Raw genomic sequence first — 57,671 nt, forward strand, 5'->3', positions numbered from 1 at the left:
TGATCAGAGACGACATGCTCCAGAATCTGAATTAACTTCTCTCGTGCTGACGTGGCTGTTGTGTTTGTAACTAATTGATCCATCATCTGAGCCGAATAGTTGAATTGTTGTTCCATAACCGCGTCCAATATTTCCTCTTTGGATCTAAAGTGATGATACACAGCTCCCTTGGACATGCCTAGGGCAATAATGATGTCCTGAATACTCGTCTTTTCAAATCCTTTGTCTGTGAATAACTGGGTAGCAACGTTCAGAATCTGCTGTACCGTTTGTTCCGGGTGTTTGTTTCTAGCCATAATACTCTCCTCATATTTAGATACCGACCGTTGGTATGTATAATACAGGCAGATGAGTCTATTGTCAATAAGAGGAAACGGGCAAAAAAATACCGATCTACACCGCAGACCAAAAGGTCCACGGGCATATCGGTTGGTTGTTTAAATTTAAATTTGCATTTATTCCCGTTCTACTTACACACCGCCTCCAGCAAAGGAGGAAGTGGTTCGAATAGCTTCGCCCAGTGGGTTGTTTCCACTCGTATCCGTAGCTGCTTGAGCACCTTGCTGCAACTGATACATCTGATAATAGCGACCCTGAAGTTGCATTAATTCATCATGCGCACCTTGTTCAACAATGCGTCCGCGATGCAAAACCAGAATCTGGTCTGCTGAACGAATGGTGGACAAACGGTGGGCGATGATGAAGGTAGTGCGTCCTTTTTTGAGAACTTCGAGCGCATTTTGAATGAGTGCTTCCGTTTCGGTATCAATGTTCGCCGTAGCTTCATCGAGAATCAGGATGGCCGGATCGAATGCCAGCGCACGGGCAAAGGAGATCAACTGCCGTTGTCCGGCAGATAACGTGCTTCCTTTTTCGATAACCGGCTCGTCGAATCCCTGCGGAAGATGGGCGAGAATCCGCTCTGCACCCACGTCGCGCAGCGACTGTTCAATCTGTGCACGAGTAATCTTCTCATCTCCGAGACTGACATTGGAGGCTACGGTACCCGTGAACAGGTACGGATCTTGCAATACGATGCCCATATGTTCGCGAATCCACTGTTTAGGCAGATCCTTGACGTTCTGACCGTCGATCGTAATCTTGCCTTTCTGTGGATCATAGAACCGGAAGAGCAGGTTGATGATGGAGCTTTTGCCGGAACCGGTATGGCCCACGAGGGCGACCGTTTGACCTTGTGATGCTTTGAACGAGATGTTGTTCAGCACATAATCTTTTTTATAAGCAAAGGATACATCGTCAAACACGACATTCCCCTTGTATCTCGGCATCGACCCATCGGTTACCGGTTCACCTGGTTCATCCATCAGTTCAAATACACGGCCAGCGGATACCAGGGATGAATCCAGGTTCGCGAGTTGGTTCACCATACCCGTAATAGGCTGGAACAAACGCCCAAGAACGTCAACGAATGCATATAACACACCCAGCGAGATAATACTCGTACCGTCCAGCACACTGGAGCCGAAGTACCACAGAACAACTGCAAAAGCCATATTCCGTAATACGTTAACCAGGTTGTGTGAGGTGAAAGCGTTCAGGTTGAGCATTTTGTTTTGGTGTTTCATATAATCATCATTCAGATCCTCGAATTCCTGCTTGGTCTGTTTCTGATGACGGAATACCCTGATAATGGACATCCCTTGAATGGATTCGTTAATAATCGCATTAATTTCGCTCAGGCGTGAACGAATAATGGTATTGTAACGAGTAGCGATTTTGCGATAAAGCACAATCCAGAGAACGAGCATCGGTACAACGAAGAGCGAAATCAATCCGAGGCGGAAATCCAGCAGGAAGAGCGCAACATATACTCCCGTAATCGTAATGATTCCTGAGAAAAAGTTGGACAGAACCGCAACGAACAGATCCTTGACGGCTTCAGTATCGTTGGTGACCCGGGAGACCACTTTACCTGCGGGCAGGTTGTCAAAAAAGTGTACCGGCAATCGCTGGATGTGTGCATACACATCGTTACGCAGTCGTTGAATGACTTTGTTGGCAGAAGATTGAAGCCAGTACGTTTTACCAAATTCCATAATGACCGAGATGACTAGAAAGATCATGTAATATACAATCAATTGATAGATGCTTGGCATTTCCGGTTTGTAAAAGGCAAAGAGTTCACCTGCGGATAAAGGCACCGCCGCATATTGACCCGTTACTTCGCCTGCGCGTGTAACCGTCAGTGTTCCGTCTGTATAGGTTCGATCCCCATCGGGGGCACTAACGGGTTCATTCACAAAATAAAAACTTTTTCCGGCTTGCAGTACGCGAACCTCGGTACCTTTCGTTTCATCCGCTTCAAACCGGCCTTCACGTTTATAGTTCTTTCCATTGTAGACCGCCGCTTCGCTTGAAGCTGTGGTCTCATAGAAAGGCTGCTCAATGGCGAGCAAATGATTGTCGATCATGGACTTGGCGATGAAAGGTCCGGCCAGTTCAGCCGCAACTCCAATCGTAAGCATAATTAAAGCGGCAATAAACGTGCCTTTGGCTTTTAGGGCATATTGAAGCAGCCGTTTGCCTGTATTAGACTTCAAAGCGTTAACCTCCTACGTGGACAAATTGGACTCCACCTGCTGCCGTTCATACTGTTCACGGTACCAGCCGTTCATAGCAAGCAGTTCCTGATGGGTTCCTTCTTCCGTTATTTTCCCGTGCTCCAGTACGATGATTCGGTCAGCGTGTTCAATAGCGGACAGGCGGTGAGTCGAGATCAGCGTTGTTTTGCCAGAGCGTTTGTTGCGTATATTTTCAATAATTTTGGCTTCAGTTCGTGCATCAACGGCAGATAGAGCATCATCCAGAATCAAAATGTCCGGATCGGCGATAAAGGCACGCGCCAGCGATACCCGCTGTTTCTGTCCTCCGGACAGCGCAATTCCTTTTTCACCAACGAGGGTGTCCAGACCATCGGACAATGTGACCAGATCTCCATCAAAGGCTGCGGTACGAATCGCTTCCATAATCACGCTATCATCCGCACCCGGCTTGCCGAATTGAATGTTCTGACGGACCGATTTGGAGAACAGCACCTGTTCCTGTGGAACATATCCAATCCAGCTATGCAAGTCATCTTTGGCAATATCCTGAATCGGATGACCGGAGATGCTTAACTTGCCTGTTCCCGCAGGGTATTCATGCAGCAATTGCTTAAGCAGGGTGGACTTACCGCTACCTGTACGTCCCACGATACCCAGTGTCTGCCCGCGACGAAGCGAGAAGCTGACATGACTGAGATTGTCGACGGTAGAACTAGGATAACGGAAGGTGACATCCTGCATCGCGATCTCTTCCGGGTTGGTAATGTGAGCAGGCTGCTCAATATCTTTTACAGCTGGTTCTACAGATAAAGTCTCATTAACACGATCAAGTGAGGCACTACCACGCTGCATCAGGTTTATCAGTTCACCGATGGCAAACATCGGCCAGATCATCATCCCCAGGTACATATTGAACGATACGAGATCCCCCAGGGTAATTTCATTATGGAACACAAGATAAATACCATAGGCAAGTGCAATGACATAACTGAGTCCTACACATAACCGGATCGTGGGTTCGAATAGTGCATCCATCTTGGCTACGGCCAGATTTTTGCGGTATACATCTTCTGTGACATCGGCGAACCGTTTTTGGTCCATACGTTCCTGAACGTAGGCACGCACGACTCGAATACCGGCAATAGATTCAAGCACCTGGTCATTCATGTCTCCGAATGCATCCTGGGCTAGTGTATATCGTTGATGCACAGCTTTACCATAGATCATCATGGCGATGGCGATAAAAGGCAGTGGGAGGATTGCAGCCAGGGTCAATTTCCAGCTAACCAGGAATCCCATGGCGAATAATACAGTTGCCAGAAAAGCGGTGGAGTCGGTTAACGTCAGCATGCCGAAGCCTGCTGTGGTAGCAATGGAACGAAGATCATTCGTGGCACGTGCCATCAGATCGCCCGTTCTGTTCTTCTCAAAAAAAGGCGGGGTCATTCGCAGTAAATGGTCCATAAAGCGCGACCGCAGCAAGCGTTCAACCAGATTGGCACCGCCAAACAGTTTGTGCATCCATATGTACGTGGTCAGATAAATAATGATGACCGATCCAAGGATAAGTAAAATGTAACGTGTGAGTGAAGCGCCGGTAATGGAACCGCGTACAATCTCGTCAATGGCATTGCCAAGAAGACGAGGTGGCAGCAGTTCGATGATGCCTACCAGAATAAGCAGGGTGACACCGATAAGGTATCGTTTGCGTTCCAGCCGGAAAAACCAGGCCAGGTTTTTAAGTACAGAGAACAAGTGGTATCCCTTCCTTTCAAGTTCGTGAAATGCATGTTCCATTCATGTGCAGCCGTTTGAACCCACAAAAAAAGACATACCGCACGCAGGCGGTATGTCTTGGGTATCATTCATACGGCAGCATGGCTCCGAGAGCAGAGCCACCACCGCAGATAAAGTTCGATTGTGAGAAGCAAAACAGCAAACCTATTTAGAGGCTTCTGTGATGCGGACTTATGAACGGAATAACGATTTCATGGGTGCTCCGGTATTTAGTTGTGTGCTGAGTTGATGTAGATCGTCATTGTTAAACACCGTAACCACCCTTTCTTTTTTGGTAATAAATTGAATGTGGATCTCGTATGTTTGCATCTTAACACCGACTTTTACAATCTGTCAAACGTTTTTCCAAAACGAAATATCTAACGATTGGTAGTGGGATCATTCCGTTTTGATGAACTTTTATTACATATTTGCGGTGTGGAAGGTTTGTAATCGAGCGATTGTAGCGATATGATGTAACATATATATAGAGAAGGAGTTGACACCAAATGAGTACCATACATGTATCTGACCGGGCTGCTCGCTGGTATAAGGAAGAACTGAATTTGAACGAAGGAGACAGCGTACGATTCTTCGCCCGTTATAGCTCTGGCGGAGGACTTCATCCCGGTTTCTCACTGGGAATCGCTGTGGAGGAACCGAGACATCCTGCTGACCAAACGAAGGTATCAGGTATTCAATTTTTTATGGAAGATCATGATTACTGGTATCTGAAGGGTCATCAACTTCATGTCGATGTTGTTGAAGAAGGTCAGGATATCGAATATCGCTACACTGAGATTTAACGGGATACATCTGCGTATATAGAATGTCTCATCACCGGTCGCACCGATTTTCGAACAGGAGGAGATACGAAGTGAATCCGCCAGCCCGAGATTTGGCCCAGTATATTGCGAACCGCTCTCATATTGTTGTAAAGGCGGCGGTTCGGGCCGAGAATGAACAAGGTGAATTGTTATTGATTCAGCATGCTGAACACGGTCATTGGCGTATTCCTGTGGGACAGATGCGCCCGGGAGAAGCCATTGAGGACACCGCGCACAGAGAACTCTGGGAGGAGACGGGGTGGACTACCCATCATATGACACTTGAAGGTTTGCATTCCGGTCCGAATATGAGACATTTACATGCCAGTGGGGATGAAGAATATTACGTCATAGCCATGTTTAGAGCCCAGATCGTTCAGGATTCGCTCGTAGAGTCGCGGGTGAATAGTGAAGCAGGGCTGAAGTTTTTTGATCCAAAATCATTGCCCAGGCTGAACGATCTTAGCCGGATATTGCTAAAGTATCCAGGAATGGAATAAATAAATCACGACAAGAAGAAGCCTTTCCGGCCGGGAAGGCTTCTTCTTGTCGTGATTTATACGAGACGGACCCATGTTCAAGGCAGGACTGTTATCCCCAATAAATGATGGGTTCCTGACACTTAGACTAGACTTGATCTAGTGGTTCTTCATCGTCCATTGCAAAATCAAAGTCGTCAATATCGAATACCTGCACAGGAGATGCCGATTCGATAATGCGTGCAATTAATTCAACCTGATCGGTCAGGATAGGGATATCCAGACGCTGTGAAGTGAGCAGCAGTTCAGTCTCAATTGGATCAAAATATTCGCCGTATTGAGCGGTATCAACCGCATTAATGATGGCGATGGATACCTGGTCACCAAACAGTATGGACGGACTTTTGGCCCAGGGAATAGCCAGGGCACGTTCTATTTTTTTCTTATTCAGCGGTTCTTCAAAATAAGAAATGATTTCGTTGATTTTGGATTTCACATGTTGGTCATCTGCTGGATTATCCATCAAAGGGTCAGGGCTGGTCTGAAATTCATATAACTCAAGGATGGTGGTATAAGGAACAATATATTCAACAGGCGCCGGGGGCGCGAGTAATTGACCGTAAATTGCCACCATCACGGCTTCGGTAACAAACTGACGTGACATGGGTCCTGAATCCTCCTGCGGCCATTTAATAGTTGCGAGGTGAATCAATGATTTGGACTGAAAGATCATCCAATGGATTCCTCTGCTATGGACTTGACTTGATGCTTGAATTGCATGAATAGAAGTATATCATACAACGGTGGGAAAAACAGCCAGTCAGCAGAAGGATGTCAAGTCCCAACTTTGATCATGATTTCCCTAAAAGTAAAGACAGAATTCCTGCAGCAATCAGTGGGCCGACTGGCACACCCTTGAACAAGGCAACCCCAAGCACCGTACCAATAAGCAGCCCGGCAACGACGGTAGGCTGTGTACTCATCAGTGTAGCTCCTCGTCCGCCCAGATGGGCGACAAGTAATCCCACACCAATGGCGAGCAGTGATTTCCAGTGCAGAAAAGACTCTCCAATTGTCTGCAAACTGATCTTGCCGCTGGCGAGCGGTGCCATAACACCAATAGTCAGGATGATAATACCGATCGTAAGTCCGTACTTTTCCAGCCAGGGAAAGGCTTGATTCAGGTTCAGTACCCGTAGAAACAATAGAAATATCATGGCTACGGTTACGGGTGTATTACTGCTGATAATACCTAGCGCGGCAAACACGAGCAACAGCAGTGAGGTCATATCCATTGATTTCATTCCCCTTCGGTCTGCCCGCGATGACGACTTACGATATGTTCTGCAATATATCTTCCATGCCAGCGTCCGGATTCAATAAATACTTCATTGGCATTGCGCCCTGAAGCGATAACTCCGCCAACGTATACGCCTGGCACACTGCTTTCCATGGTTTGCGGATCATATACCGGTTTATCCATATCCTCGGACATCTCCACACCGACGGACGAAAGCAGCTTGCGGTCAGGACGGAAACCCGTCAAGGCCAGCACAAAGTCATTGTCGATTTCACTGGTTGATCCATCAGAATGGAGCAAACGAACAGAATCGTCCAATATTTCATTTACACGTGAGCCCAGATGAAGTGAGATTCTGCCTTTCTGCACCAGGCTTTCAAACAATGGACGAACCCAAGGTTTAATGTGTTCCGAAACGCCATTCCCACGATAAACCATATCAATGTGCGCACCCACACGAACCAGTTCCATGGCGGCATCGACGGCTGAATTGCTTCCTCCAATGATGGCGACACGTGTGCGGGTGTATGGATGAGCTTCCCGGAAATAATGGGTGACTTTATCCTTGTCTTCTCCAGGAATGCCAAGATAGTTGGGATGGTCAAAATAACCTGTAGCAACAACGACATTTCGTCCTTCATGAACGATTGCTTGCCCACGCCGATTGACCGTATGTACCTCGAACGTGCCATCGTCCTTGCGTTTGATTTCTTTGGCTTCCTCATAGTTATGAACCCGCAGGCCGAAATGTTCGGCTACCTTGCGATAATAGGCGAGTGCCTCGTAACGAAAAGGTTTGTCGTTCGGTGTACTGAACGGAACATTCCCAATCTCAAGCAATTCCGCTGTACTGAAAAACTGCATATGGGTTGGATACAGATAAATAGATTGGACGATATTGTACTTCTCAACAATTACAGCTGACAGTCCCAGCCGCTCGCATTCAATGGCAGCAGACAGACCGCATGGGCCGCCGCCGATAATAATGACATCTTCCATGTTCTTAATCCTCCTTATTTCAAGCACTATAATCCTACCGTAAATACGGGCCCAATGCCAGTTCAAGAAGGAGTCTGGCATCAAGAAATCAATCCCGATTCCGGAAATTTGACTTGGAAGAGAGAAAAGATTAATATCAAATTAGATGATTATCTAAACGAAAGCGAGCTGAGCGATAATGCAACTGGAGAAGATTGTGGCCTACCACAAGGCTATGGCTGATCCGACCCGGCTTCGGATGTTGCTGCTGTTGTCCCAGGGAGAACTTCATGGTCAAGCGCTTGCAGAAAAACTCAACCTGTCACAACCAACCGTTACACATCATGCATCCAAGCTTAGAGAAGCGGCGCTGATCAAGGAACGCAGAGAGAAAAATACGGTGTTTTTTACTCTTAATCCTTCTTTTATTCGAGAGCATGCGCAGGCCTCCGTTGATTTTATTTTTAAAAGAGAGGAGATTGCTGATATGAGTGATGTAAATGAGACGCTGAAAGCATCCGTAATGCGAAATTTTTTCTCCAAAGATGGGCGATTGCGTCAGATCCCGGCTCAGTACAAGAAAAAGCTGATTGTACTTGGTCATCTGGTCGAGCAGCTTGAATTTGGACGGAAGTATACGGAGAAGGAAATCAATACATTTATTCAAACCTATCATGAGGATTTTGCGACCATTCGTCGAGAGTTCATCATGCACCAGTTCATGTACCGGGAAGATGGGATCTATGAACTGAATCCGAAGGAAATGTGGACACGTTGGGATCAAGTGAAATAAGTTTTTGGAAAATGACTTGACAAAAGTAGATGAAGCTGTGTAACATGATGGATAATTCTACAAGGGAGGCGATGTTAAATGACAAATCTAATGGCAGTATACGTTAATTTGAATATAAACAGCGTCTCCGGAACGGATCAAAGCATGTGATTTTACGGCAGTTGGAGAGTATTGTTCGCAATATTGTCCATATGTACGTAGATTAGAGTAACATGCACAGATGAAGCCACGGGTGACGTACCCGTGGCTTTTTTGTATGCCGAAAATGGGTTGTTTTTCTGGATCATGAATATCGGATCAGTGGAATAATGTATCCGATATGAATACCATTCAAACAATCGTTCATTCGGCTAACTTCTTATTGCCGCGGGTGAGTAGTGCTGCTCGTGGCTTATTTGGTTTGATGCCGGATCGGAGCGCTCATAGTGATCGTTGTCAATGTCAAAGAAGGATAACACACCATTTATCGGGAGGAATTTTTATTTTGAATAGCACATTGGAGAAGTACGGCTGGTCTGCAAAATGGCAGGAGCTATGGAATCAGTCTGGAATGGAAGAACAGTTAAGAAAACCCGCAAGAATTATTGCGGATCATGGACAATTGCTTCGCCTGATTACGGATGAGGGAGAATGTTGGGGACGTGTATCCGGGCGGATGCGTCATGATCATGTGGAGACTGGTATTGTACCAGCGGTTGGGGATTGGGTCACTGTTACGGGTCAAGTTGGAGAAGAAGCCATTATTCACAGTATTGTGCCACGTCAGAGCAGGGTATCCAGACAAGCTGCTGGTTCAGTGACCAAAGAGCAACTGATCGCGGCAAATGTGGACACTTTGCTGATCGTTGCCGCGCTCAATCATGATTTTAACCTGAGACGGCTGGAAAGGTACATTATGATGGCCTGGAATGGTGGAGTGAGACCGGTCATCATTTTGAGCAAAAGTGATCTGTGTGAGAACGTGGAGAAACAAATTTTGATGGTAGAAGGGATTGCGCCAGGTATCGAAGTGCTGGCACTGTCGGCAGTTCAGGACCAGGGAAAATCTTTACTTGAAAAATTTCTGTCTCCGGGCACAACGGTTGCCTTGACGGGTTCTTCCGGTAGTGGCAAGTCTACCCTGGTCAACTGGATGATGGGAGAGAGTGTACAGCTCACTCAGGCCGTTCGTGAGGACGACAGCCGTGGACGACATACAACCACACATCGGGAGATGTTTGTCTTGCCGCAGGGAGCGGTATTAATTGATACGCCGGGAATGCGTGAACTTAATCTATGGGATGAAGGACAGAATGGGTTATCACACGCCTTTGGTGAAATTGAGCAACTTGCTGCGGGATGCAGGTTCCAGGATTGCACGCATACCCGAGAGGCCGGTTGCGCAGTGAAGGAGGCCATTCAGGATGGTTCATTGGATGAAAAAAGGCTGGGCAACTACTTGAAAATGCAGAAGGAACTGAAATTTCAGCAGCGCAAGGAAGAGGCCGCGTCCAAACGACGGACCGCTTCAAGCAAACCTGTGAGTACCCGCAAACCAAAACATGTCCGCAGTACAAAAGACTGGGAAGAGGCCTGAGATCAGGTGGGCATCCTTCTGTATCCTGCATAAGATAGGTCAGGAGGGATGTCAGCATGCCAGATTACAGCATCATTGTGGATCTGTCAGACCACATGTTATATCTTCTCGATGGCTCGCAGGTAATCAAAGGGTATCCTATCGCAGTAGGTAAGATGCTCACACAAACGCCTAATGGAGTGTTTACGATTATAAACAAACAAGAGAATCCAGGAGGACCGTTTGGTGTTCTGTGGATGGGGTTGTCAGCGCCGCATTATGGGATTCATGGAACCAATGATCCTTCTTCCATTGGCAAGTCTGTTTCCCATGGATGCATACGCATGTACAACTCGGATGTGCTGGACCTGTCTTCCAAAGTATCTGTAGGCACACAGGTAACGATCCGGCCCTAGGGGCCGGATTTTTACGCCAACAGTAAGACAAGAGCGCTCAGCAAAATCTAAAGAGAATATCAAGTTTTCCATTGATCAAGAAAAGTGTAATTTTAATATGGTCCATGTGGATGGATTTAGAATTCATACGTATTGCACGTATACTATTGTAAAGTCGTCGAAGTGGCGAGAGAAAGGGAGTGATGAGATGCGGATTAGACCAGCTCGTGAAGGGGATGTGGAAGCCGTAGCTCATGTACATACAGAGAGTTGGAAGACGACATATAGAGGGATTGTGCCTGATGATTTTTTGGATAATTTGACTAAGGAATCAAGGTTGTCCCAATGGGAGCGAAATATTCGCTCTGGCGAAAAGGATCAGATTTTGGTGGTGGCTGAAGAGCCAGACGGGGAAATTGTCGGATTTGCCTGCGGTGGAAAGGAACGTGAAGGCAAGCTGCCTTATGATGCTGAGCTGTATGCCATTTATTTACTGAAAGAAGTGCAACAAACGGGTATCGGCCAGCAACTGGCAAGACACGTCGTTCGTTATCTCCACACCCTGGACATGAGGAACCTGTTGATCTGGGCATTGGAGCAAAATTCAGCCTGTCGTTTCTATGAAAAGATGGGGGGAATCCCTGTCCAAACACAACAAATCCGGATTGGCGGTCAAGATCTGACAGAGGTTGCTTATGGTTGGGAGGACTTGAGACTTTTTGGAGATAAGATCCCACCCAGCAGTTGAATGAATGCAAGTTTGCGCAATCCTTAACAAGGTCAGGGTGTGACATTAAATCAATCTTGATTGGGAGGCGTATTCAGATGTACATGCGAAAGCACATTCTCTGGTATTGCCGTTTCGGTGGCGATTGGGGTATTGAGAAATTCACGCGGTCACGCTGGATCAGCATTCAGCATCAATATCGGGATTATCCTGGAGTGCAATAGTTTAACAGAGAACGTGGATTCGGAATAATTCTGTTTTATAATCAGATAGGCTTCGGGAAAGAATGACAAAGATTGTGATAAGTCCGTCTTAAGCGGGATGAGGCGGGCTTTTGTATGTTTTTACATCCTGAAAAAATAGATGAGGGAATGATGTGAAAAGTTGTTTGGTGCACCTGTAATCTGGTTATTTATGGATACACGGGCAGAACAGATACCGTAAATCCAATAGGTAAAGGGGCCTGAACTTCATGTCCATTGACCGTTTTATTCTAAGGAAGCTGAATACTTGTCAGGAAGAAAAGACACGTGATAATCTGGTTCGGTTGTTTGTCATTCGAATCCAAAAGGCTGAGATGGAAGAAGAGCATGAGACTGCCTATGTTGTCAGCAGAGTGCATTAGAATAGATATAGGGATTCGGTACAAAAAAAAGGAAGCTTGTCCTTAACGGCAAGCTTCCTTTTCCTTATGTTCGCGAATGAATGAATTCGCCGTTTCCATGTTGAAGTAAACAACTGACCCATCTTAATAAAGGGATAAGGCGAGGGAGTCATTTTCGCTACGGCTGTGAAGAATGGCTTCACCACCGACAATCTCAATACTAATCAATGATTGCAGACATTTCTGTAAAGCGCGTTTACCATTGCTAATCTTATGCTCAAGGGCACTGCTAAGCAATCGTAGTGTCTTTTGCACAGGTTGTTTGTTTTCTTGATTGAAATATACAGGGATTGATTTGTTTTGAAAAGTTATTAGTGTTCTCACTAGAAATCACCTCACGAGAGTTATTTCTTACTCGCTATATTAAGTTCCAATGCTTAAAATTACCTTAAAATCAGCTTATGAAAACATAAAGGTGGGCAATGTTTGAAAAGTGTTCACAATTGAATTGTGGGCGAAGCAATAAAAAGTCCCGAAAAGGTAGTTTGTAACTTCCATTTATATGGAATAAATCGGCGTAGTTTCGCATCCTCGCAATCATTAATGTGACTACTGGCTCGAAAGTTCTGAGTCGAATGGACGATATTTTAATATATACGTGGGTCATATGTAACGAAAGTGCAGGTTGTACATTGCAAACAGGGTGTTTATGTAAGAAAATAGGGTAAGAATAGCGTTTCATCTACTATTTTTTGATTTAATCTGACACTAGGACAATTTACATATGAGACCATGGGAGGGATTATATTGATTCTTACCGTGTATTCCGGCCGGGAGGAAGGCGAGTGGTTCGACATCGAGGTCCCGGATGAATGTACAGTTGAACATTTGAAGACCTTGCTGGGGGTCCGCATTTTTGGACAGGCACCGGGTGACGGCATTCAGTACATCCTTGAAGCCAAGTTTCCGGAAGGATTGTGGTTCTCGCCACAGAATACGCAACAACTAATGGAAACAGGGCTGCGGCAAGGCAGCTGCGTACGGGTCCAGCGAGCGTTCTCCACCACTTCGGAAGAAGCGCCCGTGTATGGAAGACGTTCATTGTTTCAACAGGACAGCAACAAATGAGTGATCCGAACGTATATACTCATTACGGAAATGAATTAAAGGAGGTCTTCTCTTCGTGAATGTGTTATATCAGCGTTCTCCAAGAATGACACCGGTTCTCAAGGAAGAAAGGCTGGAGATTCTCAGACCTCCGGCAGAACCCAACAAACCTACTTTTTCAATGATATCTATTATTGTACCGATCATGATGACGATGGTTAGCATCGGCTTCTACGTATATATCAATATGAGCGGCAAAATGAACAATAGCAATTATATGATGTTCCAGATGATGACCGTTATGATGATGCTTACTTCATACACGATTCCGTTTTTTGTGTATCTGAGCAACAAGAAATCATACCGCAAAAAGCTGGAAGAGCGTACTGCCATGTATCGTGCACAATTGGAGAAGCATCGGGAAGAGCTGAAGGAAGCCCAAGCCGAGCAAGTGAAGAGTCTGTATGAAATTCATGGTGATCCTAATGTATGTCTTCAATTGGTGAAGAATCGCAATAGTTCATTATGGGAACGTTCTCCGGAGGATGATGACTTTTTGCAAGTTCGAATTGGAACGGGCGAAATCCCGTTTCGAATCAAACTCCAGGTGCCTCGTGTAGACGGGTATGAAAAGGATGAGCTGATTGAAGCGGCTCATGAATTGGCAGCTGAATTCGAGACCGTGCCTGATGCATCGATTACATTACCGCTATTTCAGTCTAAAGTGATGGGTCTGGTTGGCAATCGGGAGGAAGTACTCGCTTCACTGCGCGTCATTATTTCACAACTGACGGTCCGTCATTCACCGGATGAATTGAAGATTGCTGCTTTTTATGAAGAAAAGGAAACGAAGGAATGGGATTGGCTGCGCTGGCTGCCCCATATCTGGGATGAAGATCAGGGACAGCGCTATATGGCCGACAGGCACAGCGGTGCGCATCAATTGGCGGACAGCTTGTTTTCCGTGTTGAACAGAAGGCGTAACAATAAGGAAGATCGTTACAAAAAAAACGTGCAGATCCCATGTTATGTGGTGGTTCTTTCGGACACTCAATTAATAGAAGAAGAACCTTTGCTTCCTCTGTTGCTGGAATCGGCTCAGGAGATCGATGTATGTACCATTATACTGGCCAATCGCAAGGAAGCACTGCCCATGCATTGTCAGTTAATTATGGAGGCTTCGAAAGGCAAAGGGGTTTATATCAAAAAAACCGAAGATGCCGACGTGATCAAGCAAACCTATACGCCAGATGTAATTTCCAAAGAGTCCGCAGAGGCGCTCTCGCGGTACATGTCACCGATTCGTCTGAAACGCTCATCCGCTTCAGACATACCCCAGATACTCCCGTTGTTCGATATGCTGAGTACTTCACGAGTGGAAGAATTGGACGTGGTTAACCGCTGGGCCCAGACGCGATACCCCGATACGCTTCCCGTTCCTATGGGCGTGCGAGCAGGCGGCAAGAAAATATCCATTAACCTGCATGATAAAATCGAACGCCAGGGCCATGGCCCGCACGGTCTGATCGCAGGTACAACAGGTTCAGGCAAAAGTGAAGTTATTCAGTCCATTGTGGCCTCTCTGGCTGCAGAGTTCCATCCGCATGATCTCGCCTTTATGTTGATTGACTATAAAGGCGGCGGGATGTCGAACACATTTGTGGGTTTGCCTCATGTCGTTGGCACGATTACCAATCTGGATGGAAATTTGATTGAACGAGCCAATATTTCACTTCGGGCCGAGCTGGTCAGAAGGCAAAAAATATTAAATGATGCTGGCAACCTCCAGCATATTGATGAATATTACAAAATTTTGCGTTCCAGACATGAACAGCCGTTGCCGCATTTAGTTATCATCATCGACGAGTTTGCGCAATTGAAGAGGGATCAGCCGGAGTTCATGGATGAATTAATCAGCATAGCGGCCATCGGCCGGACACTGGGTGTACATCTTATATTGGCAACCCAAAAGCCCGCGGGTGTTGTTGATGATAAAATCTGGAGTAATTCCCGTTTCCGTATCTGTCTTCGCGTTCAAAGCGAAGGGGACAGTCGCGATATGATCAAAATTCCAAATGCGGCCTGGATCACCAAGCCGGGTCGGGGATATTTCCAGGTGGGCAGTGATGAAGTCTTTGAGGAAATGCAATTTGCCTGGAGCGGTGCGCCGTACAATCAGCAGGAAGATACAACCACAGTATTGCCTGTCATGGAGGTGCGTTTAAACGGGAAGCGGGAGCCGCTCTTGACTGGAGAGCGCAGAGCTGTGCTCAAGGGAGAGGATGTGCCCAAGCAGCTCCAGGTGTTCATAGATTATGTGGCGAAAGAAGCAGCAGAAGCAGGGATTACCCGATTACCTGGCCCTTGGTTGCCGCCTTTACCAGAGGTGCTGGAATGGGAAAGCCTTAATAACTGGCAGGAAGAAGAGAACCGCGAGGCATTGCTTGACGGTGGAGCCAGCGGACTGAAACCGCTGGTGGGTCTGCTGGATGATTTGCCTAATCAGCGACAGCAACCACTCGCACTTCCGGTAGATCAGGGACATTTGGTTGTTTATGGTATGCCTGGCCTGGGGAAAACGACGTTTGTGCAAACTTTGCTGATGTCACTGGCCCGTTCTAGTCGAACTGAACCTTGGCATGGCTATATTATTGATATGGGCCGCATGATGAAGGATTTCGCAGGCTTGCCTCAGATCGGTGCAGTAATGATGTCTGAAGAAGAGGATCGGATCAAGCGGTTATTCCGATACATCCTGAAACTGTCTGCACAACGTAAAGACATGATCTCGGAAGCCGGGGTTAAAACGATTTCAGCTTATCGGCGGACGGCTCATGCAGCTGTGCCACAGATTGTGGTTGTTATTGACGGTTATCTTTCTTTCCGTAATGCATATCCAGATGAGAATGAACTTTTGGAAACGATTCTTCGCGAAGGTGGAAGTTTGGGAATCACATTTATTCTTACGGCTAACCGGGTAACCGATGTATTCGAGAAGTTCAGAAGCAACATTCCCAATGCAGTTTCATTTGAACTGTCTGATCCAAGCGATTATTATTATGCAGTGGGACGGCCGTCCAAGGCACCAAGTCAGCTTCCGCCAGGAAGAGGGTTGGTCAAGGGACAGGTCCCACCACTGATGTTCCAGGCGGCGTTGCCGTCAACCGGAGAAGATGAGGGCAAGCGTTCGTCCGCTCTGCGCCATACCATTGCAGAGATTAAGGGCACTTGGAGCGGAGAAGAAGCTCCGCAGATTGCCCCGTTACCGGAAGAAGTCAAGCTTAGAGATGTACTTATTCACACAGGCACCTTCGGAAAAGTCGGAGGCATATCATCCTTAACAGTACCTGTAGGTTTACTGACCGATGATCTGGAGCCATTCCAGCTTAACCTGCGCGAGGGTCCGCATTTCATGGTTACGAGTCCGATGGAAGGTGGTAAAACGACATTTTTGCTCACATGGATGTTGTCACTTGCTTATCATGCGTCTCCTGAAGACATGCAAATATACACGGTAGATATGCGCTATGGTTCGGGAGGACTGGGTGAAATCAGCAGTTTGCCCCATGTCCATGGACATGTATCCCGTGAAGAACAGCTTGCACCTGTGATCCAACAGTTGTACGATGAAGTTCTAAAAAGAGGCGAGTTAACCGGTGGACCAGAGATTGTTCTCGTCATCGACGATGCGGATACACTAGCCAAACAGTTGAATGATTTTAATGTGAAGGATCAATTGGGAGCGATTGTTCGTCAAGGCAGGGATCGAGGCATACATGTGATTCTGTCAGGTGTTCCTGCAGATTTCCCAACCTTTGGATCTGACTGGGTGAACGATGTGAAGGCTTCCCAGAGCGGATTGCTGTTCGGGACTTTAGACCCTAACGATCTCTCGTTCTTCCGTATACCTTATTCCGAATCCGGGGGGAGCACGAATGGGCTTAAGGTACTGCCCCCGGGTCAAGGTTATTATGTAAAACGTAAATATTCCAGGGTTAAAGGTGCAGTTCCATGTGATGGAAGCTGGAAAATGACCGATTGGATTTCTGAAATTCGTGACCGATGGCATGTTGTAGTTTGAGGGGAGGTGGCTCATAATGTTGACGGTTCATGATTCCAAGCAAAAGGTAGTCACTTTGCAAACAAAAGAACTTTTTTTCCTGGCCGGTATTCTCGGTTCAGACCGATTGCTTGGCGTGGAAGATCCGTTCCGCGGGTATATGGCGGAAGATATTGCTTTGGAGTGGGAGCGTGTCAAAACTTCCCTGCTCGACAAAGGGTATCTGATTCAGGATCAGGACAGTAATGAGCTGATCATGACACCGACCGTTTTCTCCAGGGTAGCCATTGCGGGACTGTCCGACAGGGCTTGCTGGATTCGCTACACGCACAGCGGCAAGTCGTATGAAAGTTATGTGCATTGCACGGATGAACGGGTCGTGGAAGTATCCCGTGTTGCTGACGAACCGGATTCCTTCCGGCTAAGCGATCTTGGGAACGTTCGTGAAGCTATTGATTATCTGATTCAAAGGATGAAATGGAGTGGCCATTCTCCTGCGGAGAAACCGGCGCTAATGTGCTCCAAGAAAAAATTCTATGATGTCATGAACGATCTGAAGAACAAAGAAGTACAGGAAGTGACGGATGAGTTGATGCAGGAAACGAGTGATCCCGAGGGGTCGCTTGCACTCGCACGCTGTCTGATGAGCAAGGAGTCAGAGGGGGAACTGCGGTTGCTCGTATGGAACGGAGAAGCTTGGAAATCACAGTCTGCAGCTTTCGCAGCAAGCACGGTTTCCAACTGGTTATTCCGAATGAGCACTGCTGCTTCAGATGATTGGCTTGTCGCAGCACTGACGACGAGAGAACAGTTTCACGAGATGCTGCTGGACTGGCTTAAACAGCCTGCAGGGGAAGAGGAAAGGTGATGGTAAATGCGCATTCGTGTGGAACCGGATGTGCTTCGGGCACTGAGCAGGCAGATTCAGTATGCGGCGGAGCAAATACAGCAAAAGATGACAGTATTGGATCAGGCTATTCATTCGCTGGAGTGGGATCTTGAAGCCCGTGCAGCGATTATGAATGAATGGGATCACAGCAAGCGACTCTGCGAGTCGGCGGTACGTCGTTTTATGGACTTGAGCGTACAGCTGGGACGCAAGGCCTTGTTATTCCAGCAGGTGGACATGGAGTATCGTACAGTGTTGAGTCATGTGAACACAGCCTATGGCAATGCGGTCAATATGTTGAATGTTCTTCAGGCGGAGCGTACAGGAGAAATTATGCCTGCGCATTCGCCAACTACTGCTGTTGTATCCGATCCATTTTCCGCGGTAGCAGCCGTGTACCGTGTACAGGATGCCGCACCGCCTGATGGCTCACCAGCGACCCTGATCCAGGCCATGCAGCCTGAGCCTGTAGCGTGGAGATTCACAGATCCCTCCTATCGGGGAAGAAGAGGAACCGAGCCTGTGGTCTCCTGAGTACATGAGATACAAGGCTGAACAAGCAAAACAGCAGAAAGTGAATTTTTATGTATATAGGCTGTTAGGGGAAGTTTCATTGGCTGAAAATGGGGTAAATAGGATTAGGTCCTTCGGCTTTTGTCCGATCGATTCTTGTATAGTACAATTTGAACACGACAAAATTTAATTGCACAAACCAAGGAGGAATTTACAATGGCAGGACGTATTTTAGTTACCCCAGAGCAGCTTGATCAGGTTTCCAACCAATTCAAACAAAGCGGTGAGCAAAGTCAGCAAATCGTATCTACATTGACTCAATCCATCACAAGCATGGAAGGACAATGGGAAGGTATGACCAAACAACGCTTCTTCCAGGAATTCCAGGAAGCCAGTAAACAAATGCAATCTTTCGTTCAGACGCTGAATAGCATCAGCGCGGAACTGACGGCTATTGCCAACAAATTCCGTACTGCTGACCAAGCTCGCTAATCTGCGATACATAATTCGGGCAGGTTTGATATCTGAATCGCCCAGAATCAAAGGCAGGCAGCAAGCTGAAGCTTTACAACTACAGCAAAAACCGGGCGTTGTCACAGCACCCGGTTTTTGCTGCACTATGACAGAATGACAGAGAGAGGGATAAGCATGTCTTTTCAACCAAATCCCGGGGATGAAGTGGTGATTAACGACATTGCCTATACGATTGGGCAGCATCCGGCTGCACCTGGATTGGCTTATGCCCAAGCCGGAAGGCAGGGTATTGTCTACCAATTGTTACCCCGTAACGGTTCCATAAGTGGGGCCAAAGCACTAAAAGTATTTTTTCCTAAATTTCGTATCCCGGCTATGGTGTATCAGTCTGAGCATATGGAGTCTTATAGTGAACTGCCAGGTTTGCAGGTATGCAAGCGTGATGTGCTCACTCCGGAAAGAAACGGAGCGCTCATTGGAGAACATCCCGATCTGTTGTATGCGGTATTGATGCCATGGGTACAGGGTCTGACCTGGTTCGATGTAATCAGTGATCAGAAACAGCTGACAGCGGAGGAAAGTCTAAAGCTGGCTAGAGCCCTTGCCGGGACTGGTTCGGCCATGGAACAGCGCGGATTGGCCCATTGTGATTTGTCCGCACCCAATGTGATGATTCCGTTTTTTTCCGAAGTGGAGAACCTGAGAGGGGGTTCAGCCGTTGAATTGGTAGACGTAGAGCAGATGTACGGTTCCAGAATGGACCGTCCGGATGCTCTGCTTGCTGGTTCACCTGGTTATGCAGCCCATCGTACAGTGCACAGCGGTTTGTGGAGTGCGTATGCCGACCGTTTTGCCGGAGCAGTCATTATTGCTGAGATGTTAAGCTGGTCTGATGCCACGATTGTGGAAAAGGCATGGGGAGAAAGCTACTTTGATCAACACGAAATGCAGACCGTAAGTGAACGTTATTATGCCATGCGTGAGTCGCTTCAAAAGCGCTGGGGCTCCAAAGTATCCGATCTGTTTATTCGTGCCTGGGAAAGCCATGATCTCAGCAGTTGCCCGACATTTGGTGAGTGGTTTGTAGCGCTGGCATCTGTCGATATCCATCTGGCAGGTGCAGTCGTTGAAGAATCCGAAGCCAAGGATGCAGATCACCAGGATGCGGTAGTTACGAACCAGCTTAAAGGGACGGAATCAGCGATCAGTACTTCGTCGGATAAGCAGGGGGTTCCGGATCCAAGCTTGTCCTCCACCCCACGGGCACCAGGTCAGGAAGCGGTTGTAAATCGTCTCTTCCTACAGGCGAGAGCGCTTGAGGACGAAGGCAAGCCGGCTGCAGCTCTGGAAGTGTATCGTTCGCTGCATCATTTCATTCCTCACAACAGTGCGATGCAGATGGAAGTTGAGGCGGCGATCCAGGAGCTGGACGACAAGCTTAACCCCAAGGATGATCATGCAGGTCAACCGGCGAAGGTTCCTTTTTATCGCTCCAAAAAGTTTATGATTTCTTCAGCGGTGTTGATTGTACTGTTGGCTGGAAGTGTGCCGACGGTTAAAATATTGGCTGATCAGGCCGAGGTTAAACAAAAGGAACAGGAAGCGGCTGCCAAACAGGCGGAACTCCAGGCTGCGGAAGATGCTGAGTCTGCGAAGGCTGCTGCCTTAAAGCAACAGGAAGAAGAAAAGAAACAAAAAGCGGCTGAGGCAGCGAAGCTTGATGCTGAGAAAAAGAAAAAGCTCGCCGAAGCCGAAAAACAGCAGGCCGAGGCCAAGAAGAAGGAAGAAGAGCGTAAAGCGCTACAGGCCAAGTACGACAAACAGGCGAAATATGAGGCATACCTTGCCAAGCAGAAACAACAGAAGCTTGAAGCAGCCAGGAAGGCAGAACAGGAAAAGTACGACAAACAGGCCAAATATGAAGCCTACTTGGTATGGAAGAAAGAAAACGATGCCAGGATTGCAAAGCAGGAAGCCGAACGTAAGGCAGCAGCCGAGGCACAGCGAAAGCAGGAGGCTGCCCAGAAGGCTGCACTTAAGAAAAAGCGTGCCCAGAATGTGGTCACACTGATCGCTCACTACAACAAAACGTATAATGCGCAAAAAGGCAAAAAAATTGAAAATGCCGAATCATACGCGCGTGATTTCAAAAATCTGTACAACACTGATGCGGCTTATTTCAAGGGTGTAGGTAAAGTGGCAGCACGAATGAATGCGATCAATAAATTCCTGAGCAATACCAATTATTCATTACCTAACTTGTAAAATAACGTGAACAACGGAGGTGACTCATCCCAGATGAACTACACGATTCAAGCATCCCAGCGCACACCTGCACTTATTATTTATTTGATTGATATTAGCGCCTCCATGAATATGGTTCTGGAAAACCGTCGGCGGATTGATGTTGTCTATGATGCCTTATCGCTGGCTATTCGCCAAATGGTATTTCGCTCGACGAAGGGAAACCGTTTGACACCCCGTTACAGGATTGCCATTCTGGCATACAGCGATGATGTGTATGATCTGCTGAACGGAATTAAGGGCATCGACGAGATTGCTGCGGTGGGTTCATTGCCTGATTTGACACCGAAAAGATTCTCGGATTCAGCGAAGGCTTTTTTGCAGGCAGAGAAGATTCTGCAGGCTGAAATTCCAAACATGCAGGATTGTCCTGCACCGCTGGTCTGTCATATGACTGATGGGGTAGCCACAGGCGAAGATCCAGAGCCGATTGCCAAAAGGATCATGGGCATGAGTGTGCCTGACGGCAATGTACTCGTAGAGAATATTTTTATATCCGATCATCTGCTGGAAGGTCCGATTGCGGAACCGAGAAGATGGAAGGGCATATCCCAAGAGACGGTGCTTCAGGATGAACACGGGGAGAAGCTGCGCAATATGTCTTCGGTTCTGCCGGAAAGTTATCGTGAGATGTTGGTTGAGGCGGATTACTTGCTTTCACCAGGTGCACTGATGATGCTTCCAGGTACATGTGCAGAACTGGTATCGATCGGATTTCAGATGTCTGCTGCTACGCCGGTGAGATAGGAGGGGAATCATGAGAGCGATGCGTTTGGCAACATTGTCTGCTGGAGGTAAGGGAAGCCATGCCAAGCAACATTCGGGCAGCTTTCGCTATGTCAGTGTCCAGACTGGAGAACAGCCGTTGACCCGTTACCAGGGCGCATTCAAGTGTCGTTATGGGTATGGTAGAGCGGCGGAGACGGTAAATCAGGGAGACACGGGACAGGACTTTGCTGCTGTTCGCATGAATGGCAATGTGTGTACCTTCGTATTATGTGATGGGGTTGGCATGAGTTACCTGGGCGATTTCGCTGCACGTTTTCTGGGGAATGCTTTGCTGGAATGGCTGGAAACGGATCAGCATCCTTCTTCAGTGACGATGGAGCGTCTGCTTCACGACCTGACTGTTCCGGCATCTGAACAGCTGGAGAAGTTGCAGCCTTTGGACAATTCGCCTGTACTGCTGCGGGAAGTGCTGATGGAGAAGCGAAGCAGAGGAAGTCAGGCCATGTACGTGTGTGGACGCATCGAGCTCTCGGGCGGTGCCCGCAAAAGCCGAATGTGGCTTGCCTGGCAGGGTGACTCTCGCATCCGGCTCTGGCGGGGTGGACAGGAGCAGTCGGGAGCTTTCCAGTTACACTGTCGCACGAATGAGCGTTGGTCTACACTGGATGGTCCGGTTGGTGGCAAACCCCATATCTATGAAGCAAAATTGTCCGCAGGTGAACCGATCCGTCTTCAGCTGTATACAGATGGCTTGAATGATCTGGATGCGATCGAGGCTTATATTCCGGATGAACAGATCCAGGTGCTGCTGGATGCCAGACATACCGGAGGGCTTGAAGATGATGCCGCTTTCATTGAGCTGGAGTGGTGAATGTTGCTTGAAAGCATTTCGAGGCGTTCTGATCTCTTTGCTGCGATCGGTGAGGATGATCTGTGAAAAAACTTGCCCCTGTTGATTTAAAAGCCATTCTTTTTGGGTAATCTTGTGAAGAATCTACTTACAGATAGTACATGAACGTACATTCTTACATAATTGCTGAGCGAGAAGGAGTGGAATGGTTAATGACACAGCATAATGGCAAGGCACGGTTCGAAGGCAAAGTTGCAATAATTACGGGGGCTGGCTCCGGGATCGGCAAGGCAGCAGCTCTCAAACTGGCGAGTGAGGGAGCACGTGTGGCACTGCTCGATCTGGTTAATGATCGAATCTCGGAGACGGAAGCAGAAATTAATAAGCTGCATGCAGGGGCGGCAAGAGCCTTCGATGTAGACATCTCCGATCCTGCCCGGGTGGAGAAGGCCGTATTGGAGACCATCGAATTGTTCGGCGGCCTGGATATCGTTTTTGCCAATGCAGGTATTAACGGCGTATCGGCTCCGATTGAAGAGATTCAGGTTGAGGATTGGCAGCAGATTATTACGACGAATCTAAACGGAACCTTTTTTACGATCAAGTATGCACTTCCTCATCTGAAAAAACGCGGTGGAGGCAGCATCATTATTACCAGCTCCATTAATGGCAATCAGCGTTTCTCCAGCTTTGGCATGTCGGCATACAGTACATCGAAGGCAGGACAGGTTGCTTTTGCGAAGATGGCTGCGCTGGAACTGGCCAAGTTCAAAATTCGTGTCAATGTTATCTGTCCGGGAGCGATTGCGACGAATATTGACCAAAGTACGGTCAAAACGGATGAATTGCAGCAAATCGTTATTCCGATGGAATTTCCTGAAGGCCAGCAACCGCTTGCGGACGGGCCGGGTCAGCCTGAGCACGTTGCTGATCTGGTAGCATTCCTGGCTTCTGCGGAATCCAAACACATTACAGGTGCAGAAATCGTCATTGACGGTGCGGAGTCGTTGCTAAGCTAAATGAGCATTTTGCATCCATCCAAGAGCGTCTTTCAATCAGCAAGCTATAGATCGAAATGTTTCTATTCGTCTATACGTTTATGGATCAGGATGCTTCTTCCTGTCCATATTTTGTACCCGAGAGCGAGTTAAATCGAAGGATGCAAATGCTGAAATAGGATGTATCTATAGTGGTCGTTCCTCTGGAACGGCTTTTTTTGTTATAATGCTAACATTCGAATAGACGTGTGGCACATCAATTAGGAGAGATGAGATGAAGACGGATTTACCGATACAACAGATTATCCCTGAGCTGAGACAGTTATTTCAGGATGAGGATACAGGGGTGTTAATTGCGGAACCAGGTGCGGGTAAAACAACCGTTGTCCCACTGGCTATGCTGGATGAGCCATGGGTAGGTGGACGAAAAATCATCATGCTGGAACCCCGCAGACTCGCCGCCCGCTCTGCAGCTGCACGGATGGCGGCTTCACTTGGTGAAAAAGCGGGACAGACCGTAGGATATCGGGTGCGGATGGATACTCGTGTAAGTAAGGCTACTCGCATTGAAGTGGTGACAGAGGGAGTATTAACCCGAATGCTTCAACAGGATCAGGGACTGGAAGATACGGCGATGATTATCTTTGATGAGTTTCATGAGCGTCATTTACATGGTGATCTTGGTTTGGCGCTTGCGCTTGAATCCAGGGCCATGCTGCGTCCTGATTTGAAGCTGCTGGTGATGTCGGCAACGCTGGACCCGGCTCCTGTCTGTGCATTGCTGGGGGAGGGAACTCGATGGATCGATTGCCCGGGGAGGACGTTTCCGGTGGAGACCCGATATATATCCAAACCGGTATCTGCACAGCTGGAGACTTTTACAGCTCAGGCGGTCATTAAGGCACTGTCGGAACAGGAAGGAGATGTGCTGGTTTTCCTTCCAGGTGCAAAAGAAATCCATCGCACAGAACGAGAGTTGTCCAATCTCATGCTTCCTGCCCATGTTCAGATTCATTCCTTATATGGCAGCATGCCGATAGAAAGGCAGGATGAGGCTGTACGCCCTGCAGAAGCAGGCCAACGCAAGGTTGTGCTGTCTACGTCCATTGCCGAATCCAGTCTGACCTTGCCTGGAGTCAAGGTCGTGGTGGATGCGGGCTTGAGTCGGGCGTCGGTATTCTCGCCTCGGACCGGCATGAGCCGGCTTGTCACCTTGCCGGTGTCCAAGGCGTCAGCCGATCAGCGGCGGGGGCGCGCGGGGCGGATTGCACCGGGCATGTGTTACCGGCTATGGAGCGAAGAGGCTCACGGCGCTCTGCCTGATGCAGCAAAGCCGGAGATTGCCTCCGCGGACCTTGCGCCGTTGGCGCTGGAGCTTGCCGCCTGGGGTGTACAGTCCCCTGCAGAGCTGCAGTGGCTGGACACCCCGCCTGATGCCGCCTACGACCAGGCACAGGCGCTGCTGCGCCAGCTGGGCGGCCTGGACGACGCCGGCCGCATCACGCCCTTCGGGCGGCGGATGAACACGCTCGGCGTGCATCCGCGACTGGCCAGCATGCTGCTCCGCGCGGCGGAGCTTGGGCTGGCCAGCTACGCCAGCATGCTGGCGGCACTGCTGCAGGAGCCTGCTGGCCTCCGCAGCAGTGGCAGTGCCGGCGCGGGCACCGATCTGCGCCCGCGCGTGGAAGCGCTGCTGACCGCGGACAGCAGCGGCATGCCGCAAGCGGCAGCGTCTGTCGCAGACGGCGCTGCCGTGCGGCGCATGCTCCAGGAGAGCCGCCAGCTGCGCGCGGCGATCGGCCCGGCGGCCGATCCGGTACGGCCGGATGAGGACAGCTGCGGATGGCTGCTGTCCTATGCATATCCGGACCGGATCGGGCAACGCCGGGAGGACGGCCGCTATCTGCTGAGCAGCGGCCGCGGGGTACGGCTCGCAGCGACAGAATCGCTGAGCCGTTCAATGTACCTGGTCGCAGCCGAGGCCGATGACCAGGGCGCGGATGCGCGCATCCTGCTGGCTGCGCCAGTGCAGGAGAAGAGATTGCTGGACCTTGGCCCCCATATGCTGCATGAAGAGGTGCAGGTGGCCTGGGACCGCAACACCCGAAGTGTGCGTGCGCATAGAAGGCTGCGGATCGGAGCCATTACGATGAAAGAGAGCAGCATTGCACAACCTCCCGAAGATCAGGTACTGGAAGCATTGCTCTCAGGAATACGTATGGAAGGGCTGGATAGTCTGCCTTGGACGAAATCTTCGCGGCAGTTGGCAGACAGGATGCGTTTTTTGCATCATCATTTGCCGGAATGGCCGGATCTCATCGAGGATCATCTGACCGAAGAACTGGCAGATCAACTCCGTCCGTTTCTGACAGGCATGCGATCTGCTGCGGATCTCAAGCGATTGTCGATGCAGGATGTGTTGCTCGGTGGACTGAGCTGGGAACAGCGACAGCAGTTGGATCGTGAAGCTCCTACACATATTCAAGTACCCAGCGGCTCGCGTATTCCGGTGGATTACAGCCGTCCTGATGACCCCACGCTCGCGGTTAGACTACAGGAGATGTTTGGACAGCAAGAGACCCCGCGTATTGGCGGTGGCCGAGTACCTTTGACCATGCATTTGCTGTCCCCGGCGCAGCGGCCTGTACAGGTCACGCGAGATCTGGCCAATTTTTGGCGGGAGACTTATTTTGAGGTCAAGAAAGATTTGAAAGGCCGTTATCCGAAGCATTATTGGCCGGATGATCCGCTCGAAGCGATAGCGACTAACCGCGCCAAGCCGCGATATAGCTAGAATGTGCCTTCAAACCTCAGTCTGAAAGTTGGGCCTGAACGTGCGAGTGTGCGATGAGATTAGGCGGTGGAGAGCTAACGAACCTGAGACGTGTTATACAGGAGTTTGAAGTGTCTGTAGAAGGATAACGAACCTGAGACGTGTTATACAGGAGTTTGAAGCGCCTGCAGAAGTGTAGCGAATCTGAGACACGTTATATCAGAATTAAGGGCCGTTTGTGACGTTTTTTAGGGCGTTTTAGGGAAATAACATGTCTGGCGTTCCTTACGTTTGAAAATTAGAGCATAAGATCCAAATAAGACGTCCTATGTTCTTTAGAAAAAGTAAGCTAATCCCACTTTGTCCACCTGCCCGATTGCTCTGGAAAAAAGCATGCTAATCCCACTTGGACCCTCATGCCCGGGTGCTTCGGCATAGGAGTTAACATCAATATCAGATCAGGTTTGGCATATCAACGGTTACTTGCCTTTGTTCAACTTCGTTTCACACCGCGTGCATCTCCCACCGTGTTACATGCATGGTTGCTTGTTGATACTTCGGTTTTCGGTGCTGTTCCGTGGCCTCTATGGATGTAATATGTCGATTAAAGCGTTTGAAAGAAAACAAGGCGGGTAATAACATAGCGAACCACTCAATTAAATGAGGAGGAATCCACTATGCAGAAGAAAATCGTAGGTGTGTTTAATACAGAACGTGAGGCATCATCGGCCATCGAGGGACTGAAAGCGCAAGGTTTCACTTCAGACGAAATTTCGGTGGTCACACAGGACCGGGATGAACTGAAGGCGATTCGCGAAGAGACAGGCACGAAAGCGCCTGAAGGTGTAGCTGCAGGTGCGGCAACAGGCGGCGTGCTCGGCGGAGTAGCCGGTTTGCTCGCAGGTATCGGGGCACTCGCGATTCCGGGTATAGGTCCTATACTGGCAGCTGGCCCCATTGCCGCAGCCTTTACGGGTGCTGCTGTGGGTGCAGGAGCAGGCGGACTGGTAGGTGGACTCGTAGGTCTCGGTATCCCGGAAGAGGATGCCAGACAGTATGAGGAATACGTGCAAAATGGCAAAATCCTGTTGCTCGTGGACTCCACGGATCGGGACACGGATGTTTATCATGTGTTCAGCACGAACAGTGATTTGAACCGGGACAGCATGGATGTCCACCGAGAAGAGGTGCCAGCTGAGCGCCCGGATCTGGATATGGAAGAGCGGAGAATGGAAGCCCAGAATAAGGCGGCTCGATTTGGCAACAATACTTTTCTATAATTCGTATAACCAAGGATAGGGTTATCTAACTGGAATGATATATTTGATCCATCAGTATGGTCATGAGCCGGTTTCCTTAGAGGAAGCCGGCTTTTGTACCTGTGTTGCATTTTTAAATGAACGCTAGTGCGTCAGGTGTTAATTCTGCCAGGCAGGGAATAACAATACATACAGTAATACGGCAAGAGCCAGTCCGATCACCAGCAGCATCAGTGTCAGAAACCGGATTAATCCGGTGGAAGCCTGGAACGTCTGTGAATTGATCTGATTGCGTTTTCGGTGGTAAGCGGAAGCAGAGCACAGGATGATCGACATACCGCTGACCAGGGAGGTAATACCGATGATGATTGCCGCAATATGAGCCATCCGGTCATATGCTGTGGAACTGAAGCCAAATCCGGCTGCAAGAAAGCCGATCCCGACCATGGCAATGCCGGTACGTACCCAGGCCAGAAAGGTCCGCTCGTTAGCCAGATGCTGTTGTACATATTTGGAGTCCATGGTGGTTAGATCTTGGTCTCTGTCTGAGATGTGAATCACCTCGTTCATCAATATATATGATTTTATTGTACGTCGTTTTCATGGCAAAACCAAGAAAGGAGGCTGTTTGATATGCCTCGTAAAGAACGAATTGCAGAAATTGAAAGTCTGAGGGGAATTGCTTTTGCAGCAGTTGTCCTTCAGCATTCCATAGCTCATTATTCCCTGGTTCCTGAAGCTGGACTGCAAGACGGTGTATTGTTCGCGATCCTGCTGATGCTGTCCAAATTTGCTGTCCCGCTGTTTATTTTTATCACAGGCATGGTACTTTTCTATAATACAGGAGACAAGTTGCACTATGGACGCTTCATGCAAAAGCGATTAACGGACGTTATTGTCCCATATATCATCTGGTCACTGATCTACTTTACACTCTCGCCTCGCGGCTGGAACGGATTTAGTTGGGGAAATATCCCTGACCTTGGTTTAAAATTAATCACGGGTAAAACGACCTCACATTTTTGGTACATCATCATGCTAATTCAGTTTTATCTCTTGTTTCCCCTGTTTTTACGGGCAATCCGATATGTATACAATCGGTACGAGGCTAGGGGGCGCATGATCGCTCTTCTGATCTCTGGTGTTGTGTATCTTGTTCTCGCGGATCAATTGAGAAATATCGCCAAGGTTATGGAAGGGTTGAATATCCCGGTGCTGACGGATGTCTTTACGACTTATGCAGATCGAAATTTTCTGTATTTCTTTTTTTATTTTGTGCTTGGTGCGGCAGCCGGGCTATCGGTCCAACGCTGGAATGAATGGATTCATCGTTTACGCTGGGTTTATTGGTCCGTGTTTATTGTTCTTGGTCTACGGTTTATATATATGTTAATGCTTGAATTCCAGAAGCCGGAGGGCATACAGATTACGTTCTATACCGTCAGTCTTATCCGTCCGGATATGATCATATTCCTGATCGCTTCCATCATGGTGATGTACCAGCTGGCAGGCAAGCTCCATAATGTCAGGGGAACACGATTGCTAGCGTGGATTGGCGGGGTTTCGTACGGGGGTTACCTGATGCATATGCTTGTGTTGCGCTGTAGTTATATTCCAGATGAACAGTTTTATGTGGCACTGGGGTTAAATCCGGTAGTCCGGCTGATCATCACCTGGTTGCTGGCTCTTGCATTATCCTGTGTACTTACATGGCTCATCTCCCGCGCAAGCTGGGGCAAGTGGATTGTCGGAACTGTTCCGAAATCAAAGTCGAAGTCTACTGGATGAGTGAATACATCAATATATGAAAAATTCACAACAGTTAACGCAAATGTCTGCAAAAATATCACCACTTTCACCGTATTAATTTGTGCAGTCAATTGAAATGTACACTTGTAGAATATATTTCAAAATTTCATTACATGAAAAATTCACAACAGAAATCCTCAAATCCTGCTCTTGCTTACGTTCCCGTAACCCATTCATTTTCTCTCTAGCTCTCCTACGCTCAAGGATTAAAGGAAGAAAGACGGATAAAGATGGCAGAAGGGGAACGTAAGTTTTATAATACTAGATATACAGGGCTGACAGGAGGGGATAGAGCGTGGCTTTTATGATTGCGCAGCGGGCATTTATTAAGCTGTATCTGATTACGATGGTCGAACAGCATAGGGGATATGGCTATGAAATGCTGGAGGCAATGAAGCAGGAATTCAAAGCCTACGGTTATGTACCACCCCAGAGCGAAATATACCGGGCGCTGCACGAATTGGTTCAACAGGGTGTCTTTTACCGTACGAAGAAGTTGAAGGGCAATGATCCCAAAGTCGATTTTCAGGAAATTGTTTTATATCACTTCACGGATGATGGTGCGGAGAAAGCCGAATTATATAAAAAACAGGTTAAAGCCGATCTTGATCGTTGTCTCGGGATGTTGCACAAGGCAGAAGAGGACAATTACGGAGCGAAAGGAAGATAAGCATGAACAGACACTTACAGTGGGGCGTACTTGGTACATCCACAATCGCGAAAAATGCAGTCATTCCGGCGATCCAGCAATCCGAGCGTGGTGAGGTCCTGGCAATAGCCAGTCGCAGCAAGGAGAAGGCTGAAGCTCTTGCGAGTGAACTCGATATCGCCAGAGCCTATGGCAGCTATGATGAACTTATTGCTGATCCGGATATTGAAGCCGTCTATATTCCTCTGCCGAACCACCTGCACAAGGAGTGGACGATCAAGGCAGCACAGGCTGGAAAGCATGTTTTATGTGAAAAACCGGCTGCCTTAAATGCGGACGAAGCAGCAGAAATGATTGAGGCATGTCAACAGCATGGCGTTCTTTTTGCAGAAGCGATTATGTATCGGTATCATCCGAAGCATAGACGCGTACAAGAGATTATAGCCAGTGGGGAGATAGGTGCTGTCAGAGCCATCCATGGCAATTTCACCTGTAATACCGCTGATGACAAAGACAATGTGAGATTTAAAAGAGAGATGGGCGGAGGATCATTATTTGATCTTGGCGTATATCCGATCTCGGCAGCCCGTATGTATCTGGGACAGGAGCCGGAAGCTGTGACAGTACACGCTCTATTCTCGGAAGAGCATGATGGTGTCGATATGATGGCTTCAGGACTTGTGGAATTTCCGAATTCGGTAGCGTTAACCTTTGACTGCGGCATGTGGGCCTCTGGACGAGCTGAGATGGAGATTCTCGGTACCGATGGACGGATTGAACTGCCCAAAGTGTTCGGTTGGGAGAACAGTGATATTCCACCGCAAATTATTGTACATACCGATTCCGTCAGCCGTGAGGAACGTGTATCGGTGTCCAACTCCTATGTTTTGCAGGCGGAGACCTTTGCAGCCGCGGTGCTTGAAGGAGAAACGTTACCGTTCAGTCCGCAAAATACGATTCAGAATATGCGTGTCATAGATGCTTGCCTGGAATCGGCCCGAACTCGTCAACGGGTGCAACTGGTTGATTAGATAGGACATGAATCAGACAGGGTTGAAATGATAGACTCCATCCTCCGGGATGTGAGTCTTCTTCTGTGTTTATATGTTATATTTATATATTTTTACAAAAATAACGGTTGGATTTGATATTTCCTCCAAAATGGTGATATGAATAGTCAATAGACGGCTTTTTTACTATAATATAGCAGAACGTAATCTTGGCAGATTGCACACCTTACATCGTTTACATCGTGGCAAGGTTCATCCATTTTGAACTATTGGGAGGCTCCGGCTTCCGTAATTCTGAACGCATTCTAGAGTGGAAAACTAGCAGAGCAATAGAGCAATAAGACAGGTTCATATGAAGACTAAACAAAGCAGACCCATAAGGGAGTCTGTTTTTTTCTTTTTTTCAAACCAACGTAATGTTAAAAAATCGATAGGGACTGAAATTTCAAACGTTAAAAATATTTTCACGAAAGGGTTGATTTTCGCATATCATACGTTAAAATAAAATTAACATTAAAATTATTTTAACGTTGAGGGGCGGAATATTTATGAGCGAAGGTACAGTCGCACGCAAGCAAGGGATCGGGGAATTAATTCGGATCAGGCCTTATGTGCAGTTTATGCTGAGCAAGGTTGTATCCAGATTTGGCGATTCGATTGATTCCATTGCCTATAGCTGGATGGTGTACATTTTGACAGGTTCAAAGCTGCTGATGGGAACACTGCTGGCTGTTAACTTTTTGCCGAGTATCTTTCTGGGGCTGTTTGTCGGAGCACTGGTGGATCGCATGTCGCCCAAAAAGGTGATTGTGCTCACGAATACTGGCCGAGGATTATTTGTTGGCATTACTGCACTTTTGTTTGGTCTGGGTGAGCTGCAAGTCTGGCATCTGTTCGTCATCACCATTCTGAATTCCCTTCTGGAATGCTTCACGTCACCCGCGGAGGTATCCACTGTACCGCGATTACTTCCCAAATCAATGCTGCTGTCCGGTAATGCCATGGCCTCTTCTGTAACCCGGGTCGCAGAACTCGCAGGACTTGCAGTGGCGGGGACATTAATTGCAACAGCAGGGATCACATGGACGATTCTGATCGATGCAGGCTTGTTTGCCTTAAGTGCACTCCTGATGAGCCGTGTGGGTTACCCGAAAGCGTCAACATCATCTAACAATGAAAATTCACCATTCAATTCATCTGATTCTCCTCCAGCAAGAAAAAGTATATTCTCTGAAATGACAGAATCCTTTCATTTTATGCGTAAACATGTGTTGTTACTGATCGTCTCCATTCTGTTTGCCTTCGTTAACTTCTGTCTGATGCCGTTCAATGTCCTTCGCACGCCATATGTCATTGAAACGTTGCACGCCGGAGCGGGAGGATTAAGTCTGCTCAGTGGGCTGATTGTGGCAGGCATGGTACTGAGCGGCTTGTGGCTGTCACATCGAGGATCGAATTACCGTAAAAGTGTGCTGGTCATTGTAGGCATTGTCATGTTGGGGCTCAGTTATGCCATGACTGCACTCCCGGCTTACATGACGTCCTACCAGCTGCCTGTAGCTGCTGTCTTTTGTCTGATGATGGGCATGGGGATTCCACTCGCAACAACACCCCTTGCATCCTATCTCATGGAAGTTACACCTTCCGAGATGCTTGGCAGAGTGTATGCCCTTCAAAGTATGCTGGTTGTGAGTGTGGCACCAATCGGGAGCCTGGTTTCAGGTGCGCTTGCAGATTGGGTGGCATTACCGATTCTGTTTATCGTGTTTGGTGTTTTGCTCGCCATGTCAGCTGCTTTGGTGCTTCTGAGCAAGACTTTCCGCACCGTTCTATAGTAAGGCTTCCTGAAGCCTGTTATCTTCAACCTGTTTTGACCGAAACCCTGTTCGAACGGTATAATATACACATGATGGGCAACAGGTACCCCGGAAATGAGGATACAGGTATGCAGCGCAAAGTACTTTCAACGATTGAAGAAATCAAGGTCTACTCCGATCCGTATCGGATACAGATCCTGAATATGTTTAATAAACAGGGCAGACCCTCTACGGTCAAAGAGATCGCAGACCAGATGGGCGAGGTGCCAGCCAAGGTACATTATCATGTGAAAAAACTGGAGAAAATCGGTCTGCTCACCATCGTATCCACTCGTGAAATTAATGGAATCATCGCCAAATATTATGAGCCCTTCAAAGGAGAAATTCAGCTTCGTAACGAAGATGAAGAGAATTCACCTTTAAAGGAGGTATTTCGTTCCGAAACCTTCAAATTGTTAAATGAAATGTTTGAGCAGAGCCGTCGGCGATTTATGAATCAGGCGGAGAACGGGGACCGTATGTTCATCTCGGATATGACGTTGTATGGTAGCCGGGAAGAAGTAGAGCAGCTGTACAACAATATTACGAAGATGTGTGAACCTTATTTAACGAAAGATAAGCATAGTACGGACCAGGAGGTCTTTCATTTATTCAGTTCCTTATCCAAGGATACGGTGAATAAGCCCGTTTCGGAAACAGATGTGAAATTGAAAAAGAAGGTTTCACCCGATAAGGGCAGGTCTGTTGCAAAAGCGTCAAAACCTGCTAAAAAGCAGAAGAAATCCTCGTCTGGTGGTCAGGCGGAAGAGTAATTGAAGCATATTCATCGGCTTTATTGAAGTTTCGTCTGGGTAAAGATGATATGCTCTACCAAGAAAAAAAGCCGCCATTGGCGGCTTTTTCATGCGTAATTTGGGATGATGGAAGACATGTACCTATATTAGCGTAAACGATCTTAATTCGTTCATAAACTACATGTTTTCATCATAATCTTTCACGTCACGTTTGGCTGCGGTTGCGGGGGAGTTCGATGTGCCATACTCCTCGACGGCTTCCCAGGCGTCAGCGTTATCGAACTTGCCAGCATTGCGCTGTCTTACTTCTCCGGCACCGCTTGGCGGCATCGTCATGACCTCCTCTTCAACGGGCCGTTCGTTGCTTAACTCGCGGTTAGGCGTATCATCGATACAGTAGGCTGTGTAAGGGATTGCCTCAAGTCGTTCGAAGGGAATATCTTTACCACAGGTCACACAGGTGCCATACGTTCCCTGATCGATTCGCTCCAACGCTTCGTTTACCTGATTGAACTCGTCGGTTAACGTATCATCGATCGCCAAGTCACGGCTTCGCTCAAACGTTTCCGTACCGGCGTCTGCCGGGTGATTATCGTATGATGACAGTTCGCCTGTTGAATCTTTCAGGGATTCGGCGGGAGCACCGTCTTCCATGCTGGATTCAAAATGGCGCTGTAGGTTTTCGCGTTGTTCCAAAAGAGCGTTTTTTAGTTGTTGAAGTTGATCTTTGTTTAATGTACTCATAAGAACATGCTCCTTTCCCGCAATGGGGTTGTAGTCAGTCCTTACCCGAATTTCACAAAAAGCAATCAGTTTCGCGTATAAAGAGGGGCGTACGATTTTATATCTGACAGATAATGTGTTATAAAAAATAGAGAGAGAAAATGCGGCGGTATCTGGTGTCCTACCGATGCATACCGCAGCGCGTTTGATAATGGAGGGTTGCCAATATGGATGAGCATATGAAACGAAGATTGGACAAACAAAGACAATTATTCAAGCAATTGGGCGTGCAGCTCGACGCCTTATCCATTCATGAAAAACAATTCAACTATAAACTTCGTGGTTATGATCCGGATGAGGTGGATGCCTATCTGGATTTGGTGATTAAAGATTACGAACGTTTCTATGCCAATATAGCGGATCTGATGGACAAGTGGCAAGAACAGCAGTTAACGATTCGGGATCTGAAATCAACGGCGAAGCCTGTAGAAGATCCAACGAAGATTGATCGCAAACAACTGGATGATATTGTGAAACAGCTGGAATACAGTGTTCGGCAATTAAAAATTAGGGCCCGCCCTGAGCAGGACCTGTTCTCGGAGTAAACTGCACATCTGGGATTATATAAAATCAGCATTTTCCATAATTCGATTATGATCGCTACGGGTACAAGATATATACGAATAGAATCATTTCGATCTATATCTTGCTGATTGGAAGGCGCTCTTTGGGATTTATGCAAAATGCTCAATTAAAAGGTGGTTAATCATGAGTACTCATTTTTCGGTCAGTGTGCATTGTTTGTTGTTGTTGTCTCTCAGCGCGCCTGAACGAATCACTTCGGCATTGATTGCAGGTAGTGTGAATACCAACCCTGTCGTTGTCAGACGTATTTTGGGCGGGTTGAAAAAGGCAGGACTAGTGGACTCTTCACCAGGAACAAGAGGATTCTATCTTGCCAAGCCTTCAAGTGAAATTACATTAGCCATGATCTATCAGGCTGCCAAGGATGAAGGCCCATTGTTTCCGATTCACGGAAACTGCAATCCGAATTGTGATGTGGGCCTCCGGATCGACAGTCTTCTGACCAATCTGTACCAGGTCGCCGAATCAAAGGTGGAACAGTTCTTCGCATCCATTACCCTTGAAGATATGGAGCGTTCCTGTTCCCAGATTGAAGTTCTTCCATCACATGCCGAATAAAGCGTAATATAAGGGAAAGGGAAGGTGTGCTGTACTATGAAAATTATCGTCATCTCGGACACTCATTTACCTCGAAGAGCACGTACGTTACCCGCTCCCCTGGTTGAGGCGCTATCAGATGCTGATCTGATTCTCCATGCGGGGGACTGGTCGGACTGGAGTGTATACAAGCTGCTCAGCGCTTATGCACCCGTTGAAGGTGTTGCAGGCAATACGGACCCGCCTGAAATAAGTCAAAAACTCGGGTTCTCCCGCATCGTTGAGGCGGACGGTTTGCGTCTTGGTCTTGTACATGGTCATCTCGGAACGAATTCTACCGAGCAGAATGCGATCCATACCTTTGCAGGGCAGCAGGTGGATGCCGTGATTTTTGGACACTCGCACATCCCGGTGATGCATACGGTCAATGATGTGCTGATATTTAATCCGGGTTCACCTACGGATCGGCGGCGTCAGCCCCAGTATTCTTTTGGTATTATAACGACACAGATGGGGAAATTGCAGGCGGAACATGTTTTTTTTGATGCAAAATAGAAGTTGAAAACCAGGCATCTCGAATCAGAAGGATCTTCTGTTATTCGAGGTGCTTTTGTTATGTGTATGTTCAAAAGAGAACTTGCAAGTTATCTCTGAATGGGGAATATGGTCTGCTGTTTATCTGTCATTCATCTCTTCGCGTTGACCCCTATGGAGGCATTCGTATGAATGATACAATGCGTTTACAACCATAAATTGAATACGTTTACATAAGGAGATGAATGTTGATGAAGTTATCTGTATTCACTGTAGCCACACCGGACTTGACGGCAGATGAATTAGCTACTGCTGCAGCCGCAGCTGGCATCGAAGGAATTGAATGGAGATATCGCGGAATACCGGCTGATGCTTTGTCAGAAGAACCTTCCTATTGGAGACATAATCGTTGCTCGATCGATCCGGACCAGTGGGAGGAACAGGTACCGGCATTCCGTGAAAAGGCAAAAAAGCATGGCAGACAATCGATTGCATTGGTGCCGTATCTGAGCTGCGGAGATCTGCTTGCTACAGAGCAGGCCTTTCAAGCGGCTAAGGCCTTGGGCGCATCCATGATGCGTGTTGGGGTTCCGGGCTATGATCGCACGACCAGCTACCCTGAATTGTACAAACAAGCCGTGCATTACCTGAGCGAAGTTCAGGAGATGGCACAACAGTATAAGGTAAAGGCTGTAGTAGAAACTCATCATCTAACGATTGCACCCACTGCATCACTGGCTTATCGGCTTGTGCAATCGCTGGACTCACAGCATGTGGGCGTTTTGTACGATCCAGGCAACATGGTCCATGAAGGATATGAGAACCATCGTATGGGACTGGAATTGCTGGGACCTTATCTGGCACATGTGCATGTGAAGAATGCGGCTTGGTTCAAGGATACGCCTAACATGAATTTGAATTCCAATGTGAATGAACAGAGTACAGAAATCTCGCTAACATCAAATTGGCATTGTCAGTGGGCGCCCCTGACCGAAGGCGTGGTGAATTGGTTGCAGGTATTCCGTGACCTGAAATCCGTTGGATATGACGGGTATTACGGCATTGAGGATTTTAGCGGAGTCTTGGAATCGAAGGCGATGTTACAGCATTTTGCAGATGTGTTTGCCGAAATTGAACGTCGTGTGGACGAGGAGGTACAGGTATGAGTTTGGTTCGAGTAGCCGTTATTGGAATTGGGAATATGGGTGCAGCGCATGCCAGAACGTTGGTAGCAGGAGAAGTACCTGGTGCAGAACTGGTGGCTGTGTGTGATGTGAGACAAGAAATGGAGAGCTGGGTATCCAGCAACCTTCCGGCTTCAGTCACCTATTGGCAGGATGCGGAGCAGATGATGTCATCAGGGACGATTGATGCGGTAATTATAGCCACTCCGCATTATGACCATCCCGAAAAGGCCATTCAGGCTTTTCAGTATGGTTTGCATGTCATGATCGAGAAACCTGCCGGAGTATACACCAAACAGGTACGCGAGATGAATGAAGCGGCGGCTGCCAGCGGCAAAGTGTTTTCCATGATGTATAACCAGCGAACCAACCCTTTATATATCAAGTTAAGGGATCTGATTGCCTCGGGAGAACTGGGTGAGGTACGGCGCACCAACTGGATTATTACGAACTGGTATCGCTCTCAGAGCTATTATGATTCGGGCGGCTGGCGGGCAACGTGGGCTGGTGAAGGGGGCGGTGTGCTGATCAACCAGGACCCTCACCAACTGGACCTGTGGCAATGGACTATCGGCATGATGCCCGTTCGTGTGCGGGCCTTCTGTTCATTCGGCAAATACCGGAACATTGAAGTGGAGGATGATGTAACGGCATATGTCGAGTATGAAAATGGAGCAACAGGTGTATTCGTGACCACAACGGGTGAAGCACCAGGAACCAACCGCTTTGAAGTCAATGGGGATCGCGGCAAAATTGTCATTGAAGATGGTCAGTTGACCTTCTGGCGTCTTCGTGAACCTGAACCGGAATTCAATCAGAGATTTACCGGAGGATTTGGACAGCCGGAATGCTGGAAATGCGAGGTGCCGATTACCGGTGTGGAGACCGGACATCCCGGTCTGATTCGCAACTGGATCGATGCCATCCTGAACGGGACTCCGCTCATTGCTCCGGGAGAAGAGGGTATCCATGGTTTAACATTGTCCAATGCCATGCTGCTTTCAACCTGGACGGATAACTGGGTGGATCTGCCGATCGATGAGGATTTGTTCTATGAGCATTTACAGCAGCGGATTGCCAGTTCAAATACAAAGAAAGACAAGGCAGGAAGCAGCAGTCAGCCTGCTGATCTGTCACAGACATTTAAGTAGTGTTAATTTGCACAAATGCAGGATCCAGGGACTCACTTTCAATACGTAATCAGATGAGGCACTAATTGAAATGCCCATAAGGGAAGGATGGATAAGACATGGCAAAAGACGGAATGTTCTATGCTCCAAAGAGTGTGAAAAAAGAGGTTGTATGCGGCCCGGGGGAATTTGTCATCGGGGCAGTTGCACTGGATCACGGGCACATCTATGGTATGGTTGGTGGACTGGTGGAGGCTGGGGCAACGCTCAAATGGGTATACGATCCTGACCCAGCTAAAGTTGAGGCTTTTCGGAAACAGTTCCCGCAGGCACAGGTCGCCGCATCTGAAGCGGCTGTGCTTGCCGACGATGAAGTGCAGCTCGTCGCCGGAGCAGCCATACCATCGGAACGTGCACCACTCGGCATGAGAGTTATGGCCGCAGGCAAGGATTATTTTACCGATAAAGCCCCCTTTACCACACTGGATCAACTGTCCCTTGCACGTCAAGAGGTCAAACGCACTGGGAAAAAGTATATGGTTTATTACAGTGAACGTCTGCATGTGGAGAGTGCAGTCTATGCTGGACAACTGATCGAACAGGGAGCGATCGGCAAGGTTGTCCAGGTGATGGGGACGGGGCCGCATCGATTGAATGCGGGTGGTCGGCCTGAATGGTTCTTCCAGCATGAAAAGTATGGCGGCATCCTCTGTGATATTGGAAGTCATCAGATTGAGCAGTTTCTGACCTTTGCTTCATGTACGGATGCAGAGGTAGGGTTCAGCAGGGTGCATAACTTCAATCATCCACAATTCCCGGAACTGGAGGACTTTGGGGAAGCATCACTAATAGGCAACAACGGGGCTTCCGGTTACTTCCGCGTAGACTGGTTTACACCGGATGGTCTGGGTACCTGGGGCGATGGGCGAACGGTTATTTTGGGAACAGACGGTTACATTGAGCTGCGTAAGTATATCGACGTGGCGAGGGAGCGTGAAGGCGATCAGGTGTATCTGGTTAACCATGAAGGGGAATATCGCTATAGTGTCAAAGGACAGGTCGGTTATCCGTTCTTCGGAGAACTGATCCGGGATTGTCTAGATCGAACAGAAATCGCGATGACACAGGAGCATGCGTTTAAAGCGGCAGAACTCTGTTTGATTGCGCAGCATAAGGCGATGAGTGAGAGAGTGGTATGGAGCAGTGGTGCGAAATAAGCTAGTCTATTTAAAATAGTAATAGAATATGTAGGGGAGAGCGGCTGATGCAATGGTCGCTCTTTTGTTTGTTGTAGTACCTTCGCAAATGGAATAATATGGTTTATTATGTATGTAGTTCAGAAATTGAGCTGATTGTGTGGTGTTTACGAAGTACATAAATTAGATGTTATAGGAAATCAGCGTCAGAGCATAAAGACGAAAATTCTTTAGTAAGCAGGTGAAGACTTTGAACCTCGATTTTATTATTCTCCACGGTTCGCCTGGGAATGGAAAGACAACATTGTCCCAGAGATTACATGAACACTTTAGGACTCCATATTTTGAATTTGGTTGGATTCCAGAATTTCGCTCTCTAGCACCTTCAGTTCAGATCACTCAAAAAGAAGAAGAACAATTAGCATTTGAGAATTTGATGTTGGTCGTAAAAAACTATAATCGTCATGGGTTTAAGCATATTATTATTACAGATCTGAATGATATTAGAATGTTGGATATTCCTAAAGAATTTGAAGGGTATAACTATACTATTTTGACACTTTGTAGTGATCAAGATGAAGTGATTAAATATAGAATTCTAAATAGAGATAACGGGAATAGTTACACTGATTGGGAAACTTCTATAAAAATGAACTCCCTCATTAGGGGAAGGAACAAACTCCCGAATGAATATCGAATAATAAATTCAAGTAGTGATGTAGAAACTACATTTCAAGAAATATTAAAGGTGTTGGAAAACCATGTGCCATCAAGAACTAATAAAATTGATGTGAGAGAAGATGACTTTTATAGCTATATTAACAATTGAATGAATCTGTGGGTGAATCAATCAAGACGCTGACATCCTATAACAATATATTCACGTATCGGGCATACGCCCTCGGTCCGGCAGAAGTTAGAAGTGGATTCGAAGGGGCATTTCAGTTTCGAGGAAGCATAGACATCCGGACACATCTATCCCCCTAAGATAGGAGCTATCTAGGGGGGGACGACGTCGTGAATACAGAAACGTTAAGTGAAATTACTGAAGAGAGGGAAAGTACTTGATTTTAGAATATTTAGATACATATGCTCAGAAGGCTTATCGAGAGGTTACTTCAATAATAACTTGTCCAACTTTTTTGTTTTCTAATGACCCTACTCTAACCAGAAATGAAGCAAATTATAATTACGTGTACATCCATGGATTCAATAGACTTATAAAGAATAATAGAATATCATCAGATCAATTGATCGAAGTGTTTTCTTTTCTTGAGAAAGAAATAGAGGTATACCTTATGAAGCACTACACAGGTAAAAATTTTATGTATTACTTGAAGGCGGATGCTCTAGTCCCGGCATTTACAATAACAATTGTATCGCATTATGAAGTTAAGGAAGTGCAAGAAAGTGTATCTTTATTTGAATTAATTGATTGGTACAAAGAAAATGCATGTTTTGATGGATTGGAGATAACTGCGAGACAGATAAGTGATGAAAGTAAAGAAGCAGAGTTTAAAGGAGCTTCTCCGGATTCAGTAAAAACATATACAAAGACAATTAATACCTAGATAGCAATTCAAAGAGGTTCGTAACTCCACTCAACATAATATTCACACATCGGGCATACGCCCTCGGTGCGGCAGAGGGATTTCAGCGAAGCAGAAGCAGCCGGACACATCCGACTCCGTCGGACGTCGTGAATACAGAACGTTATACGACAGAACGGAGAGATGAATCTTTAAAGGGTATGCCAATTGAGTAATGCTAGGAGATTAAGTTGTGAACGAATATATTAAGGGTAATCGGAATTTCATGGTGTAGTTATCAACCATTCGTTTTTTATTGATTGTACTAATCTTGTAATAGTTAGATTAATGGTAAATATGCATTAACCAAAAAAACAGAGCGAAAGGATATTATCCCTTATGAAATTATCAATGAACGAGCAATCGACTCATGACATTCGACTTGCCCGCTATGCCGCCATGTCCACTGCCTTAAGTCTGTTAAGTGATGAGCAACTTAGCAAGCGAGTGGAAAAAGCTACGGTTCTAAATACTGGTATTGGCGGTACAACGGCTTTCTTACAAATTGATGATACACCCGTGTTCGTGAAAATGGTGCCGCTTACGGAACTAGAAAGCCACTCCGAAAATTATATGTCTACTAGAAACGCGTTCAATCTTCCTCCGTATTGCCACTATGGGATAGGTTCACCAGGTGGTGGAGTGTGGCGTGAGGTCGCTGCCCATACAATGACCACCAACTGGGTTCTGGCGAGACAGTGTGAGAACTTCCCCCTAATGTGTCACTGGCGGGTGTTAAAAAGCTCAGAACGGCGTAATCCAATCTCTGAGGAACTGAGCGATGTTTCCAAAATGGTTGAGTTTTGGGGTACTTCAAAAATACAGGATCGTATTGAGGCCCTTGAGCAATCCAACTACAATGTTGTACTGTTTTGTGAGTACGTAGCTTATAACCTGCATAACTGGCTTACCGAACAGGTCGCTATTGGTGAGAATGCAGCCAATTCAGCGTTTGCCTTGTTGGACTCAAACTTGCTCTCAACGGTCTCCTTTATGAGTGCTAACGGATTACTACATTTCGACGTTCACTTTAACAATGTTTTAACCGACGGACACCGTGTGTATATTTCGGACTTCGGACTTGCAACGTCTTCTCGATTTGAACTGTCAGATTCCGAATTGGAGTTTTTTGAATTGAACAAGACTCATGATGGATGTTATGTGGCAACACAAATAGTGAACTGGCTTGTAGCAGCATTGACTGGTAAGATGAACCGTTCTGAACGAATCGAATTCATACGTCGTTGTGCTGAGGGTAAGGAATTCCTAGAAGTGATGGATTCGGCAGCGGAGATTATAATGCGGTACGCTCCAATAGCTGTAGTGATTAATGATTTCTACACAAATCTCGTTTCGAAGAACAGGAATACATCGTTTCCAGTTGAGGAGATTGAACGGGTCTGTATGAAAACTGGGTTCCAGCTACCCTTCTCGAATCCCAGGCTTGTCTAGTCTACTTTAGATTTCGATTGTTAAAACATTATTGGAGCTGAATTTGGATGTTGCTCAATAATTTTTAAATCACTCAGTGTTTGCTGTTGTCATTCAATACAAAGTTGAAATAGTTGGCATGGAAAGAATAGAGTTGATGAGATTTCAGAGTGCTTAATGGAAAAAGCACCAGAAAAATCATTTATAGGATAAAAAGTTCGGATTTAATAAGCATTAAGGAATGACAGGGATGTTTGGAGTCCATTCATGAGAGTGAAATAAAGTTAATGTGGAAGTAACTCAAAGTTCCGTCGTATAACATAATATTCACGCTACGGATTGGCTGTTGCCGACCCTTGGTCCACCCGGAGCGATAAGCAAGGGAGCGGAGTCAGGCGGACACATCCAACTCCCTAAGATAAGAGCTATCTAAGGGAGATGGACGTCGTGAATACAGGAACGTTATACGAAATTGGCGCAAGATATTAAGAACAGGGGTGATTACCATTAAGTTCATACTGATATTTGGCCCACAGGCCGTCGGGAAGATGACGGTTGGTCATGAATTAACGAAAATAACGGAATTGAAATTGTTTCACAATCATATGTCTATCGAGCTGTTTCATCCCTTTTTTGGTTTTGGTAGTGAAACTTGGAGGTTATCAAGTATCGTAAGAAGAGAGCTTTTTGAATCGTTCGCAAGCAGCAACCAGTATGGACTTATTTTTACTTACGTTTGGGGGTTTGACCTTCAGGAGGACTGGGAATTCGTCAAGCACACATGTAACATGTTTGAAACGAAAGGAGCAGAAATTTATTTTGTTGAATTAGAGTCAAATATAGAAGAAAGATTAAAACGAAATACAACAGCGTTTAGACTTGATCAAAAACCAACAAAAAGAAATATTGAACATTCTGAAATGGACTTAATCAACACGATGGAAAAATATAGACTCAATTCAAAAGAGGGAGAAATTACTAGAGAGAACTATCTGAGAATCAATAATACAAATTTAAGTGCAGATGAAGTCGCAAGATTAATTAAAGATGAATTTAATTTATAGTCGTGTGAGTAATTCAAGAAGGCACCAACATCTTATAACAACATATTCAAGCTGCGGCTACACCTTGGTCACAATGATGCTTTTGGCAGAGTAGTTGATTCATGTGACAACTTGCTACGCAAGTTCATGGATACAGGAACGTTATATGAAACACCCCGAAAGGAACTGTAAAACTTAAAAACTTATGGAATAGGAGATGCCAGACAATGCACCTTGGTATAGATCTTGACAATACAATTCTTGATGCAACCACAGCACACCTTCATTATTACAACATGGAATCGGCTCAGAAGTTTTTGCCTGAAGATGTAACTGACTTTTATATCTATCGAATCTATGGCTGGGACAACTTGGAGAGAGATCGGGTTTACCATTTGTACGGTCATGATATTCATTGGAACTCCTCACCTTTACCAAGGGCGATTGAAGAATTGCATCTACTTTATAATGAGCATACAATATCTTTTGTTACTGCTCGACCGCATATTTTTCGTAATGTTACGCTAGATTGGCTGAAACATCATAACATTAAGTACCACAACATTATATTTACTGAAGATAAGCTCCGTGAGTGTAATAAGTTAGATGTGGATTTGTTAATTGATGATGCCCCACACTATGCGGAGGAATTTTCTCGATCAAATAAACCAGTCATTTTGTATGACCAACCATATAATCGAAACGTGAATAATGAGTTTGTTTTCCGTGCAAATAATTGGTCAGAAGTAGTAAAACACATTAATGATATCGAAAGATTCGCGAAGAAGTCGGGATGCGTCATATAACAATGTGTTCAAGCTTTGGCGGACATGCCGCCTCGATCCCTGGAAGATAAGTCGGAGAAGTAGATGCCGGGACACATCCGCACCACCTAACCGCATCGCGGTCGCTCCCTTTTGGTCGCATAAGGTGGTGGGACGTCGTGAATACGATACGTTATATGAAATCATTGTAAAGAAGGAGTATTTAAAGGATGAATATCAGAGGAGTAATTCTTGAAGGGTATTCTAATGCTGGAAAAACATCGGTACTAAGAGCAATAAAACAGTATCAATCGCAAGATGAATCCGCAGAACGGAGTGTAGTTGTTCTTGGAGAACATTACTCACAAATACTAAATAACAATCATGGGGAGTATGTGAGTTTATCTCGAGATGAACATTTGAATTTACTTAAGGAAAGAGTAGAAATGCTAAAGAAACTTAATGATTGGGCAATACATTTAGGACCAGCATCCAGAAGATCTCGGGGGCTTTTCTTCGTCCTAGAAAGATTCCATCTAAACCATCGTGTCGCTTTCCCAGAATATGATGATACTGAAATTATCGACATTGAAAAGCAGTTAATTGAACTAGGGGCTAAATGTATTCTGCTTACAATATCGGATGAAGTTGTAGAAGAAAGAATAAAGAGTAGAAATCCAGGTGAATGGCCCAATAAGTCAGAGTCGGATATTGGACGAGCATGTAAAGAGCTTATCGGTACTCAAAACAATCTAAGATATAATGTAACAAGATCAATAGTACCTACCTTAGAAATCAACACTGATAATAAAGAATGGAATGAATATGCAAGATTAATCATGGAAGACAATGACTCCGCCTAACATCGTTTTCACGCTACGTCGCCTGTCGGCTCCTTGGTCTGCTTGACGCATTTCGGGGAAGTGTGGTCAGGCAGACAACTCCTGTGAGGCTAAGTCTTCGACCCGGCGCGCTGCGCTTTAAGCCTCTCGGGTTCGTGAACAACAGAACGTTAGGCGAAACCCTTGAAAGACCGTAAAAACATCGTCTAAAAATCGAAGGGAGTTCAAATGAAACACCAACCTTATATATTTGCTGTTTCTGCGGTTTCTGGTGGTGGAAAAACAACAATGACCAACCGCTTGTCGGAACTGATGAAAAACTCGAAGGCACTATATTTTGATGATTATGAATTTGAGGGTGAGCCGGAAGATATTTGTAAGTGGGTTGAGGACGGATCTGATAGTAACCAGTGGAATCTGCTTCCATTGATTAGAGATATCCAATCCTTAATGAATGAACCAGAACTAGATTATATCATTCTTGATTACCCATTTGCTTATTCTCATAATGAAATGAGTAACTATATTAATCTTTCGATTTTTGTTGATACTCCTTTAGATATTGCGATGGCTAGAAGAATTCTTAGGGATTATACAGAACATAATATTGAAGAGATTAAGAATGACATGATGAATTATATTAACAGTGGGAGATTAGCATATTTAGGTATGTTACAGACAACGAAGCCGAATTCAGACATTATAATTGACGGTACATTAGGATTGGAAGAGATTGTCAAAATAATCATAAAGTCAGTAGAAGAGAGAAGGACATTTTAAGCATAATCGAAGGGGTTAAGTGCATCGCCTAACACCATATTCAAGCTTCGGCTCCTTTGGAGCCTTGGTCTGCTGGATGGATTTCGGGGAGGAATTTCAGCAGACAACCCCTTCGGGGTTCATGAATACAGGAACGTTATATGCAATCCCGGAGATCTAAGTTCCAATTGAGGATGAATGTATTAGGAGGGAAGGATGATGAATAATGGTATGGCATCATGGCAAGAACTGAAAATAGATTATGAAATTAATCAAATATCTCCCAATATATCAACTAGACTAGAAGATATTGAACGTATCCCTACGGGGCTTGGAATAAAAATACTCACTATCCTTATTGAATGGGCTTGCCAGCCACAAAATACCCACCCAATTGAAATAGCGAGGAAAAAGATTAAAACAATTCCTTCTGATTGGCTAATAGAACATCTTCCTAATGTAGCTAAAACTGCAATTTGTTTTGACGATGAATGGGAGTATCGTAGATTGTTAGAGCTACTTTCAGAGGCAATTCCAAAATTACTAGATTGGGGAATTGAATTGGGGATTAATTCTAAAAATGAAGGGAGTAAAGAGGCAGCAAATGACTATAAAGAAAAATAACAGTTTTGTAGAGTGCAATGAAATGAGAATGTAGTTGTGGATCGAAGAAGTCGGGACAGTATATAACACCATATTCACGCATCGGGCCATTCGGCCCTCGGTTCGCCCGAGGGAGTTCAGAGAAGTGGGGTTCAGGCGAACTACGAACCTAACCGCGTCGCGGTCGGCAGCTGAAGCTACCTTAAGGTTCTCGGGCTCGTAAATACAAGAACGTTATACGACAGACTCGAATGAAAGAGAGCCCTTTGGCTCTCAATTAGATGATATATTTAATTCATTATGTAATTGAAGAGCATCTTTAAACCCCTGTAAATAGATTTCACGTTCTAATATGGTATGAACAGAAAGGTCTGCGTCATCGTAAAGAAATAGAGTTTTATGCATATCCTGAGGTAAAAGCTCATGTAACTGTTTGAAGTAAAGATTCCGATCGGATGAGAATTGATTATAGATGGAGTTGTTTTTGAGAAGGGCACTATATAAAGCTTCAATTCGATTACGAATCAACGAATCAAGTAAGACTTCTAAAGAATTGTGCATAAATGATCACCGTCCGCTATGTTTTATTTTGCAAACAAAAATTCAACTTGTTGAATATTATTTTATCATAATGAAATTTGTAGTCAAGACATGTCAAAGATATTTTTGATTAAGGAAATATACTTTCATATAATTAAAGAAAAATTCAATTCGGATATGAAGGGATACCAGATGATAAGTTATAAACCATTTCAAAAATTATTGATCGACAGGGAAATTAAGAAGCAGGATTTACTAAAAATGACGGGGATTTCGTCTGCTACGATGGCGAAGCTCAATACGAATGATTATGTGTCATTAGAAGTAATTGATAAATTATGTACGGCATTGGGATGCCAGCCTGGTGATCTATTGGAGCATATAGCTGATCAATGATGGGATAAGAACATCTGCTGGTTATTCTACAAGGATATTCCGCCGTATAACATAATATTCGAGCAACGGCTCCTCAAGGAGCGTTGGTTTGCGGTATGGATTTCGGAGAAGAATTTCAGCAGACAACCCTACGGGTTCATGAATACAGGAACGTTATCTGAAATATATTGGCGAGTTATGAGGTGCGTTCATGGAAGATGTAGAACAATTACTACGTCAGTTGCATTGGCAGAAGACAAATGAAGAATTACAACTGGCAAAAGAGAAATTAAAAGAATTACCAGAGCATCAAATGAGTTTATTAGTGCTGCCATTATTAGATAAAGCGTTATGGGATAATGCAGCCGAACTATTAATTGAAATGGGTTATCCGAGAATTAAACCTATATTATATGAAGTGCTAACCTGGCTTCAGGATATTAATTGGCCAGGATCCATAAGAATTTCTGAATTTTTAGTTGCTGTGGGAGAACCATTAGTTCCATATATTAAGAGAGCTTTCACAAAGAGTGAGTCAGACTGGAATTATTGGATTATTACATATGTAATTAGCAAATGGGAAAAGGGAGTAATGGGAAAATTGTCACAGGATCTATTAGAACTAGCAAAAGGCTTTGATTATGATTCAGCACATATTGAAGCATTGAGGCTATTAGTAAGAGAAGAACTAGTTGAAGAATCAAAAATAAAACAAATAATAGATAGCAAGAAGTTAGAAGATCGTAATCAAGATTATTTTGAAGATCTAATAGAGATTGAACAAATGCTAAATTGTAAGTAGTTCGAGGAAGTCTCGCCAATATAAATCAGATAACATCATATCCACACATCGTAGCCTAGCGGCTCCTCGGTCCGCCCGGAGGGAACGGCAATGAAGTTAGAAACAGACGGACACATCCGCACCGACTAACCGCATCGCGGCCGCTCCCGAAGGTCGCTTAAGTCGGTGGTATGTCGTGGATACAGAAACGTTATGTGAAATCAGTCAAGTGCGTAATGTAAACCTAAACCAGAAGGAGTGATCACTTGATTATTATGATTAATGGGTCATTTGGATCCGGCAAGACCTCGACTTCTCAAAAGTTGCAGCCTCTAATACCTAATAGTATGATTTATGATCCTGAAGAAATTGGATATATGTTGAGAAAAATCATAACAGAAGACATCTACTTTGAAGAAGAACGAACTGATGATTTTCAGGATATAGAACTATGGAGAATACTTGTAGTACAGACAGCTCAAGAATTAATGAATAGGTATAAGAAACATCTTATTGTTCCAATGACCATTTATAAGTCTGACAATTTCAACTACATATTAAATGGATTAAGAAGTATTGATCGAGATACTTTTCATTTTTGCCTCTTAGCATCTGAAGAGACGATCAAAAAGCGAATTGAAAAACGTGGAGACAAATTTGATGTATGGTATCAGAAGCAAACAAACGCGGGTGTAATTGCATTTAAAGATATTAAATTTAAAGAACATATTGACACAGATAATAAAGAAACAGAAGAAGTTATAAGAATAATTCTAAGGAAGATTTCAAAAATCAATGTGTGACTGACTCCACATAACACCATATTCACGCTTCGGGATATTTCGTCCCTCGGTCCGGCAGAAGTTAGAAGTGGAATCAAAGAGGCATTTCAGCAACTGGGAAGTAGATTCTGCCGGAAACACCCGCACCACTTAACCGCGTCGCGGCCAGTCCTTCGTCCTTAAGGTGGTGGGGCGTCGTGAATACGAGAGACGTTATGCGCCATTACCGGTAAATATTAAAGATAATATTTAAGGAGATAATTTATGAAAGGTAAGATACTCTTCTTATTTTTTATTACGATAATGTGTTCATCTTGTCAAAATAGTAGTCAATCGACTACTTCGAACAGCGAAACTAAATCAATAATGAATTCTGAACTGCCTCCTGATGTAGAGAGTACAGGTAATGGAACAGAATTGAAAGAAATAACTGAAGGTCGATCGGAGCCATCTAACAATGAAGTGTTATCCATGAGCACTGGGAACTACGATTTGAAAGGGGGATTTTATGATGAAATGCTTCGAAATCCTATAGATCATGATTATGAAGTGGAATTTAATGAATTTCAAAATTCCAAAGAGATTATTACAACATTGGGATGGGGGGCTTTGAGTATCACTTACGGGAAACAAAATTTGTAGAGAAGACATTTATTAATAATGGTTACCTTGGATCACAAGGATCGGTAAGGCTAGGCACGGTTATACGGGAGAGAATTAGAGAAAGAACAATACAATTATTTGAATATCGATATTTGCTAGATGGCGAAGTTGAGTTTCTATACCAAAGCGAAATAGAGTTGGAATCTTGATCAAAGGTTTTTAGGTGATGCTTCGAAGCCAATAACGGCGCATAACAATGTATTCACGCTGTTGGACTACCACCCCTTGGTTTTCATATGTATAATCATGGAAGAACACTCAGACAACAAACGACCCAGCCTAAGATAAGAGCTATCTAAAGCTGTGTCGTTTCCTGATTACAGAAACGTTATATGAAAGATATGCAGATCTAATCAGAAGGGAAGTCAAACATTATGATCAGAGTCGATGTAGCTTACTCCTTAATCACTGATCCAACCAATTCCAAAGTGTTAATGGTCAGGAATATTGATGATTTTAGTGACCGATGGTCTCTTCCAGGCGGTGCTGTTGAAAGAGACGAATCATTAGACCAAGCAGCAATAAGGGAAGCTAAAGAAGAAACTGGACTAGATATTAAAGTTCATGGAATAGTGGCAGTGAATGAATGTATATTTCTAAAAAAAGAAGAACATGTATTATTTATTACATTTAAAGGTGAGGTCATTGGTGGGAATGAAGAATTAATTAGACCTAACGAAATTTCTGAAATAGCTTGGATTGATATAGAGAAGGCAGAACAATTAATGCCTTACTATAAAGATGGATTAAGAAGACTAATAGATGGAAATGAAATAACATATTTTAATGAAGGTAATAAGTAATTTGGTGAGCTGTTAGAGAGGACATATCCTTCATATAACATTATATTCACACTTTGGCATGATGGCCCTCGGTCGCGGGAGCGATCGGCAGGGATGAGGATTCAGCGGACACACCTGCGAGGCTAACTGCGCTTGCGCGCAGTTAGCCTCACGGCGTCGTGAATACGGGAACGTTATCTAAAACTGATGGAATAATACTAAATCAAAATGGGAAGTGGAGTCATTGAAGTATTCAGACCTGTCAGAGCTTAAAGACATATATCTAGATCAGATATTTGAAACAAAAGATAATCATCTAAGGTTAATATTTAGTAGAAGTAAGACAAGCGAAATTGCTGAGACAGTTACAATAGGAGAAATCGAAATTAAGGATTCATATTCAATAGATATTGATGAATCATTGCCACACATTCAAATGGATTTTGAATGGTATATAGGATATTCAGTAAGAAACGAAAGTTATACTGTGTGGGATGATTATGAAGAATTCGAAGGTAAGGTATTTAGAATCTACGGTAAATCTAGATATCTGGATTTTATTGATACAAGTACGATAGCAACAGAAGAATATCCCGGACCATATAAGCATTATGGAATAAGTTGTTTGAATCACATAATTGATGTTGTATCAACGACAGATCCAATTATAGTTGAAATACCAAGAGATTGATGTTGAAAGTGTTTCAGGAAGTCATCGGCATCAGATAACATTATATTTACGCATCGGGCATACGCCCTCGGTCCGACAGAGGGTTTTCGAGGAAGTAGGATCAGCCAGACACATCCGACATGCGTCGGGTCGTGAATACCGGAACGTTAGATGAAATTACCAGAGCAAAGTGATGTGAACCTATGAAAAGGATTCAAATACACAAATGGATAATTGAATATGATTTTAATAAAACCAAAGAGTTCTATAAATCTTATCATTTAATTACTGAGGGGTGCGAATGTTTAAATTGTAAGAACTTTGTTGAGGCAATTCCATTCCTACCGAAGGATGTTGTAACCTTTTTTGATAGTTTAGGAATAGATCCAAGAAAAGAAGGAGAAGTATCTGAATACTGTGAGAATGAAGATGGAAACCATTTATATGGCGGGTTCTTTCATATAGTTGGTAGATTGATTAGTGGACCTGATGTATGGAACAAAAATGATGAATCAGGAACAGTGACTTCATTAGACAACGATTTATATAAAATCGATAACTTCAGATTTGGATTTACGAATGAGATAAATTTAGTGCGTGATGGGTTTCCAGAGCCAATATTACAAATTGAATTTGAAGGGATCGTTCCGTGGGTAATTTCGGAGTAGTCTGGTAACTTCATCTAACATTATATCCACGTATCGGAGCCTGGAGGCTCCTCGGTCCGCCCGAAGGATATAAGCAGAGGCGCAGAATCAGGCGGACACCCCTCTTCAATTTCGGATATTAAATCTAAAATGTTTAACAAACCAAGTTGCTGATTTTTCTAAGTCTTCAACAGGAATCACATTGTAGGCAATCCCCAATATTTTTCCAACTTCCATAAGCTACCTCCAATTCGTTTTTAGCTAAGGATAGTTCAGGGATAATAGACCAAATTTAGACTTGATTCAAAGCGAAAATAATACAAGAGCTATATTTGAAGTGCGCAATCAAAAAAGATGGGTAATCACATTGAGGAATAACCCTATTGGGGCTCATCAATACAGAAACGTTAGATGAAAAGGCTGAAGGGCGGTGAAGTTCTAAATCCATGAAAGCAGAAATGAAGTATAAACTAATGATATTTCTTTCAAGTATAAGTTTTCTCTCAACCATGCTTGGAATTCTATATTTGATTGGCGTACCATTTTCAGAGCCAGCAATTATTGGAGTCGTAATTGGTACAGTTTTTGGATCATTCGCAAACTCAATTAATTATAAAAGCAGAGATAAATATATAGGAGTAATCGCCGTAATTGCATTGATAGCTCTGCTTCTATTAGTAAATAAAAATGATATTGAGATGGTATGGAAAGTGTTATTGGTATCTCCTTTTTTATTTTTGATTATTTTAGTAAATGACTATTTTAATAAGCAATTGTATTTTAGGTATTTAAAGAATATAGAGAATCAGAATAATGTTATGTAATTTCAAGGAAGTCAGCCCCATCATCTAACACTATATCCACGCATCGGCCCTCGGTTCAGGAGGAGCCATATGTAGTTATATGAGGCATTTAACGGGAAGTAGAAGCAGCCGGGCACATCCGCACCACCTAACCATATCGCGGGCGCTCTTCGGGCTAATTTTAGAAGAGGTTGGTGTTTCTTGTGTCGAACAACAGACAACTTACAAGATCTCAGAACGCAGCAATTAAATATATAAGTAATGACGCAAGATCCCAAAAAAGGGAAGCTCAAGCATCACTCAAAGAAATTTTACAGTTATCGAATATCTCTTGGAATACCTTTGAAGAAGCAGTCCAAAAGCTGAAATCCCATGCAAGGGTGGCTCTGCATTTTCATCCGGATCGTCCGGTTGTAGATATGAAAAGTGTGGCTCAATCATTATTTGAGCAGGGGATCTATAAAAGTCAGTTCGAGACTTTCATATCCAACGGGAGCGTATCTGCATACGTAGGTGGTGCACGAGATCTTTGGGAAGAAAAACTATTTGGTGGAGCATATCAGTTAGAAGGTGCAACCAACTTTGAAAGGCCAAAGTATGGTGCTCTTCATTTGTTTTTACATCCGGATGGACCGTCTCCACGGTTTGGATCTTGTTATTTTCTTTTAAAACCGAATGCTTCACATCGTTGCACGTTCACTTACGGTGGCTCTCAAGATGATCCAAAGGAAAAGGGGACATATGAGGAGTTAGACGATATTTTATCTGCACTTTTTACGGATGCTTTCTTTCGGGACTATGCTATTGGAGAAAAAGATCTTACTCCTAAAAAATTGATAGATCAGCTATTGTACAATCTGGAACGTCCGTTAAAGGATCTGTCAAAACTGGCCCCACATCGGAATCTTAATCATTTTATCGAAACCCAAGTTCATGGAGATATATTTCTTGAAGATGATGTGGAAATTTTGGTTGCTGATCCATCGTTCAAAGGAACCGAAATAGGGAATTACTTAGAGCAAATCTGCATCAAATATTCCATTGATCTACTTTGGCATATGGGATTTGCGATGCGTGCAGAGGAAGTGCCCTCCGATTTTAGGGGTCCAACCATGCCATCATTAGCAAAGCGAATTGCAAGCAACGGTAACATTGACGCAAGTGTGATCGGGGATGCTGTCAACGATTTGAAACGCAATCCTGATCTCTGGTCTGACAGAGGTAACTACGAAGAAGTGCTTCAGGAATTAAAATACATGTGGCATATACTCGTTCGATATGGTAAATCGATTGATGCTCGGAGCAACTGATTTTTACCGGGAATACTGGTTGAATAGGTCGATTTTACAATTCGAAGAAGTCGTAGAAACTCAAACATAACCCATGCAAAGGAAGATGAGAAAAATGGATAAAGGGAAAATTATATTTTTGAATGGCGTAACCAGTTCAGGTAAAACTTCAATCGTAGAAGCGATGCAAAATTACTCTGAACCCTTTTTTTATGTTGTGGCCAATGATCTTTTTGAAAATACGATCGGTGATAAACATTTGCAAACAGACTACTGGAAGTATTTAAGTGAAGCGATCATGATAATGTATCATACAGCAAAATTATTTTCGGATCATGGAAAGAATGTTTTAATTGATGGGATACTTGTTGAAAGACCGGAATTAAAGCCGCATTATGATAAAGTCCAAGATATATTTGATGGATATCCTTTAGATATCGTTGAGGTGTATTGCCCGTTAGATCTTTGTCGTAAGCGAAATATAGAACGTGGTGACAGAAAAGAAGATCAATCCGATGAGCAAAATAAAATAATGTCGCAACACATTCACTATAGCTTCTCAGTCGATACGAGTTTGAATACGCCGGAAGAATGTGCAGAAATGATTATCACATCACTATTCAAAAAATAATGATTGGAAATATCAGTTCAAGAAAGCAAAACACTTCAAACTTTCATTGAAGGGAGGAAGAAGTATGGGTTCAAGAATAATGCATCTGATTATAGCGAATAGAATTGCAGATTCCCTATCTATTGTAGATAAGACGTCTTTTTTACTTGGAAATATTGCACCGGATGCTGTTACAACAAAAGATTCATCACATTTTTTTGCTGGTGAAATTCAGGATTATTCAAGGAACGTAGACTATAAAGGATTTTTACATAAGTATCGGTCACAGGCAGCAGACCTTTACGTTCTGGGTTATTTCACACATTTAATTGCCGATGACATATGGTTGAAAGGTTTTAATTTACCTTGGTTAAGGAACAGAATGGAAGCTAATGAGGGATTATATACACAGTATCATAACGACTTTAAATTATTGAATGGGAAGTTGCTTGAACATTATGGATATGAAGAGGAATTAAGAAGAAGGCTCAATTATATTCCAACAATACCGGATTTAGAGGAAGTTAAATCTACAGATGTCAAAAAGTTTGTGCCATGTGTATTTGACGATTTGGATTATGACAAAGAAATTTTAAATGAAACCCTTAATGTTTTTACTTTTGAGCAGATCATTGGATACCTAGAGACATCAGTCGATTTGGGAATATTGAATATGAAGTATATAAAGATAAAGTACAACTTGTAAGCAATTTTATGAAGTCTGAGGTGTCCCTTAACAATGCATCCACGTATCGCACCCGCATGATAGCTGTTCGGTCTAAAGACATGAGAGAAAGTCAATCGCACTGTCATGTGGCTCGAAGTTTTAAATTTAAATCTAACGGACAGATTAGTGGGAAATGAAGGAGTAAACTATAATTCGCCGAATACTATTTAGGTATAAATAAGAAAAGGAGGATTATATTATGTGGTTTTGTTGTCTGTATAACAAACCGATAAGAATCCGTAATCTCCCTCAATATTAAAAATTGAGGAGGATTAAAATGAGAATAAATAACAATTATTTAAAAGAACAATTAAAGCATGTGTATTGGTTAAATGGTGGTTGTTGCGCGGGAAAGACAACGATGACAAAGAAATTTGTTGCAGAGTTAGGATTTCAAACATTGAGCGATGATGTCTTGAAGTATAGACCATTCACTAATCCGACTGAATATCCTGCTCTTCAATATCCCCATCCCGGTTTAAACTGGGAGGAGTGGTTTAATAGGCCTACTGATGTGTATTTTCGATGGCTTTGTGAAATCGTTGAAGAGATGATGGAATTTTTCATTATTGATTTATTGAAAATGCCAACGGATAAACCAATTATTATAGATTTAGGAATAATGCCTCAACACATCTTACCCTTTATTCCTAAAGAAAGAATAATGTGTCTTTATACATCTGATGAAGAAATAGAAAGATTATATTACTTTAGAGAAGACCATAAGATGATTTTGGATGTTATTAAGCTTACATCAAATCCAACGGAAACGATTAAACATGGCAACAAAACTATGGTGAAATTCTCCCATGAAATTAGAAATGCCTGCGATAATAACAATATCAAAACACTTGAAAGAGCACCTGGCATGGGTATCGAAGAACAATTCAGATTAGTTCGTGAGCATTTCAAATTATGATATGAGCATCCTTTGTTAATTTCATATGTAATACGGGGCAGGCTACCGATATAAGGTAGCCTGTTTAAATAACAGGACATGAGTAAACACATTCGACTTCGACGGCGTGAGTAACTCCTTCAGTTTAACTTGATCTTTACGACCGATCTTTATAGTATGATCCGACACAATTATATGGAAGATGCCTAAGACAGTGCTCGAGCAGATCAGAACGAAACGGGGAATCATAAATGACAATTATAAGTATTGAAGGCGCTAGCGCAGCAGGGAAGACTACGACTTCGGCTGCGCTTGCGACTCAAAATGGAGCATTCCATATTCCTGAAATTGCTACCTGGTGGAAAAAGCCTGAACAAGAATACCCTGAATGGTTTTTTGAACGACAACTTGATCGATGGAACATTGCTATTGAGAAAGAACAAGATGGAGAAGTGATAATCGATATCGATTTATATCAACCCTTCTGGTATAACTGGGCATTTGATTTCACTTTATTCGATGGACAAACTTTAAAATTTGTTGAAGAATTTTATAGACCCTTGATAAGTCAAAGAAAATTAGGGTTTCCTGATAAATATTTTATTCTCTATACCAATGAGATTAATCTGAGGGCAAGAAAAGCAAATGATAATACTAGATTGAGAAGAGGCTTTGAATTAAATTTGAAATTCATTGAACCTCAGAAGAGATACTTTCAAGCATTCGATAGAGCTTTTTGACTTTATGTTTAATTGGTTAAGAACAAATCATGCACATAATGAGAGTAAATAACAATGAATTCACGCATTGAGATGGCGCCTTCGGCCTTCGTTCCACAGACGAGTTTTCTATGAGGCTGTAGATACGGCCCCCTACAGGTTCGTCAATGCAGAGAACGATATTTGAAAGGCAATGAAGTGCAAGAAAGGATGAAAGCATGAATGTTCAGGACCTCCCAATTGAGATAATAGAACGAATCGGAAAAGTCCAGAAAATTACTTTTCCCAGGCAAGGTCATACTTCTATCGTGGCTATTCTGGATACACCCGATAAAAAGTACATAATCAAAAAGACAGAAAACAATCTCTACA

62 protein-coding genes (2 of these 62 only partly in view) are annotated in these 57,671 nt (G+C 44.8%); 52 read left to right on the plus strand and 10 right to left on the minus strand.

Features of this window, described 5'->3' with window-relative positions:
* The 3 genes from ACFTRD_RS07935 to ACFTRD_RS07945 all read right to left on the minus strand — a co-directional run.
* Positions 1-296 carry the 5' end (the start) of a TetR/AcrR family transcriptional regulator gene (locus ACFTRD_RS07935; RefSeq protein WP_379378593.1) on the minus strand. 391 nt of this gene lie to the left of the window's left edge, so 296 of the gene's 687 nt are visible here — the first part of the coding sequence; it begins with the start codon at positions 294-296; the stop codon falls past the left edge of the window.
* A 174-nt stretch (positions 297-470) separates the two neighbouring features.
* Positions 471-2,561, minus strand: a complete 2,091-nt coding sequence (locus ACFTRD_RS07940; protein ID WP_379378595.1) for an ABC transporter ATP-binding protein — start codon at positions 2,559-2,561, stop codon at positions 471-473.
* Positions 2,562-2,573: 12 nt separating this feature from the next.
* Complete coding sequence (locus ACFTRD_RS07945) at positions 2,574-4,319, minus strand: ABC transporter ATP-binding protein (RefSeq protein WP_379378597.1); 1,746 nt, start codon at positions 4,317-4,319, stop codon at positions 2,574-2,576.
* 530 nt (positions 4,320-4,849) lie between these two features.
* Between ACFTRD_RS07945 and ACFTRD_RS07950 the strand changes: the two genes are divergently transcribed.
* Positions 4,850-5,146: a HesB/YadR/YfhF family protein gene (locus ACFTRD_RS07950; protein WP_192266431.1), complete on the plus strand. Its 297-nt coding sequence runs from the start codon at positions 4,850-4,852 to the stop codon at positions 5,144-5,146.
* A gap of 71 nt (positions 5,147-5,217) precedes the next feature.
* Positions 5,218-5,667, plus strand: a complete 450-nt coding sequence (locus ACFTRD_RS07955; protein ID WP_379378600.1) for an NUDIX domain-containing protein — start codon at positions 5,218-5,220, stop codon at positions 5,665-5,667.
* 127 nt (positions 5,668-5,794) lie between these two features.
* Here the strand turns inward: ACFTRD_RS07955 and ACFTRD_RS07960 are convergent, their stop codons facing one another.
* The 3 genes from ACFTRD_RS07960 to ACFTRD_RS07970 all read right to left on the minus strand — a co-directional run bounded on the left by ACFTRD_RS07960 (position 5,795) and on the right by ACFTRD_RS07970 (position 7,945).
* Positions 5,795-6,310, minus strand: a complete 516-nt coding sequence (locus ACFTRD_RS07960; RefSeq protein ID WP_192266435.1) for an ADP-heptose synthase — start codon at positions 6,308-6,310, stop codon at positions 5,795-5,797.
* Between the two features lie 187 nt (positions 6,311-6,497).
* Entirely contained in the window at positions 6,498-6,941 is a 444-nt protein-coding gene (locus ACFTRD_RS07965; RefSeq protein WP_379378602.1) for a DUF441 domain-containing protein, read from the minus strand.
* Between the two features lie 5 nt (positions 6,942-6,946).
* Complete coding sequence (locus ACFTRD_RS07970) at positions 6,947-7,945, minus strand: YpdA family putative bacillithiol disulfide reductase (RefSeq protein ID WP_192266439.1); 999 nt, start codon at positions 7,943-7,945, stop codon at positions 6,947-6,949.
* A 178-nt stretch (positions 7,946-8,123) separates the two neighbouring features.
* Here ACFTRD_RS07970 and ACFTRD_RS07975 point away from each other — a divergent pair, with 178 nt between their 5' ends.
* The 6 genes from ACFTRD_RS07975 to ACFTRD_RS08000 all read left to right on the plus strand — a co-directional run bounded on the left by ACFTRD_RS07975 (position 8,124) and on the right by ACFTRD_RS08000 (position 12,019).
* Positions 8,124-8,717 carry a DUF2087 domain-containing protein gene (locus ACFTRD_RS07975; protein ID WP_379378605.1) on the plus strand — a complete coding sequence of 198 codons (594 nt, stop codon included), beginning with the start codon at positions 8,124-8,126 and terminating at the stop codon, positions 8,715-8,717.
* Between the two features lie 550 nt (positions 8,718-9,267).
* Positions 9,268-10,293: a ribosome small subunit-dependent GTPase A gene (gene rsgA, locus ACFTRD_RS07980; protein WP_379381230.1), complete on the plus strand. Its 1,026-nt coding sequence runs from the start codon at positions 9,268-9,270 to the stop codon at positions 10,291-10,293.
* Positions 10,294-10,349: 56 nt separating this feature from the next.
* Complete coding sequence (locus tag ACFTRD_RS07985) at positions 10,350-10,688, plus strand: L,D-transpeptidase (RefSeq protein ID WP_379378607.1); 339 nt, start codon at positions 10,350-10,352, stop codon at positions 10,686-10,688.
* Positions 10,689-10,875: 187 nt separating this feature from the next.
* On the plus strand, positions 10,876-11,415 hold the full coding sequence (locus ACFTRD_RS07990) for a GNAT family N-acetyltransferase (protein ID WP_379378609.1): 540 nt from the start codon (positions 10,876-10,878) through the stop codon (positions 11,413-11,415).
* Between the two features lie 77 nt (positions 11,416-11,492).
* Positions 11,493-11,618 (plus strand): hypothetical protein, encoded by a 126-nt coding sequence (locus ACFTRD_RS07995; protein ID WP_379378612.1) that lies wholly within the window; start codon positions 11,493-11,495, stop codon positions 11,616-11,618.
* A gap of 248 nt (positions 11,619-11,866) precedes the next feature.
* Positions 11,867-12,019, plus strand: a complete 153-nt coding sequence (locus ACFTRD_RS08000; protein ID WP_192266446.1) for a hypothetical protein — start codon at positions 11,867-11,869, stop codon at positions 12,017-12,019.
* 123 nt (positions 12,020-12,142) lie between these two features.
* On the opposite strand, the gene ACFTRD_RS08005 is transcribed toward ACFTRD_RS08000, so the two are convergent.
* A complete protein-coding gene (locus ACFTRD_RS08005) occupies positions 12,143-12,382 on the minus strand; it encodes a hypothetical protein (protein ID WP_024630323.1) in 240 nt (79 codons plus the stop codon).
* A 423-nt stretch (positions 12,383-12,805) separates the two neighbouring features.
* On the opposite strand from ACFTRD_RS08005, the gene ACFTRD_RS08010 reads away from it, so the two are divergent.
* The 11 genes from ACFTRD_RS08010 to ACFTRD_RS08060 all read left to right on the plus strand — a co-directional run bounded on the left by ACFTRD_RS08010 (position 12,806) and on the right by ACFTRD_RS08060 (position 27,975).
* Positions 12,806-13,126 carry a hypothetical protein gene (locus ACFTRD_RS08010; protein ID WP_379378615.1) on the plus strand — a complete coding sequence of 107 codons (321 nt, stop codon included), beginning with the start codon at positions 12,806-12,808 and terminating at the stop codon, positions 13,124-13,126.
* Between the two features lie 55 nt (positions 13,127-13,181).
* The gene (gene essC / locus ACFTRD_RS08015; RefSeq protein ID WP_379378617.1) at positions 13,182-17,186 is read left to right on the plus strand and encodes a type VII secretion protein EssC; all 4,005 of its coding nucleotides are present in this window, start codon (positions 13,182-13,184) and stop codon (positions 17,184-17,186) included.
* A 16-nt stretch (positions 17,187-17,202) separates the two neighbouring features.
* Positions 17,203-18,033 carry a hypothetical protein gene (locus tag ACFTRD_RS08020; RefSeq protein WP_379378619.1) on the plus strand — a complete coding sequence of 277 codons (831 nt, stop codon included), beginning with the start codon at positions 17,203-17,205 and terminating at the stop codon, positions 18,031-18,033.
* Positions 18,034-18,039: 6 nt separating this feature from the next.
* Positions 18,040-18,588: a WXG100 family type VII secretion target gene (locus ACFTRD_RS08025; RefSeq protein WP_192266456.1), complete on the plus strand. Its 549-nt coding sequence runs from the start codon at positions 18,040-18,042 to the stop codon at positions 18,586-18,588.
* A 195-nt stretch (positions 18,589-18,783) separates the two neighbouring features.
* Positions 18,784-19,059 carry a WXG100 family type VII secretion target gene (locus ACFTRD_RS08030; protein ID WP_017689071.1) on the plus strand — a complete coding sequence of 92 codons (276 nt, stop codon included), beginning with the start codon at positions 18,784-18,786 and terminating at the stop codon, positions 19,057-19,059.
* 156 nt (positions 19,060-19,215) lie between these two features.
* Positions 19,216-21,306, plus strand: coding sequence for a serine/threonine-protein kinase (locus tag ACFTRD_RS08035; RefSeq protein WP_379378622.1), 2,091 nt, complete (start codon positions 19,216-19,218; stop codon positions 21,304-21,306).
* A gap of 33 nt (positions 21,307-21,339) precedes the next feature.
* The gene (locus ACFTRD_RS08040; RefSeq protein ID WP_062326150.1) at positions 21,340-22,092 is read left to right on the plus strand and encodes a vWA domain-containing protein; all 753 of its coding nucleotides are present in this window, start codon (positions 21,340-21,342) and stop codon (positions 22,090-22,092) included.
* 10 nt (positions 22,093-22,102) lie between these two features.
* Positions 22,103-22,945 carry a hypothetical protein gene (locus ACFTRD_RS08045; protein WP_379378625.1) on the plus strand — a complete coding sequence of 281 codons (843 nt, stop codon included), beginning with the start codon at positions 22,103-22,105 and terminating at the stop codon, positions 22,943-22,945.
* 191 nt (positions 22,946-23,136) lie between these two features.
* On the plus strand, positions 23,137-23,943 hold the full coding sequence (locus tag ACFTRD_RS08050) for an SDR family oxidoreductase (RefSeq protein WP_379378627.1): 807 nt from the start codon (positions 23,137-23,139) through the stop codon (positions 23,941-23,943).
* 253 nt (positions 23,944-24,196) lie between these two features.
* On the plus strand, positions 24,197-26,716 hold the full coding sequence (gene hrpB / locus ACFTRD_RS08055; RefSeq protein WP_379378629.1) for an ATP-dependent helicase HrpB: 2,520 nt from the start codon (positions 24,197-24,199) through the stop codon (positions 26,714-26,716).
* 656 nt (positions 26,717-27,372) lie between these two features.
* Entirely contained in the window at positions 27,373-27,975 is a 603-nt protein-coding gene (locus ACFTRD_RS08060) for a general stress protein (protein WP_379378631.1), read from the plus strand.
* A 138-nt stretch (positions 27,976-28,113) separates the two neighbouring features.
* On the opposite strand, the gene ACFTRD_RS08065 is transcribed toward ACFTRD_RS08060, so the two are convergent.
* Entirely contained in the window at positions 28,114-28,476 is a 363-nt protein-coding gene (locus tag ACFTRD_RS08065; RefSeq protein ID WP_379378633.1) for a YidH family protein, read from the minus strand.
* 111 nt (positions 28,477-28,587) lie between these two features.
* Between ACFTRD_RS08065 and ACFTRD_RS08070 the strand changes: the two genes are divergently transcribed.
* The 5 genes from ACFTRD_RS08070 (at position 28,588) to ACFTRD_RS08090 (ending at position 34,051) form a co-directional block, all read left to right on the plus strand.
* On the plus strand, positions 28,588-29,742 hold the full coding sequence (locus tag ACFTRD_RS08070; protein WP_379378634.1) for an acyltransferase: 1,155 nt from the start codon (positions 28,588-28,590) through the stop codon (positions 29,740-29,742).
* A 316-nt stretch (positions 29,743-30,058) separates the two neighbouring features.
* Positions 30,059-30,433, plus strand: coding sequence for a replication termination protein (locus ACFTRD_RS08075; protein ID WP_192266476.1), 375 nt, complete (start codon positions 30,059-30,061; stop codon positions 30,431-30,433).
* A 2-nt stretch (positions 30,434-30,435) separates the two neighbouring features.
* Positions 30,436-31,443 (plus strand): Gfo/Idh/MocA family protein, encoded by a 1,008-nt coding sequence (locus ACFTRD_RS08080; protein ID WP_379378637.1) that lies wholly within the window; start codon positions 30,436-30,438, stop codon positions 31,441-31,443.
* 527 nt (positions 31,444-31,970) lie between these two features.
* Positions 31,971-33,257, plus strand: coding sequence for an MFS transporter (locus ACFTRD_RS08085; RefSeq protein ID WP_379378639.1), 1,287 nt, complete (start codon positions 31,971-31,973; stop codon positions 33,255-33,257).
* Positions 33,258-33,367: 110 nt separating this feature from the next.
* Entirely contained in the window at positions 33,368-34,051 is a 684-nt protein-coding gene (locus ACFTRD_RS08090; protein WP_379378641.1) for an ArsR/SmtB family transcription factor, read from the plus strand.
* A gap of 159 nt (positions 34,052-34,210) precedes the next feature.
* On the opposite strand, the gene ACFTRD_RS08095 is transcribed toward ACFTRD_RS08090, so the two are convergent.
* The gene (locus ACFTRD_RS08095; protein WP_379378643.1) at positions 34,211-34,777 is read right to left on the minus strand and encodes a TraR/DksA C4-type zinc finger protein; all 567 of its coding nucleotides are present in this window, start codon (positions 34,775-34,777) and stop codon (positions 34,211-34,213) included.
* 206 nt (positions 34,778-34,983) lie between these two features.
* Here ACFTRD_RS08095 and ACFTRD_RS08100 point away from each other — a divergent pair, with 206 nt between their 5' ends.
* The 14 genes from ACFTRD_RS08100 to ACFTRD_RS08165 all read left to right on the plus strand — a co-directional run bounded on the left by ACFTRD_RS08100 (position 34,984) and on the right by ACFTRD_RS08165 (position 47,034).
* The gene (locus ACFTRD_RS08100; protein WP_062326163.1) at positions 34,984-35,361 is read left to right on the plus strand and encodes a DivIVA domain-containing protein; all 378 of its coding nucleotides are present in this window, start codon (positions 34,984-34,986) and stop codon (positions 35,359-35,361) included.
* Positions 35,362-35,524: 163 nt separating this feature from the next.
* The gene (locus ACFTRD_RS08105; protein WP_379378645.1) at positions 35,525-35,959 is read left to right on the plus strand and encodes an Rrf2 family transcriptional regulator; all 435 of its coding nucleotides are present in this window, start codon (positions 35,525-35,527) and stop codon (positions 35,957-35,959) included.
* Positions 35,960-35,995: 36 nt separating this feature from the next.
* Complete coding sequence (locus ACFTRD_RS08110; protein WP_379378647.1) at positions 35,996-36,493, plus strand: metallophosphoesterase family protein; 498 nt, start codon at positions 35,996-35,998, stop codon at positions 36,491-36,493.
* Positions 36,494-36,723: 230 nt separating this feature from the next.
* Positions 36,724-37,638 carry a sugar phosphate isomerase/epimerase family protein gene (locus ACFTRD_RS08115; protein ID WP_379378649.1) on the plus strand — a complete coding sequence of 305 codons (915 nt, stop codon included), beginning with the start codon at positions 36,724-36,726 and terminating at the stop codon, positions 37,636-37,638.
* Entirely contained in the window at positions 37,635-38,807 is a 1,173-nt protein-coding gene (locus tag ACFTRD_RS08120) for a Gfo/Idh/MocA family protein (RefSeq protein ID WP_379378651.1), read from the plus strand. Before ACFTRD_RS08115 ends, ACFTRD_RS08120 begins: the two co-directional genes overlap by 4 nt.
* Before the next feature lie 98 nt (positions 38,808-38,905).
* Positions 38,906-40,003: a Gfo/Idh/MocA family protein gene (locus ACFTRD_RS08125; RefSeq protein ID WP_379378653.1), complete on the plus strand. Its 1,098-nt coding sequence runs from the start codon at positions 38,906-38,908 to the stop codon at positions 40,001-40,003.
* A 229-nt stretch (positions 40,004-40,232) separates the two neighbouring features.
* Entirely contained in the window at positions 40,233-40,811 is a 579-nt protein-coding gene (locus tag ACFTRD_RS08130) for a DEAD/DEAH box helicase family protein (RefSeq protein WP_379378655.1), read from the plus strand.
* Between the two features lie 235 nt (positions 40,812-41,046).
* Positions 41,047-41,553 carry a hypothetical protein gene (locus ACFTRD_RS08135; protein ID WP_379378657.1) on the plus strand — a complete coding sequence of 169 codons (507 nt, stop codon included), beginning with the start codon at positions 41,047-41,049 and terminating at the stop codon, positions 41,551-41,553.
* A 357-nt stretch (positions 41,554-41,910) separates the two neighbouring features.
* Positions 41,911-43,023, plus strand: a complete 1,113-nt coding sequence (locus tag ACFTRD_RS08140; protein WP_379378659.1) for a protein kinase domain-containing protein — start codon at positions 41,911-41,913, stop codon at positions 43,021-43,023.
* 485 nt (positions 43,024-43,508) lie between these two features.
* The gene (locus tag ACFTRD_RS08145) at positions 43,509-44,066 is read left to right on the plus strand and encodes a DEAD/DEAH box helicase family protein (RefSeq protein ID WP_379381232.1); all 558 of its coding nucleotides are present in this window, start codon (positions 43,509-43,511) and stop codon (positions 44,064-44,066) included.
* Positions 44,067-44,272: 206 nt separating this feature from the next.
* Positions 44,273-44,851: a 5' nucleotidase, NT5C type gene (locus tag ACFTRD_RS08150; protein WP_379378660.1), complete on the plus strand. Its 579-nt coding sequence runs from the start codon at positions 44,273-44,275 to the stop codon at positions 44,849-44,851.
* 188 nt (positions 44,852-45,039) lie between these two features.
* Positions 45,040-45,672 (plus strand): hypothetical protein, encoded by a 633-nt coding sequence (locus tag ACFTRD_RS08155; RefSeq protein ID WP_379378662.1) that lies wholly within the window; start codon positions 45,040-45,042, stop codon positions 45,670-45,672.
* 207 nt (positions 45,673-45,879) lie between these two features.
* Entirely contained in the window at positions 45,880-46,431 is a 552-nt protein-coding gene (locus tag ACFTRD_RS08160) for a nucleoside/nucleotide kinase family protein (protein WP_379378664.1), read from the plus strand.
* Between the two features lie 195 nt (positions 46,432-46,626).
* Positions 46,627-47,034 (plus strand): hypothetical protein, encoded by a 408-nt coding sequence (locus ACFTRD_RS08165; RefSeq protein WP_379378666.1) that lies wholly within the window; start codon positions 46,627-46,629, stop codon positions 47,032-47,034.
* 252 nt (positions 47,035-47,286) lie between these two features.
* On the opposite strand, the gene ACFTRD_RS08170 is transcribed toward ACFTRD_RS08165, so the two are convergent.
* Entirely contained in the window at positions 47,287-47,574 is a 288-nt protein-coding gene (locus tag ACFTRD_RS08170) for a hypothetical protein (RefSeq protein ID WP_379378668.1), read from the minus strand.
* A gap of 171 nt (positions 47,575-47,745) precedes the next feature.
* Here ACFTRD_RS08170 and ACFTRD_RS08175 point away from each other — a divergent pair, with 171 nt between their 5' ends.
* The 14 genes from ACFTRD_RS08175 to ACFTRD_RS08240 all read left to right on the plus strand — a co-directional run.
* Positions 47,746-47,949, plus strand: a complete 204-nt coding sequence (locus tag ACFTRD_RS08175; protein WP_379378670.1) for a helix-turn-helix domain-containing protein — start codon at positions 47,746-47,748, stop codon at positions 47,947-47,949.
* A 190-nt stretch (positions 47,950-48,139) separates the two neighbouring features.
* Entirely contained in the window at positions 48,140-48,730 is a 591-nt protein-coding gene (locus tag ACFTRD_RS08180) for a DUF5071 domain-containing protein (RefSeq protein WP_379378672.1), read from the plus strand.
* A 254-nt stretch (positions 48,731-48,984) separates the two neighbouring features.
* Entirely contained in the window at positions 48,985-49,512 is a 528-nt protein-coding gene (locus tag ACFTRD_RS08185; RefSeq protein WP_379381234.1) for an AAA family ATPase, read from the plus strand.
* Positions 49,513-49,755: 243 nt separating this feature from the next.
* A complete protein-coding gene (locus ACFTRD_RS08190) occupies positions 49,756-50,133 on the plus strand; it encodes a hypothetical protein (RefSeq protein WP_379378674.1) in 378 nt (125 codons plus the stop codon).
* Positions 50,134-50,528: 395 nt separating this feature from the next.
* Entirely contained in the window at positions 50,529-50,957 is a 429-nt protein-coding gene (locus ACFTRD_RS08195) for an NUDIX hydrolase (RefSeq protein WP_379378676.1), read from the plus strand.
* Between the two features lie 214 nt (positions 50,958-51,171).
* Positions 51,172-51,627, plus strand: coding sequence for a hypothetical protein (locus ACFTRD_RS08200; protein ID WP_379378678.1), 456 nt, complete (start codon positions 51,172-51,174; stop codon positions 51,625-51,627).
* 182 nt (positions 51,628-51,809) lie between these two features.
* Positions 51,810-52,274, plus strand: a complete 465-nt coding sequence (locus ACFTRD_RS08205; protein WP_379378680.1) for a hypothetical protein — start codon at positions 51,810-51,812, stop codon at positions 52,272-52,274.
* A 425-nt stretch (positions 52,275-52,699) separates the two neighbouring features.
* Positions 52,700-53,077, plus strand: coding sequence for a hypothetical protein (locus tag ACFTRD_RS08210; RefSeq protein ID WP_379378682.1), 378 nt, complete (start codon positions 52,700-52,702; stop codon positions 53,075-53,077).
* Between the two features lie 182 nt (positions 53,078-53,259).
* The gene (locus tag ACFTRD_RS08215) at positions 53,260-54,366 is read left to right on the plus strand and encodes a DUF3626 domain-containing protein (protein ID WP_379378684.1); all 1,107 of its coding nucleotides are present in this window, start codon (positions 53,260-53,262) and stop codon (positions 54,364-54,366) included.
* Between the two features lie 94 nt (positions 54,367-54,460).
* The gene (locus ACFTRD_RS08220) at positions 54,461-54,976 is read left to right on the plus strand and encodes a phosphotransferase-like protein (protein WP_379378686.1); all 516 of its coding nucleotides are present in this window, start codon (positions 54,461-54,463) and stop codon (positions 54,974-54,976) included.
* Positions 54,977-55,040: 64 nt separating this feature from the next.
* Positions 55,041-55,661, plus strand: coding sequence for a zinc dependent phospholipase C family protein (locus tag ACFTRD_RS08225; protein WP_379378688.1), 621 nt, complete (start codon positions 55,041-55,043; stop codon positions 55,659-55,661).
* 298 nt (positions 55,662-55,959) lie between these two features.
* Positions 55,960-56,601, plus strand: a complete 642-nt coding sequence (locus ACFTRD_RS08230; protein WP_379378690.1) for a hypothetical protein — start codon at positions 55,960-55,962, stop codon at positions 56,599-56,601.
* Positions 56,602-56,831: 230 nt separating this feature from the next.
* Positions 56,832-57,320, plus strand: a complete 489-nt coding sequence (locus ACFTRD_RS08235) for a hypothetical protein (protein ID WP_379378692.1) — start codon at positions 56,832-56,834, stop codon at positions 57,318-57,320.
* A 197-nt stretch (positions 57,321-57,517) separates the two neighbouring features.
* Positions 57,518-57,671 carry the start of a phosphotransferase family protein gene (locus tag ACFTRD_RS08240; protein ID WP_379378694.1) on the plus strand. Its footprint extends 626 nt past the window's final position, so 154 of the gene's 780 nt are visible here — the first part of the coding sequence; the start codon lies at positions 57,518-57,520; its stop codon lies off the right edge, out of view.

The sequence above is a fragment of the Paenibacillus sp. NPDC056933 genome (assembly GCF_042674385.1).
Lineage (GTDB): Bacteria > Bacillota > Bacilli > Paenibacillales > Paenibacillaceae > Paenibacillus.

Bases quoted from the DNA above. Each gene is read 5' to 3' on its own strand.
- ACFTRD_RS07950 (WP_192266431.1), top strand. From the start codon at position 4,850: ATGAGTACCATACATGTATCTGACCGGGCTGCTCGCTGGTATAAGGAA.
- ACFTRD_RS07960 (WP_192266435.1), bottom strand. From the start codon at position 6,310: ATGTCACGTCAGTTTGTTACCGAAGCCGTGATGGTGGCAATTTACGGT.
- ACFTRD_RS07965 (WP_379378602.1), bottom strand. From the start codon at position 6,941: ATGGATATGACCTCACTGCTGTTGCTCGTGTTTGCCGCGCTAGGTATT.
- ACFTRD_RS07970 (WP_192266439.1), bottom strand. From the start codon at position 7,945: ATGGAAGATGTCATTATTATCGGCGGCGGCCCATGCGGTCTGTCTGCT.
- ACFTRD_RS07975 (WP_379378605.1), top strand. From the start codon at position 8,124: ATGCAACTGGAGAAGATTGTGGCCTACCACAAGGCTATGGCTGATCCG.
- rsgA (WP_379381230.1), top strand. From the start codon at position 9,268: ATGGAAGAACAGTTAAGAAAACCCGCAAGAATTATTGCGGATCATGGA.
- ACFTRD_RS07985 (WP_379378607.1), top strand. From the start codon at position 10,350: ATGCCAGATTACAGCATCATTGTGGATCTGTCAGACCACATGTTATAT.
- ACFTRD_RS07990 (WP_379378609.1), top strand. From the start codon at position 10,876: ATGCGGATTAGACCAGCTCGTGAAGGGGATGTGGAAGCCGTAGCTCAT.
- ACFTRD_RS07995 (WP_379378612.1), top strand. From the start codon at position 11,493: ATGTACATGCGAAAGCACATTCTCTGGTATTGCCGTTTCGGTGGCGAT.
- ACFTRD_RS08000 (WP_192266446.1), top strand. From the start codon at position 11,867: ATGTCCATTGACCGTTTTATTCTAAGGAAGCTGAATACTTGTCAGGAA.
- ACFTRD_RS08020 (WP_379378619.1), top strand. From the start codon at position 17,203: ATGTTGACGGTTCATGATTCCAAGCAAAAGGTAGTCACTTTGCAAACA.
- ACFTRD_RS08025 (WP_192266456.1), top strand. From the start codon at position 18,040: ATGCGCATTCGTGTGGAACCGGATGTGCTTCGGGCACTGAGCAGGCAG.
- ACFTRD_RS08030 (WP_017689071.1), top strand. From the start codon at position 18,784: ATGGCAGGACGTATTTTAGTTACCCCAGAGCAGCTTGATCAGGTTTCC.
- ACFTRD_RS08035 (WP_379378622.1), top strand. From the start codon at position 19,216: ATGTCTTTTCAACCAAATCCCGGGGATGAAGTGGTGATTAACGACATT.
- ACFTRD_RS08040 (WP_062326150.1), top strand. From the start codon at position 21,340: ATGAACTACACGATTCAAGCATCCCAGCGCACACCTGCACTTATTATT.
- ACFTRD_RS08045 (WP_379378625.1), top strand. From the start codon at position 22,103: ATGAGAGCGATGCGTTTGGCAACATTGTCTGCTGGAGGTAAGGGAAGC.
- ACFTRD_RS08050 (WP_379378627.1), top strand. From the start codon at position 23,137: ATGACACAGCATAATGGCAAGGCACGGTTCGAAGGCAAAGTTGCAATA.
- hrpB (WP_379378629.1), top strand. From the start codon at position 24,197: ATGAAGACGGATTTACCGATACAACAGATTATCCCTGAGCTGAGACAG.
- ACFTRD_RS08060 (WP_379378631.1), top strand. From the start codon at position 27,373: ATGCAGAAGAAAATCGTAGGTGTGTTTAATACAGAACGTGAGGCATCA.
- ACFTRD_RS08065 (WP_379378633.1), bottom strand. From the start codon at position 28,476: ATGGACTCCAAATATGTACAACAGCATCTGGCTAACGAGCGGACCTTT.
- ACFTRD_RS08070 (WP_379378634.1), top strand. From the start codon at position 28,588: ATGCCTCGTAAAGAACGAATTGCAGAAATTGAAAGTCTGAGGGGAATT.
- ACFTRD_RS08080 (WP_379378637.1), top strand. From the start codon at position 30,436: ATGAACAGACACTTACAGTGGGGCGTACTTGGTACATCCACAATCGCG.
- ACFTRD_RS08085 (WP_379378639.1), top strand. From the start codon at position 31,971: ATGAGCGAAGGTACAGTCGCACGCAAGCAAGGGATCGGGGAATTAATT.
- ACFTRD_RS08090 (WP_379378641.1), top strand. From the start codon at position 33,368: ATGCAGCGCAAAGTACTTTCAACGATTGAAGAAATCAAGGTCTACTCC.
- ACFTRD_RS08095 (WP_379378643.1), bottom strand. From the start codon at position 34,777: ATGAGTACATTAAACAAAGATCAACTTCAACAACTAAAAAACGCTCTT.
- ACFTRD_RS08100 (WP_062326163.1), top strand. From the start codon at position 34,984: ATGGATGAGCATATGAAACGAAGATTGGACAAACAAAGACAATTATTC.
- ACFTRD_RS08105 (WP_379378645.1), top strand. From the start codon at position 35,525: ATGAGTACTCATTTTTCGGTCAGTGTGCATTGTTTGTTGTTGTTGTCT.
- ACFTRD_RS08110 (WP_379378647.1), top strand. From the start codon at position 35,996: ATGAAAATTATCGTCATCTCGGACACTCATTTACCTCGAAGAGCACGT.
- ACFTRD_RS08115 (WP_379378649.1), top strand. From the start codon at position 36,724: ATGAAGTTATCTGTATTCACTGTAGCCACACCGGACTTGACGGCAGAT.
- ACFTRD_RS08120 (WP_379378651.1), top strand. From the start codon at position 37,635: ATGAGTTTGGTTCGAGTAGCCGTTATTGGAATTGGGAATATGGGTGCA.
- ACFTRD_RS08125 (WP_379378653.1), top strand. From the start codon at position 38,906: ATGGCAAAAGACGGAATGTTCTATGCTCCAAAGAGTGTGAAAAAAGAG.
- ACFTRD_RS08140 (WP_379378659.1), top strand. From the start codon at position 41,911: ATGAAATTATCAATGAACGAGCAATCGACTCATGACATTCGACTTGCC.
- ACFTRD_RS08150 (WP_379378660.1), top strand. From the start codon at position 44,273: ATGCACCTTGGTATAGATCTTGACAATACAATTCTTGATGCAACCACA.
- ACFTRD_RS08155 (WP_379378662.1), top strand. From the start codon at position 45,040: ATGAATATCAGAGGAGTAATTCTTGAAGGGTATTCTAATGCTGGAAAA.
- ACFTRD_RS08160 (WP_379378664.1), top strand. From the start codon at position 45,880: ATGAAACACCAACCTTATATATTTGCTGTTTCTGCGGTTTCTGGTGGT.
- ACFTRD_RS08165 (WP_379378666.1), top strand. From the start codon at position 46,627: ATGATGAATAATGGTATGGCATCATGGCAAGAACTGAAAATAGATTAT.
- ACFTRD_RS08170 (WP_379378668.1), bottom strand. From the start codon at position 47,574: ATGCACAATTCTTTAGAAGTCTTACTTGATTCGTTGATTCGTAATCGA.
- ACFTRD_RS08175 (WP_379378670.1), top strand. From the start codon at position 47,746: ATGATAAGTTATAAACCATTTCAAAAATTATTGATCGACAGGGAAATT.
- ACFTRD_RS08180 (WP_379378672.1), top strand. From the start codon at position 48,140: ATGGAAGATGTAGAACAATTACTACGTCAGTTGCATTGGCAGAAGACA.
- ACFTRD_RS08185 (WP_379381234.1), top strand. From the start codon at position 48,985: ATGATTAATGGGTCATTTGGATCCGGCAAGACCTCGACTTCTCAAAAG.
- ACFTRD_RS08190 (WP_379378674.1), top strand. From the start codon at position 49,756: ATGAAAGGTAAGATACTCTTCTTATTTTTTATTACGATAATGTGTTCA.
- ACFTRD_RS08195 (WP_379378676.1), top strand. From the start codon at position 50,529: ATGATCAGAGTCGATGTAGCTTACTCCTTAATCACTGATCCAACCAAT.
- ACFTRD_RS08205 (WP_379378680.1), top strand. From the start codon at position 51,810: ATGAAAAGGATTCAAATACACAAATGGATAATTGAATATGATTTTAAT.
- ACFTRD_RS08210 (WP_379378682.1), top strand. From the start codon at position 52,700: ATGAAAGCAGAAATGAAGTATAAACTAATGATATTTCTTTCAAGTATA.
- ACFTRD_RS08220 (WP_379378686.1), top strand. From the start codon at position 54,461: ATGGATAAAGGGAAAATTATATTTTTGAATGGCGTAACCAGTTCAGGT.
- ACFTRD_RS08225 (WP_379378688.1), top strand. From the start codon at position 55,041: ATGGGTTCAAGAATAATGCATCTGATTATAGCGAATAGAATTGCAGAT.
- ACFTRD_RS08230 (WP_379378690.1), top strand. From the start codon at position 55,960: ATGAGAATAAATAACAATTATTTAAAAGAACAATTAAAGCATGTGTAT.
- ACFTRD_RS08235 (WP_379378692.1), top strand. From the start codon at position 56,832: ATGACAATTATAAGTATTGAAGGCGCTAGCGCAGCAGGGAAGACTACG.